The following is a 57,671-nucleotide window of genomic DNA, read 5'->3' as shown; positions in this document are numbered from 1 at the left end:
CCTTTGGTGCTGGTGGTTTAAGTCTAGACCGTTTGGAAGCCGCTATTAACCGGATTCAACAAGCCCTTCCGCAAGGCCCTTATGCTTTTAATTTAATTCACAGTCCCAGTGAACCAGCAATTGAGCGCCGTGCTGTAGATTTATACTTGAAATATCAAGTCAGAACCGTAGAAGCTTCAGCATTTCTCGACTTAACACCGAACATTGTTTATTATCGTGTTGCTGGGCTTGGCTTAAATGACGCCAATCAAATTGAAATCAAAAATAAAGTCATTGCCAAAATTTCTCGTCGAGAAGTCGCTACGAAATTTTTACAACCAGCACCAGAGAGAATTCTCAAAGAACTTGTTGAAAAAGGCTTAATTACTGAGTTACAAGCTAATATTGCCGCTCAAGTGCCGATGGCTGATGATATTACCGTCGAAGCTGATTCTGGCGGTCATACAGATAACCGTCCCCTGGTTTGTCTGTTACCTTCTATTATTAGTTTGCGGGATGAAATTCAAGCCAAATATCAATACGAAACACCGATTAGAGTCGGAGTAGCAGGCGGAATAGCCACACCACAATCAGCCTTAGCTGCTTTTATGATGGGTGCTGCTTATGTAATGACTGGCTCAATTAATCAGGCTTGCGTTGAATCTGGTGCTTGTGAACATACTAAGAAGTTACTAGCTCAAGCAGAAATGGCCGATGTGATGATGGCTCCAGCGGCAGATATGTTTGAGATGGGGGTAAAACTTCAAGTTCTCAAACGGGGTACGATGTTCCCCATGCGAGCGCAAAAACTATTTGAGTTATATCGTAGTTATGACTCAATTGAAGACATCCCGTTGGCAGAAAGAGAAAAACTAGAGAAACAAGTTTTTCGTAAAAGTATTGCCGAGGTATGGGAAGGAACTGCCACTTATTTATCTCAAAAAAATCCCGAAAAGCTAGGCAAGGCTGTTAATAATCCTAAATTAAAAATGGCGTTGATTTTCCGCTGGTATTTAGGATTATCTTCCCGTTGGTCTAGTTCTGGTGAAAAAGGTCGAGAAGTTGATTATCAAATCTGGTGTGGCCCGGCAATGGGTAGCTTCAATGACTGGGTACGTGGTTCCTATCTATCTGAACCAAATAATCGTCATGTAGTTGATGTTGCTGACCAAATTATGACTGGTGCAGTCTTTCTGTACCGCATCCAAAATTTGAAAATTCAAGGACTGCAAATACCTAACTATTACAGTCATTACCAACCATTTCATTCTACAGTATTGGAGATGTAATAATGAGTATAAAACAGTCTTTAAACGCCAAAGATATTCAAGTGTTTCTGGTTTCTAACCTAGCTAATTTGCTAGGAGTAGAAACTGATGAGATAGATATCACAGAGCATTTAGAAAGCTATGGCTTGGATTCAGCACAAGCAATGACTTTGGTGAGTAAATTAGAGAAGCTGCTGGGATTTCAACCATCCCCTCTTTTGCTCTGGCATTACCCAAATATCCAGTCTCTGTCACAGCGTTTAGCCGAAGAATTACAAGAAAAATCAGAGGTTCAAGACACTTCTTCTAGTGTCAACGCTGCTCCTTCTATTGTAGATTTAAGTGCCGAAGCTGTTCTTGATCCTAGCATTCGTCCTAGTGCTGTCTCTAACGTTTCTGTAACTGACCCTAAGAAAATCTTTTTAACTGGAGGAACAGGCTTTTTAGGGGCTTTTGTCATCCGAGAGTTACTACAGGCAACGGATGCAGATATATATTGCTTAGTGCGTGCTGCTAATGCAGAAGAAGGCAAGAGTAAACTTAAAAAGAATCTAGAACAGTACGCAATTTGGCAAGAGCAATTTAATTCTAGAATTATTCCTGTTGTCGGCGATTTATCTCAGCCACTTTTAGGTCTTGGTTCTGAACAATTTCAAACATTATCTACCACTATTGATACTATTTATCATAGTGGTGCTTTGCTGAATTATGTTTATCCCTATTCAGCATTGAAGTCAGCCAATGTTTTAGGAACTCAAGAAGTTCTAAGATTGGCTTGTCTAAATACAGTTAAACCTGTGCATTACGTTTCTAGCGTTGCTATTTTTGAATCGCCTGTTTATGCTGGTAAGGTAGTAACAGAACAGGATGAATTTAATCATTGGGAAGGCATTTATCTTGGTTACTCTCAAACTAAATGGGTTGCTGAAAAGTTAGTCAAAATTGCTAGTAAGCGCGGTCTTCCTGTGACTATCTATAGACCACCATTAATCTCAGGAGATAGCCAAACAGGTATCTGTAATACCCATGACTTTATCAATTTGATGACCAAGGGGTGTCTACAGATGGGAAGTTTTCCCGATGTAGAATATATGTTAGATATGTCTCCTGTAGATTATGTTAGTAAAGCCGTTGTCTATCTATCAAGGCAGAAAGAATCGATAGGCAAAGCTTTCCATTTGCAACATCCGCAACCCATTTCTTTGCGTGACTTAGTTGATTGGATACGCTCTTTTGGCTATCCAGTTGAGATGGTTCCTTATGACCAGTGGCAAACAGAGTTAATCAATAATGTGTCTTCTGTAGAGAATCCTTTATACACTCTGCGACCTTTCTTACTAGAACGCTGGTCTGATAAACAACTCACTATTCCTGATTTGTATCTACAAGCCCACAGACCCCACATTAGCTGCCAAGACACGCTTCATGCACTAGCAGGTAGTTCCATTGTTTGCCCCACCATTGACTCTGAATTATTGATGACTTATACCTCCTATTTGATTCAAACTGGTTTTTTGACTGTTGCCTAAAATACCAATTTACTGATGTTAAAAATTTAGTTTTTAAGGTTTAAAATAGCAACAATTTTGTGTGATTAGCCGGAGAAACTGATTTTTTGACACCTACTTTTAAAAGTAGATGTATTTGGAAATTAGGAATTATTTATTAGGGTGTGTTATGCCGAAGGCTAACGCACCCTTTTGATATTTATTGCGGTGCGTTGTGCTTTGCGAAAACACACCCTACTAAACTATATTGTTTAGGTACAAGTGCTGAATACTGAGGTAGAAAAAAGAAAAACTTAAATATTGTAATAGAGTAGAAACGGCTGAAAGTTGCATAGTTTTAATTTAAGGTATGGTTAATACAAATATATTAAAGTTTTCTTTATTTTTTTAGATTAGATGTCAGTACTCAATATCCTTCAAAAAGCTCTAAAGCTCCAGTGGCAATCTAGTTTCACTGTTTTACCATGCTCACAAAAATAAATTTTTTGAACTTAGACCTTGACTTAAATAATCGAGTATACAATGGTAATAGTTAGACGTTAAAATTTGATTTCTTCACCCTTTTAGGAGTAATTAGCTACCTCTACATGGTGGTTAGTTGCAGTCTAAAAAAACATAAATTTCTAACGCTAACTTTTATAATGCGTAAATTCTAAGTTTTAGTTTGCACTACTACATCTATCAAACTCTTTACTAACGCATTACACAGGCATTTGAAAGGGTAACGATTCAAGAGATTTTTCTTAGGTTCAGCCATTACAGTTAGTTTTGTGTAGGCAAATAGAAACTACTGTAAATGCGAAACAGCTTGATCAAATTGAATTCACAAACTTTATGATATGAACACAACACCCGAAAGTCACTGCAAAAAAACTGCTCTAATCACTGGGGCAGCCAGTGGCATTGGCTATCAATTAGCGCGGATTTTTGCTGATAATGATTATAATCTTGTATTAGTAGATAAAATCGGAATCAAACTCACAGAAATTTCGAGTAAATTTGAACAAGAGTTTGGAATTTCTGTCAAAACTATTATCAAAGATTTATCTATAGCAACATCTCCCGATGAAATTTTCCTAGAGTTGCAACAAGCAAATATCAAAATTCATGTATTAGTAAATAATGCTGGATTTGGTACTTATGGATTATTTAACGAAACAGACCTAAATACTGAATTGGAAATGCTACAGGTTAATTTGGTGTGTCTCACCCATTTAACTAAGCTATTCCTCAAGGACATGGTAAAGCAAGGCGAGGGAAAAATATTAAACGTTGCCTCAGCTGCGGCCTTTCAACCAGGCCCTTTGATGGCAGTTTATTTCGCTACCAAAGCTTATGTTTTATCATTTTCAGAAGCGATCGCTAATGAATTAGAAGGTACAGGTGTCACCGTCACTGTTCTTTGCCCAGGCTCAACAGTTTCTGCTTTCCATGAAAAAACAGGGATGGCAGATTCTAAATTGCTTAAAGGTAAGAAGATGATGGATGCCGAAACAGTAGCCGAGATTGGTTATCGTGCTTTAATGCGGGGCAAAACAATTGTTATTCCAGGGTTGCTCAATAAAATACTGGCAAAAAGTGTCAGATTTACACCAAGGAAATTGGTGACAAAAATTGTGAGAAATATGCAGGAAGATAAATAAATTTGGTTTGGGCATGGGGCATTAGGCACTTGTACTGAGCTAAGCCGAAGTATTGGGCATTGGTAAAAAATAAGTAATTTACATTCTTTAATATGATTGGCTTTGTTTTTGCATACCCATTTACCCAAAAGATACTGTTAAGGTTTAACACCAACTTTGGGATAAGTACTATCGTTATGTAAAAATATTTCCAAGCCCCATGCCCATTAATACTGCCAGCATTTCAAATCCCAGCCCAAACCGGCAACAGCCACCGCTGCCACAAAATCTTTACCAGGAACTAGTTCAACAAGTTCCCAATCTTCAGATGTCTGTAACCTAGCTGGTTCTGTAGGAGACAGCAACACCTCAATTTCCTCTAGCCGAAATAGTCCATCTCCAGTTGCTTTTAAATAAGCTTCCTTGCAAGTCCAGTAGCGGAAGAAAGTTTCTTGCTGTTGGTCAGGAGAGAGCGATCGCAACACCTCATATTCTCTGGTTAAAAAGAACCGTTTAGCAAGGGCTTCTATGTCAGAAACTCGGCGAATGCACTCTAAATCTACACCAATTTTGCGAGTGCAATTCACTGCAACTAAACCTAACCCTTGGGAGTGAGATAAATTAAACGACAGCCCACTGCTGGCAAATGTATCTGCTAGTAATGGTTTACCACGGGCTTCATAAGCAAACTGCACTTGTATTGGCTCGATACCCAAGTAGCGGCCTAATATTGCTCGCAAGCTACCGCGACCGGCAATGAAACGCTGCCGATGTTCCTCAAAATAAAACCGCTTAGCTCTAGCTAGTTCGTCATTAGAGAGAGTTTCTGCAAAAGATTGCAGCTGTTGTTCTGGTTGGTCAAGGTCTATTCGCCAAACATGGACATCATCCGGCAGCAAAGTAAAATCTGTCGGTGCAGGCAGCCAAAGATGATTAGGTGCAGTCATTGATTGAATAATGAATATCACTTTTGCAAATATACCAAGCTACTGATTCACTTCGATAGGTTCCACTGAGTGAGACGTAGTGTTTAATTAGCTGATTATTTGCTCCCAAAACTAGGGTAGTTGTAACACCTTTGCACAGTGGATCGTAGGGATTTGAGCCATTAACTTGTGTACCAGAATTTGGGCTAATACCAATTCACAAAAATCCTGATACATATAGATTTCTCGTAGGGACACGGCAATGCCGTGTCCCTACCAGGGTATTTGTATTATTAGTACAGGTAATAATTCGTTTAATCTTAGTTTAGTTTTTAAAATAAATATTTAATATGGAAATAGCATATATCTTCACTATCTAAACACAAATAGTACTAATTTTTATTTAAATTTACAGAATAATTTGTTTGTTATATCCACTTTTACAGCTGATTTAAATTGAGTAAAGTATATCAATTAGGTCTTGTACTAATTCGTAATTCCTAGTTAAGATACGCTCCAAAAAGCTAGTTTGTTAAAAACTGTTTGCCAATTTTGTCTTAAAACCAGTTACAAAGCCTTGTTTACTTCTGAATTCTGGCTACTGACACCTTTATTCTGCTGTATATTTTCTTCTAGCCATTGTAGAACCCGATTCCATGCCCACCAAGGGTCTGGATCTTGTGCTTGACGTTGACACTCTTTACTACTCAAATAGCCGACATGACCACCGTAACGCGTGAGTAACAAATCTATTTGAGGATTGCTAGCACAGGCATCTTGCAATTCAGGTATAATTGCCGGATGAAAAAGTGGATCATCGGCAGCATAAATAATCAAAGTTGGTTTTGATAGCTGAGGCAATAATTGTAAAGCACTACTAGCCTCGTAATATGCTTGCACAGAAGCAAAACCTAGTCGGTTAATTACTAGTTCGTTGTCAAAATCCCAAATGCTGTTAGTCCGTTCAATTACCGCTGGGTCTATGGCTCCAGGATGGGCATCATGGATTCGCCATGCCAGTTTTTTCAAATTTCGGACGATCGCAGCTTCCAACTGTTTACCAAAAGGTCTTTTGCTTAAATAAGAAAGCGATCGCACCGAATCTAAACTCGGACAAATCACCGCGCCACCCACAATATCGCTACTTTTTAGCCCTAAATACTCATTATCGTCAATGAGAGCCGTAGCAATTTTCAGCCCCCATAATGCTAATTGCCCTCCTAAAGAAAACCCTGTAAACCAAAATTTCTTTGGACATCCCATTTGTGCCGCAGCAGCAGCAATGTGAACAAAATCTTCACCTTCGTATAAACCATCAGAAGTTAAAGTGGGCGACAAGTCAGCAGTTTTGCCGTGCGCTCGCCAATCAAATAAAACTACAGCGTATCCTTGAGCGTATGCTTTACGTCCCAGCAGCCTCAAAAACCATTCTGTTTCCAGATCACCTGTAATGCCATAAGTACCCACAATCGTACTGTGAGCGTTTTTAGGTATGGCAACCCAACTAGAAATTGGCACATTTTGCCCACCTATAAAAACTGTTTTATGGTATGGCGGCTCTGGATATAGAATATTACTTTCAAAGTATTTTCTTCCCCAGAAAGCGGTATAGACTGTCATTGCCACACCATTTTGCAAAAACCTGGGCGGATTGTAGGCAGAATGACACAACATAGCTGGATTTTCCTGTAATTTAGTCTTGATTTCACATTTCTTTCATCTTAAGATTTATGTTAGATTTAAAACCTTTTTTATAATCTGTGCAGAAATCTTTGTATCTACCAAAGGTTCTTAATTATCCTTAATAAGTAGTAGTAATTTTTTAAGAATGCCGAGGATTCTTGTCATAGACGATGACCCAGCGATTTCAGAACTCGTTGCTGTCAACTTAGAAATGGCTGGTTACGATGTTAGTCAAGCTGAGGACGGCATCAAAGGCCAGGCACTGGCTCTCCAGCTACAACCAGACCTGATTATGCTCGATCTGATGTTGCCGAGGGTAGATGGTTTTACAGTTTGTCAACGCTTACGTCGGGATGACCGTACCGCTGAGATTCCCGTATTGATGTTGACGGCTTTAAGCCAAACTCAAGATAAGGTGGAAGGCTTCAATGCTGGAGCAGATGATTACCTTACCAAACCTTTTGAAGTTGAAGAAATGCTAGCGCGGGTACGAGCATTATTGCGGCGTACTGACCGGATTCCTCAAGCGGCAAAGCACAGTGAAATTCTAAACTATGGGTCGCTTACCCTCGTTCCAGAAAGATTTGAGGCGATATGGTTTGGTGAAACTGTAAAACTGACTCACTTAGAGTTTGAGCTACTTCACTGCTTGCTGCAACGCCACGGACAGACAGTTTCCCCTAGCGAAATTTTGCGGGAAGTTTGGGGCTACGATCCAGATGATGACATCGAAACGATTCGAGTGCATATTCGTCATTTGAGAACTAAGCTCGAACCAGATCCCCGACATCCCCGCTATATCAAGACAGTTTATGGTGCAGGATACTGTCTAGAGTTACCGAGTCTACCTCCAACAACTGAGGGAGCTTCCACATCAGTGGTTGAGTGAAATCTCCCCAAATTTGCTTAACTCGTTATCAGTAGAGTCAAGAGTCGGAAGCCAGAATATACAGTAGAATTCAGGTGGCCGCCGAGCGCACTTGTGCTGAGCGTAGCCGAAGTAGCCGAGGTGAGTCAGGAATTCAGAATTCTAAAGTAAAACGGTCTTCATGCATAGCTTTTAGTAGTCTGTATAGTTCACTTTCCTTGAAATACGCTGTATAAGTCTACTTGCTTCCGGCTCCCCTATACGGGGATAGTACAACACGGCTTACGCAAGAATTCTCTGAAACTCATATTCTTTCGTGTCTTAACTCGCAGCAAGCTCTTTGGGTATTTTCTCCTGTCGGAGAGACAATGCCCTCAGCAACCTCAAGTTTCTCACTGGTAATTTTTAATATAAAATCCAGCAAGCTTTTGTTTGCTTTGCTGAAAGAATGACGCACTTAAACTCCAATAAAGTCAGTATATACGTAAATTAATTCGAAAATAATCGAATTCAACTAGTAAAATCATCTTCAAATTGCAAGTAAATCGGTGTTACTGATCAGGAAAAAATATAAATAAATATAAAGAATAATTTTTTTGTAGTACTTGTAGTACGACTTGAAGAACTGATGCTGCGTTGAAGTTGTATTACGCTTCTATCTTATGGGTGAAGCTGCTTCTAGAGACTAATTAACTTTTTTAGGTTGAACCAGAAGCCAAAAGCAGTTAACAGCAATGCTTCCAAAGATATGTACTTATGGTTATAACGGCCTCTAGACGTTAACAAATCTAATTGCATATTTAAGTGTTATGTTTAAAGCAACGAGAGATATTTTCGGCTATGTGAATAAGCCCGTGACACTTTCCCGGATCTAAATCTCTACACTCTATTTTATTCTGGGATTTTGGTGGAAAGAGTTTTACACTTCGGAAGGTATAAATAAATTTACAAAAACCTAAAAGTGTCTCGGCTAATTAACTTTGCTCGTTTTGTAGCTTCAGAAATAGAACCACACTCATTAGTCATAAATTCTATAACTAAATGCTTAAAAGCTTTAGAAATTAAGAACCTAGAAATTTTAAGCCTCTAGTGGAAGAAATAATTGTAGATTCAAAGACAAGTTTTTGTTGTTTTTAGTTAAACTTATAACTCCGAAATGTATTACTGGGAGATATTCTATGTCAGTTTATATTGGTAATTTATCTCATGAAATTGAAGATGAGGACATCAGACAAGTCTTTTTAAAGTATGGATCTATTAAAAGAATTCTAGTGTCAACCAACCAGAAAACAGGTGAAAAGAGGGGATTTGCAGTTGTAGAAATGGAAACAGATACCGAAGAGGTAGCAGCTATTCATGCATTAAGAGGGACTGAATGGATGGGTTATAGCCTTAAAATTAATAAAGCTAAAACCATTGCAGATGCAGGCTCGTCGCGCTAATTTGAGTGCATATGTTATACTAAGGTAGTTAAATTATTGTGGCAGTCATATAAAAGTTAAAAGTAAGTTAAGGGCGGAAGTTTGGTAAACCAATTCTTTGATGAAGTTGAGTAGAAATTGAAAATTAAAGCGTTGGATGTCAAGGCTGGCGATCGCATTGTTGCCTACTGCAAAAACAAAAGGCAAATCTGCAAGGTTAAACAAATTTTAGATTTAGGTCAGACCAATGTTACTCTCTCAGTATTCACAACTGACCATTATCGTGGCTGCTTAGTTTCCTGCGTAGTTCGTTTCCACGGGGACGCTTTAGTTGAATTAGTAAGCTAATAGTAAGCTAAAAATCCTATCCAACTTTGCAAGAATCATTAGTTGGATTTGAATAATGAGGATTTTTAGGTAACATTTTTCAGCTAAATATCCTCTAAATTTAATGCTAATAGAATCTTTAGCGATTTTAGGAATCAGCTGATTTTAAGTTTTATTTGGTAGTGACGATCAGCTAATAAGCATTAAAGCTGCATAAAATCAGTATTATTAACCTTACTTAAAATATCAATCACTCACATGACTTTTTATGGTGGTTTTTCAAACTTCCGCCCTAATATTGTGCTTTTATGTCATAGTGTAAGATGAGAGTTAATTCGGCGACCGCGTTTGTTTTTAGTATTAACAGGCTTTTTGCTTTTGGTATTTACAGACTTTTCTCCGAAACCTAAATCTCTACACATTTATGATTTCGGAGATAATCTATGTCCCTTTATGTAGGCAATCTTTCCTACGAAGTTACAGAAGAAACTTTAAATGCTGTTTTTGCAGAATATGGTTCAGTAAAGCGGGTACAGCTACCTACTGACCGTGAAACAGGACGTTTACGCGGTTTCGGTTTTGTAGAAATGGGAACAGACGCTGAAGAAACAGCTGCCATTGAAGCTCTTAATGGTGCTGAGTGGATGGGACGTGACTTGAAAGTAAATAAAGCTAGACCTAAAGAAGAAAGAGGCTCGTTTGGCGGCAACCAAAATAATTATGGCGGACGTAACCGTTATTAAGCCTTATAAATTTAATTTTTTGAGCTAATCTGTTAGTCCAGCAAATATTTTGATGTATTAACGGCTTAAGCATTTCTGCTTGAGCCTTTTTGACACAAAATTTTGCTTGCAAACGCAAATCTAAGTTTGAGAAGCCAAAACCCCTGTTCAGAAGTTTTCCATAACAAACTTAACCTTGCGTGTTCAAACGGCTGTTCTCATAACCATCATAGGTAAAACAGACTTGAAACAATGGATTGTTAAGCTCCTAAAAATCAGTTTGAGGTGAAACCTTGAATCTTCGTTAGCTATATACTCGAAAATAGTTTTTTTGAAATTTTAGTTTAATACTGAGGAGTTAAGAAATGTCTACTAACACTGATACAGTTACTTACGTTCAAGAAAGTGAATTTGATACTCTTTTAAGTGAAGAAAAAGTTGTTGTTGTTGACTTTACTGCTACTTGGTGTGGCCCTTGTCGCTTGATTAGTCCATTAATAGAGCAACTCGCTCAAGAATACAAAGGTCGTGCCAAAGTCGTTAAAGTAGATGTAGATGAAAACAAACCGTTGTTCAAAAAATTTGGTCTTCGCAGCATTCCAGCAGTTTTAATTTTTAAGGATGCTGAGTTAGTAGAAACTATTGTGGGAGTTACTCCTTACGAGCAATTTAGTACTGCTGTTTTGAATCTTCTTTAGCTTGTTTTCGGGGGGACTGACAGTTCTCCCAATAAATTTTTAAAATAAGTTTTTAATCTTTATCTAAGATAATGCAGATTTGCTCTAATTTCTACTGACCAATTTGGTTAAAAAGAAGAAATTGGCTGTTTTCTCTTCGCATTCGCTGCCAATTTACTTTGATGATATCCTTGTCTATGAAGTTGCCTACAATTCCTGCGATCGCATTCCTGATTCTCGCTCTCTCTTCAAAATTAAAGCAGTTATTTTTTAATTCACAAACAACGAGCGCAAATATTTCGTAAATTCCTCATTTGGGCAATTTCAGCTCATAAAATTTCAATTTAAAGAACTCCGGTTTAATTGCGGTAGAAGCGGACATCTGTGCGCTTCTACTTACAAAACTAAATCTAAAATGGATATAACTACCAGTTAGCTACTGCTTGGGCGATCGCATCTTTAGCAGCGGCTAGAGACTTTTCACGAGCCTCATCACCTGCACCCAAGCTATCGGCGTGGATAAAGGTAACATCAGTAATACCAAGAAAACCAAAAATAGCGCGGAGATATGGTTCTTGATAATCATAAGCAGCGAAGGGAGTTCCTGGAGGGAAACTACCACCACGCGCTGTGATAATCAGTAATTTTTTACTGCTATCTACTAAACCTTTGTACCCATTTTCGTCAATCGTGAAAGTGCGACCAACACGGACAATTTGGTCAATGTAAGCTTTGAAGGTAGAGGGTATATTAAAGTTGTACATCGGCACACCAATAACGTAGCGATCGGCTGCGATAAACTCGTCGATCAAGCTATCAGACAGCTTTATTGCTTCAGCTAGTTCCGGTGTATGTGTATCAGGTGGTGTAAAAGCAGCAGCAATCCACGCTTCGTTGACATGAGGAACAGGATTGTGACCCAAATCACGGTAAGTCACTTTATCGCCTGTATGAGTATCTTTCCAAGATGTAATGAACTCATAGGAGAGTGCGCGTGAAATAGAACGTTCACCACGAGGACTAGTATCAATGTGGAGGATATTTGCCATAAATAAATTTCCCAATCAGAACTATGCTGATAAGTGTGTAACAGCGTTATGGGTAAAGTGCAAAAAACTTGCCCAGTAGACTTTAATCTATATACAGTTAATATGAGAAGTAGGCACTTAAAAGTAAGTATCTTACTAAAAAGTAACTATGAAAGCAGAAGCAGAAAACTACAGCAGGCTAACTTGCGAAGTTGAAACCACGCTAAAAATTATTGGCGGACGTTGGAAGGTTTTAATTATAAGAGAATTAATGGCTGGTGTAAAACGGTTTGGTGAGTTGCAGCGAGCCTTACCTGGAATTACCCAAAAAATGCTGACTCAGCAACTTAGAGAAATGGAAGAAGACGGTATAATTCATCGAGAAGTCTATGCCCAAATTCCTCCCAAAGTGGAATATTCTCTGACGCCATTAGGAGAAAGTTTACAGCCAATTCTCTATGCAATGCATGAGTGGGCTATTCAGAATTTATCTGGATTAAGTGGCAAACACAATAACGATTAGTTGATAGCAACAGTTAAAATAGATTGATTTTATTAGTTGGTTTGCAGATATTCTATTGCTGCTTCTAATTTTGAAGGGTAACCTTCAGAAAATCTTTCAAACCAAAGTCCTTCAGGTGAGAACGGATCGAGTTTATTTAGCCAATCTTTTGCCTGCTTTTTCAAAGCCTCTATTTCTTTAGCTTTGAGTTGTTCTTCTTGTCTTTTTGCTTGTTGTATTTCTTCTTGTCTTTTCAACTCAAGCACAGCATCTTCTTGGGCAAAATCAGCCTTAACTTCTGCCAAAAGGTTATCTATTAAAGATGCCGATTTTGCCGACGCTTGGATAAATGATTTAGGTATATTTGAAGTTTGTTGCTGCTGTTTGGGTTGTACTTCTTCGTACTCAGCTTTGAGTTGAGCTAACAGCTTATCGATGGAATCCATTGTTACAAGTCCCAAAAATGTTATAGCTAGTGCAACATCTTAGTAGCGAGTGCTGAGTTAGGAGTTAAAAGTTATTTCTTCTCTGCTCCCTGTTCCCTTTTTCTACTAATCATTAATGGCATTAAGTAGCACTTCTGATAAACTCATATCTTCCATATCTTCCATAGTAATTGTGTCACAAATATCAAATTTAGCACCAGCACTTTGCAGTTCATCATCTAAAACTTTCAGAAAGCGAGTAGCTTGCTGATCTGTACCAACTTGAATAAAAGAAATGGCTAATTCTTCATCCCGATCAATGCGGCGAGAAGCTTCAATAATTACTTTCATCACTGCTTTGCGATCATCGGGTTCACCATCAGTAACTACTAAAATTGTTTCACCATTTGACTTGGTTTGACCAGATGCTTTGCGTTGTAAATAATCATCAGTTGCGTGTTTTAATACGCCTGCTAAATCAGTAGTACCAGAGGGATCATTTTCTCTAAAAATTTGTGCTACTTTACTTGATGTAACATTTTCATAGCGTTTAAATCTCCCAGAAAACACATAAATAGTGATGCCATCTGAATCGAATTGTTCACACTTACTAGCTAAGGCAAAGGTAGATTCTTGTGCTGTGACCCATCGAGTTCTACCACCTTTTTGATCAGGGGTTGCCATGCTGCCACTTTTGTCGATAATTAAGGTATAGTCACGATTTTCTAACATTCTTAAATTCTCCATTTATTTAATCAATGATCAATGTCAATCAACAAGCTTGGTATTCACGGCTGTGAAGTATGAACTCTTGAACGCCAGTTGCTACAAGTCGGGGAAACCGCCCAACGCACTGGCTCCTCTTGACTCTTGACTCTTGACTCTTGACTTATCAATCAGTTATGGCGTTCATCAATACATCTGCAAGGCTCATTTCTTCTAAATCGTCTAAAGTCACCGTGTCGCAAATATCAAATTTAGCGCCGACACTTTGCAACTGGTCGTCTAAAGCTTTGAGGAATTTAGTTGCTTGAGGATCTGAACCTACTTGAATAATCGAAATTGCTAATTCTTCATCACGCTCCATCTGGCGAGTAGCATGAATTATCACTTCAAATACTGCTTTGCGATCGTCAGGTTCACCATCAGTAATTACTAAAATTGTCTCTCCATTCGCCTTTGTTTTACCAGCAGCCTTGCGTTGAAAGTAGTTATTAAGTGCATCCTGAAGTACACCAGCTAAGTTTGTTGTGCCAGCAGGGTCATTTTCCAGAAATATCTGTGCAACTTTAGCTGAGGTTACATCATCATAACGTTTAAATCTACCGGAAAACACGTAAACAGTAATGCCATCCGGGTCAAACTGCTCACACTTTCTAGCCAATGCCAAAGTCGACTCTTGGGCTATCTCCCATCTATTTCTACCGCCTGCTTGGTCGGGGGTAGACATACTACCACTTTTGTCTAAGATTAATGTATAGTCGCGATCGCTCATCATATTATTCCTTTAATGTACCTCTTGCTACTAGTTTAACCCTGCTTTCTTAGCAAGAGATAAGGCTTGTAGGCTTTTGTAACAAGGTAACTACTCATTTATTACTCAGAATAGGGCTTTTTACCGCAGATTTACAGGTGTTTGGTAGGCAATGGCTTGGGTTAGTCAAGCACGCCGTTCACGTTTTATAAAGACCCCTATCTCCACTTGGACGGAATTTTGAGCAGTTGAACGGCTATCACACCCTAATTTTTGTTAACTGATTAAAGAATGGCCATGCGATCGCCTGCTAGTGTAGGATAAACAATGCCCACCTACGTGTACATTAAAAATCTAACGTGAGTTCTAGATGAAAAATTTTATAACCCATTAAATTATGGATGTACTTTGTAGGTAAAATTTAACAAATCAGGGCTAGCTAGGTGAACTAATAAAATGATTCATTCAAATAATCCAGAAATTAACGTTGATGAGTTAATACAAAAGATTTATGATGAGGTGGCTAAACATCAAGTTCACTCTCGGACAATAGGCTCTAAATCTAATTTAGACACATCCAGAATGAGGTCAAATATTAGCTATATTGAAGCTTTACTTAAAAACGCAGAGTCTAGATCAATTATCCGAACAAAGTGGCCTGATAAGCTTAATCGCTTTCCTTTTAAAATTCCTACTAAATTACAACAATTTATTCTAAAAGTTATTAATTTTTTCTTTAAAGACCAAAGAGAAGTCAATTTTAATTTAATCGGTACTTTAAGAGAGTCGATAGCACTGAATCGACAGCTAATAGAACAAGTCACAAATTTAAAACTACAAGTAGATAGTCTGAATGGAAGTGTCAATCAAATTAATAACAGACTTAATACTATTGATGATTCTAAAACTGTAGCTGGGAGTTTATTAAATAGTATTGAAGAGAATTTAGATACCATAAATAGGCGCTTGCAAGCAGTAGATGTCCAAATACAAAGAATAGATGAACACCTAATTAATACAGATATTAGAATTAAAAAGGCAGATGAATTTTATATCAAAAATGATAGTTACCTTAAAAATGATCTAATACAGCAGAAGCGTCTGATAACTATGTTTTTGGCAGAAGCACGAAAACGTTTACCAGAACCTTTTAGTCAAGAAAATCTGCAAACCTTTATCAATGAAGAGCAACATTTTTTGGATGCTTTTTACGTCGATTTTGAAGACAAGTTCCGAGGTAGCCAGCAAGATATCTTCAATAGTTTCAAAGTTTATCTACCCTTAATTCAGGAAGCTAAAGTTGGTACACCTGAATCACCAATTTTAGATGTAGGTTGCGGTCGAGGTGAATGGTTAGAATTGCTACGGAATTCTGGATATACAGCCAAGGGTTTAGATATCAATAGAGTAATGCTAGAGCAATGCAGATATAAAGGGCTTGAAGTTCAAGAAGCAGATGTCATTGCTTATTTACAAACTTTACCTGATGAAAGTTTGGGTGCTATAACAGGGTTTCATATTATTGAACATCTCCCTTTTGAAACCCTAATTAATTTATTTGATGAAAGCGTTAGAGTTTTGAAACCAAATGGATTAGTCATATTTGAAACTCCCAATACTAGAAATATATTAGTAGGTTCAGGAGATTTTTATAGAGATCCAACGCATAAAAACCCAATTCATCCTGATACACTTAGCTTTATAGCTGAGGCAAGAGGGTTCATTAAAAATCAATCTTGTTTCTTTGAAGAAACTGAGGGAACAGTACATTTAATTAATTCATTAACTAGAAAATTTGACGATTTAAACGACTACGTTACGGTTTCCCGTGACATGGTACTATTAGCGTACAAAGCATGAAAATAATTATTAATTACAACTTTTAAATAATGAGAATAGGAGTTGTCACAGTTCAAGTACCTTTCATCCGTGGTGGTGCAGAAATATTAACAAATGGTTTGGTAAAAGCCATTCGTGAAGCAGGTCATGAAGCTGAGGAAATATCTATGCCTTTTCGTTTCGCTCCAGTAAGTGAAGTGAAGCGGAGCATGGATATTTGGGCTAGTGAGAACTTTGAGTATATGAATGGCTACACTATGGATATAGTCATTTGTCTCAAGTTTCCTACTTTTTATTTGCAGCATCCTAATAAAGTTGCTTGGATTATTCATCAACATCGTGCTGTGTATGATCTCTGGGATACCACTTTTACTGAAGGCTTATCAAAAACATCTGAAGGTCAATTACTTAGACAAGAAATTATTCAAAATGATCAGCAAGCATTAAAGAGTTTTAATAAGGTCTTTACTATCGGTAAAACAGTTTCTAAGCGTCTTCAATACTTTAATCAAATCAGTTCAGCTACACTTTATCATCCACCAAAACTATATGGTCAGTTTTATACTAGCCCAGCAGAACCTTACATCTTTTTTCCTAGTAGATTGGAGGAGCTGAAGAGACAACATTTATTAATTAAGGCTATGAAGTATGTCAAATCTCCAGTTTTAGCTTTAATTGCTGGAGATGGCGGACAGAAGATAGCTCTACAAAATTTGATTGAGCAATTAGATATTAATCACCGAGTACGTTTAATAGGAAGACTTTCAGATGCTGAAATGCTGGGTTTCTATGCTCATAGTCTAGGTGTGTTTTTTGGCTCCTATGATGAAGATTATGGGTATGTAACATTAGAAGCAATGTTAGCTGCTAAACCAGTAATTACTTGCACCGACTCAGGCGAAGCAGTAGAGTTTGTAGTTGACAAAGAAACCGGTTTGATTGTTCAACCAGAACCGGAAGCGATCGCTCAAGCAATTGATAATTTATACTTTCATCAACAAAGAGCTACTGAAATGGGTATGGCAGGTTTAGAAAGATACCGGACACTAGACATATCATGGGAGAATGTCATAAACCAGCTTATACACACGTAATTGCTCAAAACACTTAACGCTGCTGAAAATTATGAACTCTATAAAATCTCTTACTTCCAAGATTATTAGCAAGCTTCCTAAGTTATACAGTATAGGTGGCAGTAACAGTAAAATTGTTTATCAGACTAAAAGTTTACAGCCAATTAGTGTACAAAAAGTTGAATATAAACCTCTAGAGGAATTTAATTACTTACAACATCCACGTAAGCTAAATCTTGGATGCGGATTTGATATTCGTGCAGGTTATTTAAATATTGACTTCCAAGATTTTCATAATCCCGATATAGTAGCTGATATTAAAAAATTAGATATGCTACCGTCAGACTTTTATGAAGAAATTATAGCTCAAGATTGCCTTGAACACTTTCCTCGAGCTGACACGGAGCCTGCATTAGCGGAATGGTCACGATTACTTAAGTCTGGAGGTATTTTAAAACTTAGGGTTCCTAACTTGATTGGTTTACTTGAGCTTTTCTTATGGGAATCAAAACAAACTGTCGAAGAACAAAAATTATTAGTCCAGTGTATGTATGGTACGCAAGCTTATGATGGTGACTGGCATTTAACTGGTTTCACACAGATTCTATTAGAACATTATCTAGAAAAAGCCAGATTTACCAATATTAAATTTGAATCAAAAGACCATTGGTTATTTGAAGTAACTTGCGAAAAAAATAGTCTACAGAATTAATATGCAAATCGCCATTGTTGCTCCTAGCCCAGTTCCCTTTTGTATTGGCGGAGCTGAAAACCTTTGGTGGGGACTATTAGAATCTATAAACCAATATACTCCTCATCAAGCAGATTTAATTAAATTACCAAGTCCAGAAAGGGATTTTTGGGAACTTATAGATAGCTACAGAAGTTTTTCTGAGTTAGATTTGACTCACTTTGATTTAGTAATATCTGGTAAATATCCGGGATGGATGGTACACCATCCTAACCATATTTGTTATATGCTGCATCGATTACGCGGCTTATATGATACATATCATTTTACTAGATATTCAGAAATCTATAGTTCAGAAAATCATGACATTACTGCTCTACAGAAGTTTATCAGAGGTAATCAGGGAAATAGGAATGCCTTAAAAGAGTTTTTTGAGAGATTAGAACAGCTGCGCTTTAGCCCTAATTGTCCAAAAGATGCGTTTCAGTTTCCTGGCCCTTTAATACGAGAATTTATTCATTTTCTTGATGGAATAGGTTTAGCACCCAATGCAATTAAGAAGTATACTGCAATTGCTAAAAATGTAGTCAATCGCCAAAATTATTTTCCTTCAGAAAGTTTTGTAGAAGTTATATATCCACCTTCACATATCAAGTCTTTTCGTAGAGGTAGTAATAACTATCTATTCACGGTTGGTCGTTTAGATAATGCTAAACGTATCAGCTTGTTAATCCAAGCAATGAAGTATGTAAAAACAAACATTCAGTTAAAAATTGCTGGAACAGGGCCGGATGCAGACTATCTAAAAAAATTGGCAGGAGAAGACGAAAGAATAGTTTTTCTAGGGTTTGTCAATGACCAGGAAATAACAAGTATTTATGCCGATGCCCTAGCTGTTCCTTATGTTCCTTACGATGAAGATTATGGGTTAGTAACTATAGAAGCGATGATGAGTGGTAAGCCAGTGCTAACTACAACAGATGCTGGTGGCCCTAATGAGTTTGTCATCAACGGTGAAACCGGGTATTCAGTTCCTCCTGACCCCCAAGCACTGGCTGAACGCATTGACTATCTGTGTGAACATCGAGATGAAGCGCAGCAGATGGGTTTGGCAGGTCGAAAGCTGGTTAAAGTAATTAACTGGGAAAATGCAGTTGCGAGGTTGTTAGGCGAAAGTACTCCATCTACATCTACACCGATTTCAGATAGCAAAAAACGCCAAAAAATTACAGTAGCTTTGACGTTCCCTGTTTTTCCTCCCAGAGGCGGTGGGCAAAGCCGAGTATTTCACCTGTATCGAAATTTAGCTAAACAATTTGATATTGAGCTAGTAACATTTACAAATGCTGATCAAGATACATTTAGAGGTGAAATTGCACCTAACTTATATGAAACGCGAATTCCTAAATCCAAACAACATCAAGAGCAAGAGTGGCTAATTGAACAAAAGGTAGGAGTACCAGTTACAGATGTTGTCATGCCACAACTGTACCATTTAACTCCTGCATATGTGGAAGCTTTAAGAGCATCTGCCAAGTCTTCAGATTTTATAATTGCTTGCCATCCTTACCTTCTACCTGCAATTCAAGCAGTGAGTAATAAGCCAATTTGGTATGAAGCTCAGGATGTAGAAGTTGAACTGAAAAAAGGTATCCTGCCAAATAATGTCATAGGGCATGAGTTACTGGAATTAACTCGTAAGGTTGAAGAAGAATGTTGTCGTCTGAGTCAAGTAATTATGGTTTGCTCTAGCGATGATGCTAAGGCACTTCATGAAATATATGGTACAGATTTAAGTAAAATAATTGAAGTTCCTAATGGGGTAGATTTAGAAACAGTTAGTTACATCGACATAGAAAAACGCCATTTAAAGAAAAAAGAGTTAAATATAGTTGGAAGTTTTACGGCGATATTTCTTGGCAGTTGGCATAATCCTAATTTAGAGGCAGTGCGGCACATTTTTAAAATGGCTCAGGAACTTCCTCAGATTAATTTCCTCATTATCGGTAGTGTAGGTTTGGCGTTTCGGGATGAGCCAAGACCTGCAAATGTGGGCTTTATGGGAGCAGTAGATGAAGAAACGAAAGATACTGCGTTTAAATTAGTAGATGTAGCACTTAACCCAGTCACTTTTGGTTCAGGAACTAACTTAAAAATGTTAGAATATTTTGCTTCTGGAATTCCTGTTATTTCTACACCGATTGGTGCAAGGGGATTGGGGATTGAAGATGGAAAACATTGTATAGTAGTACAATTAGACAAATTTTCTGAAGCGATCGCTCAGATAAAACATGAAGATTTAGCAACTCAACGTAGTCGTGTTGAGGCGGCTAAACGTCATGTTCAAGAAAACTTTGATTGGCAAGCGATCGCGCAAAATTGTATTCAAGACATTACCAGGAAATGCTTGGATTTGAAAGAGAAAGACCAAATATGAAACTCTCTGTAACTATCCTGCTTTTTGGTTCTGCCTAGAGAAAAATATCGGAGTTTTTCCTTCTTAGCAACAAAAATTCATTTAATTTAAATTCCCTAGATAATGAATGGAAAAATCAGAAGTTGACAATTTTCGCTCATTGTGCAGTCTTTACTAAAATATTTTCATTTAAAACCTTACAGCCAGTATCAACAGACAGCCTTTATGCATCAGTCTTGAGTAACTGGAGTGATATTTTGTAGTCTGACAACAAAATCTAATGACAAATGTGACAAAAAGAGCCTTAATCACTGGTTTAACAGGACAAGACGGTTCCTACCTCGCCGAACTACTCTTAACTAAAGGCTACCAAGTATTTGGTCTAGTGCGCCGTTCCAGCACTAGCAACCTAGAGCGTATTACCCACCTTTCAGACAACATTCAAATCTTATCAGGTGACCTTTTAGATCAGTCCTCCTTGATGGATGTGATTGCTGAGGCTCAACCTGACGAAATTTATAACCTCGCTTCTCAAAGCTATGTTCCCCTTTCCTGGACACAGCCTGCTCTGACTGCCGAATATACAGCCCTTGGTGTCTCCCGCCTCTTAGAATCTATTCGTCGCTGCAAACCCGATGCCAGATTCTACCAAGCATCCAGTAGTGAAGTTTTTGGTCAACCTGATGAATCGCCCCAAACTGAACGTACTGCTTTCCGTCCCCGCAACCCCTACGGTGTTGCTAAAGCTTATGCCCACTGGATGACTGTCAACTATCGGCAAAAATACAACCTCTATACCTGTTGTGGAATCACATACACTCACGAATCACCTCGACGTGGTACAGAATTTGTATTTCGCAAAATCACTCACGCAGCAGCCCAGATCAAGCTTGGTCTAGCAAATGAACTAAAATTGGGCAACCTAGAAGCCCGTCGTGATTGGTGCTACGCCAAAGACGCTGTTTACGCCATGTGGTTAATGTTGCAGCAAGAACAGCCTAATGACTACATCATCGCTAGTGGTGAAACTCACTCTGTCAAAGAACTGGTTGAGTTTTCTTTTAACTATGTTGGTCTAAATTGGCAAGATTATGTGTCTGTTGATCCTGCATTTTACCGCCCTGATGAACCAGTGCAATTAATTGGTTGCATTGATCAAATCAAAAGTGAGATAGGTTGGCAGCCTCAATATTCTTTTAAGGAATTGGTCGAGTTAATGGTTGATTATGACCTGAAAAAGTTAAGCAACAGCGGAGCTTAAATATTTGATGCTAAAAATTGTAGTTGATGCTACTCCAGTAGAGCCAAAACCAAGTGGAGTTGGTTTTTATGTTGCTAATTTAATCTCCTCACTTGATGCGTTACAAGCTCAAGAAAAATTTCAATTAGAGATTGCCTACCAACCAGGATTTAAAAACTGGCTTTTAGGAAAACTAGCTTTACCTAATTGTCTAGATAGTTATTCTAATATTCATCTACTACCCATCCCTGTCAGAGTTTCAGATTTATTATTGACATCAACTCAAGTTTCAAATTTATTACTTGATTATTCTCAGAATTACTTTGAAAAATGTTTTAATTACCCAAGTATATTACATGGAACTAATTACTCAGTTTATCCCTGTAATAATAGCTTCAAGGTGATGAATATATATGACCTTACATTTATTAAATATCCTAACTATATAGATTCAGTTGTCAAAACATATACAAAAAGAGTTAAGCGCTGCTTACAGTGGACAGACTTAGTATTAACAATTTCAGAAAGTTCCAAAAAAGATATTATTGAGTATTTGCAAGTACCTCCCGAAAAAATATATGTTACTCCTCTCGCTAGCCGTTACAATATTGATTATTTGTCTTGGCAAAATATTCCAATCTTAGAAAAGCAAGTTAACTACGATTTTTCTAAACCTTATCTACTTTTTGTTAGTACAATCGAACCGAGGAAAAATATTAATACTATAATAACAGCCTTTAATTTTTTAAAACAAAAGTATAAAATTGACCATCAGCTAATATTAATTGGTAAAAAAGGATGGAACTATGAACCTATATTTGCAGCTATTGAAAGTTCCTATTGGAAACACGAAATTCATCATCTTGACTACTTATCTGATGAATTAGTGGCATTATTTTACTCAAAAGCTGATGTTTTCGTTTATCCGTCTCACTATGAAGGTTTCGGTTTGCCTGTATTAGAAGCAATGACACTAGGCGCTCCAGTCATCAGTGCTAATACTTCGTCAATACCAGAAGTTACAGGAGATGCAGCTATACTAATTGACCCGAATGAACCCATTGAACTAGCTGAAGCTGTATTAAAAATAATTAGTGATTCTCAGTTAAGCCAAGAATTAATTAACAAAGGCAAAGAAAGAGCAAAATTATTTTCTTGGGAAAGAACAGCAAAAGAAACGTTAAAGGCCTATAAAAGTTTAATTTAACGAAGATATTTAGATAATTTTGTCTCTCATCAATTAATTATTAACTTATCTATTCTTCTTTCTCAACCAACGGGTATCTATATTATTACAAGCACAAGTAAAGGAATTAAGTGTTACTTATCAAGTAAAGTTCCTCAACTATGTTAGGACTTACGCACGCACTCAGATCCCCCAACCCCCTTTTTAAGCTATCCATTATAAACATCTTTCTTAACAGAGAAGTTGACAAAACAGAGAAGTCATGTAGTGTCTATAGCAAGAGCCGGAAGCATAGCAAAGTCAGCAATGGAACAATGGATCACACAAGAATTAGAAAGAACCTAATTAGGTGACACTAGAAGAACCAAACGGTTGATCAAAATAGTCGAAAATTTAAGTGCCAAACCAGAAGCGAGTATTCCACAAGCGAGTGGGACATGGGCTCAAACAAAAGCCACCTATGACTTCTGGGATTCACCATACATCAAACCATCGATGATAAGACTTGGACATATCAATGGGACAGTAGAGCGAATCACCAAGCATGGAGTAGTTTTAGCAATACAAGATACCACAGAACTGAACTACACCAGTCACAAAGCCCTATCGGGAACAGGATATCTCGACAGTAAATATGCCCAAGGATTAAAAGTCCACTCAGTCCTGACAGCCTCCGCACAATGAATACCATTAGGTATCATCGCGCAACAAGTGTGGTCAAGAAAGGAAGAAGAATTAGGAAAGACGCAACACAGGAAACAAAAATCAACCGCACAAAAAGAAAGTATTAGATGGCTTGATGCCTTGAAATTAACAGAGTCAATCATCCCAGAATCGGTACAAGTAGTAACGATTGCCGACAGAGGTGACATTACAGGCAATTTTGGTCACAGAAGTAGACCCAGCACAGAGATTGAGCCGATTTGTTGGTTACTGCTGACCACCTTAGAAATTAGCAGTCTGGAAGATGTTTTGCAGTATGTACGATGGTACAGTTATCGCTGGTTAATTGAACGTTATCATTATGTCTTAAAAAGTGGTTGTGGCATCAAGAAGTTACAACTGGAAACGGCGCACAGAATAGAGATGGCTTTGGCTACCTACAGCATCGTTGCTTGGCGTTTGCTGTGGCTGACTTACTTAGCTCGTTGTCAGCCTGATGCTAGTTGTGAACAGGTTTTAGCACCTCATGAGTGGCAAGTTCTGTATGCAACCATTCATCACCAACTTTATCCTCATACAGTACCACCGACTCTGGCTCAAATTGTCGATTGGATTGCTCGACTCGGCGGGTTTTTAGCTTACTTACCAAGGGGAGCCACTGCGTTGGGCGGGTTTCCCGACTTGTAGCAAGTGGCGTGGGACTACAGGGGGTCGAATTAAGTGCAGTCTCTAAATAGAATTGATATTAACTAGCAAGCTTTTAATATTCAATTTATTTAAGTTCGCAAAATATAAAGTGAATCATCCGCTTGCCATTGGGAACGTGCCAGCGCATAGTAAACTACATCCAAGTTGTGAAATTGGGCGTTCTTCTTGTATTTCAACCCTAATTTTTCCATTACACGACGCGAAGCAGTATGTTCTGGTGCAGCGATCGCAACAATACAATCTAGCTTTACTTCCTTAAAGCCATACCTTAAACTTGCCTTTGCTGCTTCGCTAGTAATACCTCGATTCTAATAAGCCTAATCCAAACGATAGAGAACTTCTACTTCTGGACTATTTGGTAAAAAATTCAGCCCGCAATGACCAATTAACTTGCTGGTTACTTTCTCAACTACAGCCCAGACGCCAAAACCATGCTGTTGCCAGTGTGCGATAAAAAATTCTAATATTTCTTGTGTGACTTTTTCGAATTGATCTTTTGGAATCGGGTCTCTGGGCGAATACTTCATAACTGCTGGATTACTCAAAATTAGAATTAGTTCATCTAAGTAATCTAAGGTATAAGGTTTGAGTAGCAGTCTTGCGGTTTCTATCTCAGGCATGGTATCAGAAGGTGAGTGCAAAGGCTACTTTAATAAAGCTTATTTATACTATTGGAATATAATGCTCCTACTATGAGCATCTACCAATCCCTGAAAAAATCTTACACCCAAGACCGGCGGCGTGAAAATGACTGGCGGTTGTTTTTGCGTTTAGTGCCTTATGCCAAGCGTAGTGGAAGACTGTTGGCGCTATCGATGTGCTTACTCATACCGATCGCATTAGCTAACGCCTTACAACCGCTGTTAATCGGACAGGTGATTTCCCTGATTCGCAATGAACCAAGCACCTACGAATTTTTCAGGAATCGCCCTTTTTGGCAAGGAATACATATCCTGGAAGGATTATTGCTGGTTACTATTGCTATCCGATTACTATTGACAGGCGTTCAAGGTTATCTGGTACAAAAGCTAGGACAACAAATTACCGCAGCAATTCGCCGAGACTTATTCCATCATGTAACATCTTTAGCAGTACGTTTTTTTGACAGGACACCTGTTGGTAAATTAATTACCAGACTCACCAGCGATGTGGAAGTATTGGGAGATGTCTTTTCCACTGGGGGGATTGGCACTTTGTCCGATTTCTTTACCATGCTGGTAATTACAGGTTTAATGTTTTCTATCCAATGGCAACTCGCTGCGTTGCTGCTGCTGATGTTGTTACCTGTAACCTGGGTAATTATTTACTTTCAACAAGAGTATCGCAAAGCCAATTATAAAGCGCGAGAAGAACTTTCTATCCTCAACTCACAACTCCAAGAAAATGTGGTTGGGATTAACGTAGTGCAGTTATTCCGCCGAGAAAAATTTAATGCTGAATTGTTTCGCGCCACAAATAGCCGCTACACCCAACAAGTGGATCAAACTATTTTTTATGATTCAGCTGTTTCAGCAACTTTGGAATGGATTGGGTTGATAGCCATTGCTGGTGTTTTGGCATTAGGTGGTTGGTTGCTGTTAGGAGGAAATCTGACTTTTGGGACTTTATCGGCATTTATTTTATATGCTCAACGATTATTTGACCCTTTACGGTCTTTGGCGGAAAATTTTACGGTAATTCAAGCTGGATTTACCGCTATTGAAAGGGTGAGTGATATTTTAGATGAACCAATCGAAATACGCGATCGCGTCAATCCACGGTTCTCAATATTTGATGCTAAATTCGGCTATATAGACGAGTTAGTTGCAGAGTTAGAATCCTCAAATGTCGATTCCACTCCTGAACTAGGAGAAATCCGCTTTGAACACGTTTGGTTCGCTTACAAAGATGATGATTACGTCATTAAAGATTTAGATTTCACCATTCATCCTGGGGAAAAAGTGGCATTAGTTGGCCCCACAGGTGCGGGTAAAAGCTCAATTATTCGTCTTCTATGCCGCCTTTACGAACCTACCCAAGGACGGATTCTTGTAGATGGCGTGGATATCCGCGAGTTACCACAGGCAGAACTGCGGCGTTATATGGCAATAATTTTACAAGAAGGCTTTTTGTTTGCTGGTGATGTTAAAAGCAACATTACTCTAGGAGATAGCTACACTTTAGAAGAAATCCAAGAAGCAGCAGAGAAAACCAACATTGCTAACTTTATTGAACAGTTGCCACAAGGATATAATACACAACTTAGAGAACGAGGTACAAATATTTCTAGTGGGGAAAAGCAACTTTTAGCCTTTGCTCGTGCAGCGATTCGTAACCCAGAAATTTTGGTATTAGATGAAGCCACTGCTAGTTTAGATGTTGGCACAGAAGCTTTAGTTCAAGAGGCATTAAACGAGCTTTTAGTAAGACGCACTGCGATTATTATTGCTCACCGCTTATCTACAATTCGTAATGTAGATCGCATTTTTGTTCTCAAGCGTGGGGAATTAATTGAACAGGGAAGTCATGAACAATTGTTGGAACAAAATGGGCTTTACGCCACTTTGCACAACTTACAAATGTTAGGAACTTAGAGTCAAGGTACGAGACCTGTCAATTTTTCTCATTTTGTAAAGCCTATGGCAAACTGCTGTGCTTCTAAACCCCTTTAATATTTGTGAGTATGAAGTGCGATCGCTAATTCCGCAACTTATGAATTATCCTAGCGATAAATCGCTTCAACTTTCCTCTGACCTACGATTTTTGGCGCATCAACCCGTAATCGCAACTGTTCACAACGCACAGTAGAAAAAGGCTGACTTAAACCCATTCCCGAAAAAGGACTTTCAGCAGGAATTTCTAAATGGGAACCAATCAAACCAATAAGCGACTCAACTTCAGCAGAAAACATCAGCAAATCAGTACCCTTTGCACTATAACTAGATGCGCCTAACCGCTGTTTCCATGCCAAACTTTGCCGATTGTACCTTAGACTACATAACTTCTGGTTACCTTGATAAACAGTCACACGCTCTCCTTGCTCCCAGGTAAACGCAGCTAATTCCTTCGGTAGCCCCCAAATTTCTCGACCGCCAGCCACCGAATCAGCATTATCTACATAAATGTGCGAAACCCAACCACCAATTTTCCCTCGATAACTAACCACAGCCGGAATTACAATTAATTCGCTATACTCTAGTACTGAGCCTGACCCATATTGAGATAAATATACGCCACAGAAGGTTTTACCAGGCCATACAGATATAATTTCTAACTCAGAAGGGATAAGAGAACGCACTCGGTCAATATTTATCAAATGCAGAGTTTGAATAGCGTAGCCTTGAAGCGTCCAAGGTGTTTGTGGATAAGGCATATACAGATTTTAGTAGAGACTTTGCAATGCAACGTTTCTACAATTACCAAATTACAATATAAAAAAAATCCCCACCCAGGCTTATGCTTGGATGGGCAATATGAGGCAGGGACACGATAATTTTCCCTAGAGAAGTATGGGAATTATTTGGTTTCAGTGAAATCGGCGTCAATTACATCATCACCGCTACTGCTACCACTACCAGACGAGCTAGAACCGCTATCTTGAGGTTCAGCACCAGGTGCAGCACCGCCACCAGCTTGTTGATAGAGGTTGCTACCAACGGCGAATAGTGCTTGTTGTAATTCTGGTGTGAGCTTCTTAATCTGCTCATCATCTTCTTTAGCAACTGCATCCCGCAGTTCTTTCACCAAACCTTCGACTTTGGTTTTGTCAGCTTCAGGAACTTTATCGCCCAATTCTTGTAGCTGTTTCTCAGCTTGATATGCCAAGGAATCGGCTTGGTTTTTGCGTTCAATCTTCTCACGACGCTCTTTGTCACTAGAAGCATTTTGTTCTGCTTCTCTGACCATCCGGTCAACGTCATTTTTATCCAAGGTGGAAGCGCCAGTAATACTGATGGATTGCTCCTTACCAGTACCTTTGTCCTTAGCGGTAACGTTGAGGATACCATTGGCGTCGATATCGAAAGTGACTTCAATTTGAGGAACGCCACGTGGTGCAGGGGGAATACCATCAAGGCGGAAGGTTCCCAAACTCTTGTTGTCAGTGGAAAACTCGCGTTCCCCTTGGAGGACGTGAATTTCTACGTTGGTTTGACCATCCACAGCAGTGGAGAAGACTTCAGATTTCTTGGTAGGAATTGTGGTGTTGCGGGGGATAATTTTGGTCATTACGCCGCCCAATGTTTCTACACCAAGAGATAGAGGTGTTACGTCTAACAGCAAGATCCCTGTAACGTCACCTTCTAGTACACCAGCCTGAATCGCTGCACCAACTGCTACCACTTCATCAGGGTTAACGCTTTGGTTGGGGTCTTTACCTAATATCTGCTTGACTAGTTGTTGGACTGCGGGAATCCGGGTAGAACCACCAACCAACACAACCTCATCAATATCGCCCTTGTTTAATTTGGAGTCGCGTAGCGCACTCTCAACAGGAATACGACAACGGTCGATTAAATCAGAGCAAAGTTCTTCAAATTTGGCACGAGTCAGCGTCGTATCCAGGTGCTTCGGCCCATCCTGGGTAGCGGTGATAAATGGCAAGTTGATTTCTGCTTGAGTGACGCTAGAAAGCTCAATTTTGGCTTTTTCTGCGGCTTCAGTCAGACGTTGTAAGGCTTGTTTATCTTTGCGTAGCTCAATGCCTTCGTCTTTCTTGAATTGTTCTGCTAAAAAGTCAACAATTTTTTTATCAAAGTCGTCACCACCAAGGTGAGTATCACCTGATGTGGATAGTACCTCAAATACGCCATCACCAACTTCTAGTACGGATACGTCGAAAGTACCACCACCAAGGTCAAAGACTAGGATGGTTTCGTTGCTTTTCTTGTCAAAGCCATAGGCTAGAGAAGCAGCGGTAGGTTCGTTAATAATTCGCAGAACTTCAATACCAGCAATTTTACCAGCGTCTTTTGTCGCTTGCCGCTGGGAATCGTTAAAGTAAGCGGGAACAGTGATTACAGCTTTGGTTACAGTTTCACCAAGATATTTGCTAGCATCTTCGACTAACTTGCGAAGAACTTGTGCAGAAATTTCTTCTGGAGAAAATTGCTTGCCAGCGCCAGGGGAGTCTAGTTTAACGTTACCGCCACTGCTTAGTACTTTGTAAGAAACTTCGGTAGTCTCTTTGGTGACTTCATCATAGCGGCGACCGATGAAGCGCTTGACCGAATAAAACGTATTTTCGGGGTTCATCACCGCTTGGCGTTTGGCGATTTGACCAACCAAGCGATCGCCATTTTTGGCAAATGCAACCACTGATGGTGTTGTGCGAAAACCTTCCGCGTTTGCAATTACCGTGGGTTTTCCACCTTCCATCACTGCGACGCAGGAGTTAGTCGTACCTAAGTCAATTCCAACTGCTTTTGCCATTTTAGGTGCTGGCTCCGTATAACTACAAATGAATGAATGAATGAGAGGAGAGTATAAAAAACTAAATCTTGAACCAACTGAGTTAAGAAATCTGCCAGTTCAGCATGAATACCTTTAGTTGGGCTTTCCTGGGGGTTAAAACTCCAGACTATGCTGATATATATACTGAGCTTGTATAGCCACTCCATGAAGGGTGGTTTCCCGAACCTTGCTTGGGACGGTTAAACTAAATGGTGTTTCTAGTTGGTTCATGGATTAATTTACTTTCACTTTGTCTAATGTATGAGAATTAATACTTTCAGTAATTAGGGTGAACCGTAACGTCTGAGTCGTGTTTGCCGCCTTTTAATGAACTATAACCAACAGAAAAAGAGCGATCGCCTCAGTAATTGTGTATTAATCGTCAATATCCGTAATTTTGCCCTCTGTAGATTTGCTGGTATAGGGCATTGAGCATGGGGGATTAGGCATTAGGCGAGAGTTAGGAGACAGGAATCAGGAGTAGAGACGCGATTATACTCTTACGAGAAGCCGAAGCAGAGCGTCTACGCGTCTGTACAGGAGTTATTAATTATTTCCCCCTTGTCCTCCTTGTCCTCCCTGCCTCTCGATCACTGAGCGTAGCCGTAAAGCCTGCGGCATAGCTGCGCTTAGGGCGAGCCTCTCGTAGAGAAGTGCTGCTCTCCTGCCCCACTCCCTCACTCCCTAATCCCCACTCCCTATTTGCGAGAAAAGTCTCTCCCACTCAATCACAGGCGGTCTTGTTCCCTGGTTTACTATCTCAAAAATTTTCCCTGAAGTAGTTGGGTTAACAATAGATTCTACACAAGCGGCTGCTACATCAATCCGGCTGGCATCGCCTGACAGTGTGTCACCTGTGCCAAGTACCACACCAGATTGTCCACCTGTTTTTGCCTTCAGAAGGGTATTGAGGTCATATGAAGTGTAAGGCCCATCAATGAGGCGTCCTGGACGAATAATGGTGTAGGGTAGCCCGGAACTGATGATTGCTTCCTCGCCCTTCTGTTTCGCATCAAGCACACCGAACCCATTGAGAATGCTAAAAGGAAACTTATCCTTACGTAGAATGCCGCAGGAAGAGACAAAAACGAACCGCTTTAGATTCAAAGGTGCTGCTGTTACTAAATTGCTGACACCTTTAGCATCAATATCTGCTGGACTATTCTTTGCCTTTGCACTACTAGATTTGGGATTAAGAAAAATCGTCGCCCATTCAATCAAGTTAGGAGGTTCATCAAAGTCCCATCTACTAGAAGGAAAGGCTGTAGTTCCAGTAGAACAGATGATGTAGGTGACATTCTGCGTTGCTGCGGGGAGTGTATTCGGCTGGCGGATGTCTCCGACGGCAATTTCCACTCTGTTATTAAACATTTCTTTGGCTTTTGCTGCATTCCGTGTCAGAACACGGACTTTAAAACCTTTCTCTAGTAGCTTGCCTACTACGAGTTGTCCCACTCCACCAGTAGCGCCAGCAACTAGCACTAAATCCTCAACTGACGGTTCAAAAGAAGTCATAACTGTCCTTGAGATAGTCTATTTATTGCTAATCTAATCAAAAATGCAAGGTGAGGAACATCTGCTTAGGTGTGATTGTCTCTGCCAGCGTTCCTTGGGCGATCGCTTGTCATCTCCCTATCCACCACGCAGTAAAATTGCAAAAGCGCAAATCCCAGCAAATTATCGAGCGTGAAAACTGACAGCATCTTCTATCGCCTTTTTCAAGAATTTCCCAGTATCTTTTTTGAATTAATTGGCAACTCACCGCAAACAGCAGACGCCTATAATTTCTCCTCAATTGAAATTAAGCAAACTGCATTCCGCATAGATGGAGTTTTTCTACCTACACAAGGAGAACAAAACCCGATTTACTTTGTTGAAGTTCAGTTTCAAGCCGACCCAGAAATTTATTCGCGCCTATTTTCTGAAATATTTTTATATATACGACAAAATCAACCCAAAAATTCCTGGCGAGGAGTAGTTATTTATCCCACTCGCAGTTTAGATGTGTCAGATATCAATAATTACAGTGAATTTTTTCATAGCCAGCGTGTGAGTCGTATTTATCTTGATGAATTAGGTGAAACTGCATTGCTTCCAGTTGGGATTGCTACGATAAAATTAATAACCGAGGATGACGACAGAGCAATTCTTACTGCTAGGGAGTTAATAGACAGAACCCAGCAAGAAATTCATATTGAACCACAACGACAAAAGTTACTAGAATTAATAGAGACAATATTAGTTTATAAATTTCCGACAATGAGTCGAGAGGAGATTGAAAATATGTTTGGGTTAAGCGATTTGAAGCAGACGCGAGTTTATCAAGAAGGCAAGCAAGAAGGTATAGAAGAAGGCAAGCAAGAAGGACGATTGGAAGCAAAATTAGAAGCTGTACCTGGATTGTTAGCATTGGGCTTAACAGCAGTACAAATATCACAGGTATTGGATTTAGAACTTGAATTAGTTATACAAGTTGCTCAAAAGACAAAAAATCAGAACAATGAGTCGAGAGGAGATTAAAAGTATGTTTGGGTTAAGCGATTTGAAGTAGAGTGAATCTGATTTTACGAAAGACGGTAGGAAGAGAAATTAAAAGCTACATTGCGTCTATTGGCTTCGACTTGATACTAAACAAATCATGCAAGTGTTGGATTTGGAAGTTCAACTAGTTGGCAGTTATTAGGATAATAACAAAACAGCTAAAAGGCGCATGACATCCAATAATTTGCTGGAAACAACCAATATAAAAAATTTACGTTCACGTATCGTTAGCGTTCTATCTCTATGTCAGCTGAACAAAACAAGTCCATCGCACTCCAAATTTACAAATCATTTGACGAAGGTAGTTTAGAGCAAGCACAGGAGTTTCTTGCATCAAATTTTGTGGCTCACATCCCTGGTGTACCAGAACCGCTGAATCGTGATGCTTTTATGCAGACTGTACTTAGAGTCTTTCGCTCTGCCTTCCCTGATGGTTGTCACACATTTGAAGACGTGATTGCCGAAGCCGACAAAGTTGTAACACGCGGGACTTTCAGTGGAACTCATCAAGCAGAACTTTTCGGTATTCCTCCAACAGGTAAGCGAATTACAATTCCGTTTTTTCATATTGACAGCATTGTAAATGGGAAACTCGTAGAACACTGGGGGCAAAGTGACTTACTAGGGTTGATGCAACAAGTAGGAATAGTTTCAGTACCAGGGCCAAGTCTGATTACACGTAAAATATTTTTGGCGATCGCTTCCATTAAAGATAGATTTAATAAAAAAGTGTCTTAATTAATAAATACCCTTACCGTTATTAAGTTTAATAATTCTGAATTGTTCTATGCTTACACTATCTCCTAATTTAAAAGTTAGACTTTCCCAACCTCTAAAAATTGGTTCACTTGAGGTAAAAAGTCGGGTTCTTCAATCGCCTTTATCTGGAGTGACAGATATGGTGTTTCGTCGCCTTGTGCGTCGCTATGCACCAGATTCGATGATGTATACAGAAATGGTGAATGCTACAGGGTTGCACTATGTCAAGCAGTTGCCCAAAATCATGGAAGTAGACCCTAATGAACGACCAATCAGTATTCAGCTATTTGATTGTCGTCCAGATTTCTTGGCAGAAGCAGCAGTAAAAGCAGTTGCAGAAGGTGCTGATACTGTTGATATCAATATGGGTTGTCCAGTAAATAAAATTACCAAAAATGGTGGTGGTTCTTCGTTGCTGCGGCAACCGGAAGTAGCAGAGGCAATTGTGCGGGAAGTTGTCAAAGCTGTTGATGTACCAGTGACAGTTAAAACTCGTATTGGTTGGAATGATCAGGAAATTATCATTCTTGATTTTGCCAAGAGAATGGAAGATGCAGGGGCAAAAATGATCACTGTGCATGGACGCACTCGCGCTCAAGGGTACAATGGCAATGCCCGCTGGGAATGGATTGCACGTGTCAAAGAAGTGCTATCTATTCCAGTGATTGGTAATGGGGATATTTTCTCTGTGGAAGCGGCGGTGAAATGCTTAGAGCAAACTGGTGCTGATGGTGTAATGTGTTCTCGTGGAACTTTGGGTTATCCGTTTTTGGTGGGAGAAATCGATCACTTTCTCAAAACTGGAGAACTATTACCACCACCAACCCCAATTCAGCGGCTGGAATGTGCTAAAGAACATTTACAAGCTTTATGGGAATATAAAGGCGATCGCGGTGTACGTCAAGCTCGTAAGCATATGACTTGGTATGCTAAAGGTTTCGTTGGCGCTGCTGACTTACGCGGAAAGTTAAGTTTGGTTGAAAAGGTTGATCAGGGTTTGAAGCTAATTGAACAAGCAATAGAACAATTAGCCAATGGTTATGAACCTGAAGTGGAATCAGAATCTGATTTCGCCTTGGTGTAATACCAATTGTAAGAATTGAAAATCTTAAAATCCCGGTATCTGCGAGATACCGGGGTTCTCGTTTATCACTCAAAAATCTCACATACAGCAGAATTCAGAAGTAAAACAATCTTTCTAGCTAGCTTTGAGAGCTAGTTTATGCACTGCACCAACTTGAAATCTGCTGTAAGACCAAAACACTCATAGAGACGGCGATTTATCGCGTCTCGAAAACCCAAACTTTTGTACGAGTAGCCCTTAACTGAACCGTATTGATACATAAAGTATTTCCAACTCAAAAAACAAGTTGTTTAGAGTTCAAAAATAGTGCAATATTAAATTTATTTACTATTGGGAATGTATCCTTCTTTTTCCAATCTGGATAAAGCTCTTTGACCAGCTTCTTGTCCATATCTGATACCAACTTCTACTGATTCGCGGCTTAGCTGCGGCAAAATATTAATTGTTTTTTTACCTAATGGCGTTTGATAAAATGCAATCAACTCTTTAATCTCTTCGTTGGTATAGTATCTGCTATAAATAGGAATTATTTGATTAAAAATCTCATCTGGCTTAATTTCTGATTGAAGGTTATCCCAAAACTCTTGAGGAACTTGAGGATATTGTCCCTTCAAAGAATTTATAACTTGATATGTTACTTGTTGGGAAATACTACTTGCACCAGTGATATTCAACAACTGTCTAATGTTGTTGTTTTTTTCAGCTTCTGGTGAGTTAATTGGTACTGTCGCATCAGGTGGGTTCTGAGCAAATGCTCCCCCACTGACAGTCGTGAGTGATGCTATAACTATGGCAGAGATAAAAAACTTGAATTTCATATTATTTGCAACAACTTAGTTACTATTATTGATATGCAAAAATATTTTCTATTTCTGAATTAAAACTATACATTACTTTTTTATACTTTCATTGCAAAATTTATAATTTTTGCGTCTGAGCCATGAGTTTTGTCATAATCTTTCTTTTACTACCTTTAACGTACAAAAACTAGCATCAGTACAACCACTGATAAATCCACCCATTGTCTGAATTTGTCGTAGATATTCTAAAGCTGTTTGAGTAATTACTTCTCCTGGCATTAAGACAGGAATTCCTGGAGGGTAGGGACAGACGATTTCAGCGCAGATGCGATCGCTTGTCTGTTCTACAGGTAATATTTCGCTTCCAGCAAAAAAAGCTTCTCTGGGCGATAGATATAAAGTATGATTGTGTATGCCTAGAGAACTCAGCAAATTGCTCTTTATAGCCAAATTGGTTCGGCGATACTTTTGAGCAAGAGTTGTGAAACCTTGCACTAATTGCTCAATATCAGCATGGCTATTGCCTAAACTAATAATAAAAGTTAGATGTTGCATTGATGCGAATTCAGCGGTAACACCTAATTTTTCATCTAGAATTTCTTCTGCCTCAAATCCAGTTAAACCTAAACCAGCAACGGTAACAGTTAACCGCGTTTTATCTAAAGCGACAAAGCCAAGTGACTTTTCTTTGGAAACAAACAGAGGCGTTGATAATCCAGGAATTTGGCTAACTCTCATTCTGGCGGACTCTGCAAGTTGCAAAGTCCGAGACATCAGTAGTTTTCCATGTACTGACATTTGCTGACGCGCTGCATCTAGAGAAGCTAAAAGTAAATAGCTAGGACTGGTAGACTGTACAAGTTGCAAAGCTTTACTGATGCGATCGCTATCTATTCGATTACCTTGGATGTGCAGCATTGATGCTTGTGTCATTGCACCAAGTGTCTTATGAATGGATTGTACAGTTAAATCTGCACCTGCGGCTAAAGCTGGCGTAGGTAATTCGGGATGAAAAGCAAAGTGTGCGCCGTGTGCTTCATCTACAAGTAAAGGGATATTGTATTGATGAGTAATGTGGGCGATCGCACTCAAATCACCACAAACCCCGTAATATGTTGGGTAAACTACCAACACAGCTTTCGCATCAGGATGCTGTTGCAGAGCAGATTGCACAGCGTTGGGTGTGATACTGTGAGCAATATCTAAAACTGGGTCATATTCAGGATTTACAAAAATTGGCATAGCACCGGAGAGAATTAACCCAGCGATCGCAGAGGAATGCACATTCCGAGGCAGAATGATTTTATCACCTGTGCCACAAGTAGCGAGAATTGCTGCTTCGACTCCACAAGTAGAACCATTAACAAGAAACCATGTTTTGGAAGCGCCAAAAGCCTCAGCCGCTAATTGTTGCGCTTGTTGAATAACGCCTTGGGGCGCAAATAGATTATCTAAATTTGCTAACTCGGTTAAATCAGCACCAAACACAGCCTTCCCAAAAAAATCAGCCAAGGTTTGAGAAATTCCCTCACCCCGTTTATGTCCTGGGGTGTAAAAAGCAGTGTGAGGGCGTGTAGCACAGAGCTTTAAAGCATCTAATAAAGGTATTTGGTTTTGATTGAGCATTTTCAATAAATTAGCTGCAAAACAAGAATTATTATTCAAAAAGCCTAACTATTTTACAAACTAATACCAATTCAATGAATAATTGCGATACATCTTTTGTAGAGATGTATCTGTTTTTCACCCATGAAATTTTCATCAACAATTTGGGAATAATAAATCACGCTTAAGCAAGATTTTAAAAGACATTAAGTCCCACTAGGCGGGTTTTTCATGGATGATTATAGGAGCAATTTTTTAATGAAACTCAGTTTTTCCAAAACTAAGTTAGGTAGTGCAGTTTTAAGCAGTAGCTGTTTAGGCGCAGTTCTCATCGGTTTAAGCGGGGCAAGCGCTTCAGCTGCTCAATTTATCACAATTCGAAGCACTGGCACATTATCAGGAACAATCGAGCTTCCGAGTTTTAATCCTAATTTTAATAATAGTATTACTCGTGTTGATACGGATGACACTGGAACTTATTACCGAAATGTAAGTAATAATGATGTTCCTGTATATAACTCAGATTATTTGCAGCAAAAATTACGTGCAGATGGCAGCGTTCATTACTTCGTTGATTTTAAAGGCATTCCGATTGTTTCATTCGATGGCATCCTTACCTCGCCAGTTCTCTCTGGTGGTCAATTGACACCTTACAGTTATCAAGGAAAATTGCCTGGAACTACATTTCAAGGAGTAATTCAAGATGAGTTTAATCTGACAAAAGCCTTATACACTGGTACTGTCATCGATCCAGAAACTGGAAAACAGTATCAAGGTACTTTTGAAGTAAGTGGATATGGCCCAAGGTACAGCGAAGCTAATGGTGGCGCAACCCCCACAGTCTTTGATTTTCAGTCTGATATTCCCGGTTCACCAACGGTAACATCCTTAGTCATGAATAACGCTCTCTTGGTGAATTTAAGAATCAAAGTACCAATAGAAGAAACTTCTGTACCAGAACCTGGTAATCTAATAGGAACTGTGTTGGTAGCAGGTTTAGCGATCGCTCTGAAAAAGAGAAAAAACTTTTGTGCAGAAGAGTAATACCATTTCATTTTAATAATGATACAAATACCCTGGTAGGGGCATGGTAATGCCATGCCATTACGAGAAATCTATATGTATCAGGATTCTCGTAAATTGGTATAAGCTAAACGGCTGCATCATAACAACTCGTGTTAGTCACACTTTTGTCATAATTTTGTCGCAACTTAACTTAATCCATGCGTAATACTTACCTTAACTATGGTTTTGTAGCTTCTTGAAAAGGCAGGATTTCCTGCCTTTTTTTATCGATAGCCGTAAATTAATCAAGACTAGTCTGGCTAGGTATAGGTATTTAGGGAGATGTCAGAATCTCAAGTTTTCATCTAGTTTGGGAAAGTCGAATAATTTAATTAGACTGACGATGACTTATCCCACTGCTATTTCTATACCTGAACCACAGATTCCTACTCCTGAACCAAATCCACTACCAAGTCCTGAACCAGTACCGGGGCCAGGGATTCCCCAACCCTTACCAGGGCCTGCGCCAGAACCAGTACCTACTCCCATTCCTCAGACTGTTCCAGCACCGATTCCTCAAACTGTTCCAGGGACAATTCCCCAAACCATACCTGAACCTGTTTGAATTATCTTAGTATTTGAATCTAAAATCCAAATCTAAAAGCCAAAATGCTAAGAGCCGGAATTGTCGGACTTCCCAACGTCGGAAAATCTACCTTATTTAATGCTGTAGTCGCTAACGCCAAAGCAGAAGCGGCTAACTTCCCTTTTTGCACGATTGAACCGAATGTCGGCGTTGTCGCAGTACCGGATGAGCGGTTAAATGTTCTCTCGAAAATTGCCAGTTCTGCACAAATTGTCCCGGCGCGGGTTGAATTTGTGGATATTGCCGGTTTGGTTAAAGGTGCAAGTCAAGGTGAGGGACTCGGTAATCAATTCCTCTCCCATATCCGGGAAGTTGATGCAATCATCCATGTGGTACGTTGTTTTGAGAATGACGACATTATCCACGTTGCTGGTTCTGTTGACCCAGCGCGAGATATTGAAATAATTAATTTAGAGCTAGGTTTAGCAGATTTAGCACAAATTGAACGGCGAATTGACCGCACCCGTAAACAAGCGCGTACCAGCAAAGATGCACAGTTTGAAATAACAGTGTTAGAAAAATTAGCTGCTGCTTTAAATGAAGGTAAATCAGTCCGCCAAGTGAGTTTAGCTGAAGAAGAAACTGAGATTATCAAAGGACTAGAACTGCTCACTTATAAACCAATTATCTATGCTGCCAATGTTTCAGAAGATGATTTGGCAACTGGTAATGACTTTGTAGACAAAGTGCGGCAAATTGCAGCGACAGAAAATGCTCAAGTTGTCATTGTTTCGGCACAAGTTGAAGCCGAATTGGTGGAATTACCAGAGGAAGATAAAGCTGATTTCTTAGAATCATTAGGTGTGCAAGAAGGCGGCTTGAAATCTTTGATTCGTGCTACTTACACTCTTTTAGGTTTGCGAACATATTTCACGAGTGGGCCTAAAGAAACCCGCGCTTGGACAATTCATGCGGGAATGTCTGCACCTCAAGCCGCAGGCGTAATTCACACTGATTTTGAACGGGGATTTATTCGGGCAGAAACTGTTGCTTACAATGATTTAGTAGCGACTGGTTCAGTGAATGCGGCGAAAGAAAAAGGGTTGGTTCGCAGTGAAGGTAAAGAGTATATTGTGCAGGAAGGGGATGTGATGTTGTTCCGGTTTAATGTCTAAGGGAGTAGGGAGTAGGGAGAGACGCGATTATACTCTTACGAGAAGCCGCTCTTCGAGCGTCTACGCGTCTGTACAGGAGTTGGGAGTTAAAAAACAGGAGAACTATAATTTACAGCAGATTGCAAGTTAGTGAAGTACAAAAATACCCCTCCCTAACCCTCCCCTTGGAAAGGGGAGGGAACTAGATTGGCAATTTCCCCCCAATACATCGGGGAGATTAAGGGGGGTAAAGGATGTACTCCATTTAGATACAAAACGCTGTATGTATTCTGTTTCTCCTAGTTTTGATTACTCAAGGCTAGCAAAGTATAAAAATCTCTTTTCCAATGCCCAATAACGCCAGTTCTTTCAAGTCGGGCATTGCCCGCCCACAAGACTGGCTCCCCAATGCTCAATTATCAAGATAGTACTTTCTGTAAAGCGAACAATAGTTCACTAACAGTGTAGGGCTTTGATAAAAATGTGGTCACACCAGTATCGGCTACCGCGCCTAATTTATTGCTAGACATCAGTCCACTAGTGGCAATAATTTTGACCTGGGGATTTATTTTTTGCAAAGTACGGATGGCTGTTAAACCATCTAGCGACGGTAGCATGATATCCATCAGTACAGCGCTAATTTGGCTCATGTGTTTAGCGTATAATGCGATCGCCTCAATACCATCACTGGCAGTTAGTATTTTGTAGTTGTAAGCTTCCAGTGATGTTTTTGTAATCTCCAGAATTGCAGGTTCATCATCCACAATTAAAATTAGTTCTCCCTGTCCTGTCGGCGGTGTCAAATCTTCAGCGCTAAGTGTTTCCATTCCCCCAACTGCTGGCAAGTACACTTTAAAGCTAGTACCACTGCCGACTTCGCTATACACATTGATAAAACCACCGTGGCTTCTAATAATTCCCAGTACTGTGGAAAGCCCTAACCCTGTGCCTTGCCCAACTTCTTTTGTAGTGAAGAATGGCTCGAAAATTCTATCTAAGATTTCTTTAGGAATGCCAGTACCAGTATCAGAGACAGTAATTAGGATGTACGGCCCGACTTTGGCTTCTAAATTCATCCGGGCATAATTTTCATCAATATAGAGATTTTGAGCAGAGATTTTTAAAGTACCACCGTTAGGCATGGCATCACGGGCGTTGACGCAGAGATTCATCAGCACTTGATGAATTTGTGTACTATCTCCAGAAATCGTCCATAAGTCTTGTGGTACATCAGTGCGGACTTCGAGGGATTTGGGAAATGTTTCTTTGATAATCTTGCCAAGTTCCGCAATCAGATGTCTAAGTTGCAAAGTGATGCGCTTCCCTTCCACACCCCGCGCAAATGACAGCACTTGTTTAACTAAATCAGCTCCACGTCTAGCATTAATTTCTAGAATCTCCAAGAGATGGTGAGTCCGCTCATCTGCATCGGGGAATTTCAGGGGTAATAGTTGCGCTCCTGCCAAAATCGGCGTGAGAATGTTATTCAGGTCATGAGCAATACCGCTAGCTAAGGTTCCGATACTTTCTAAGCGTTGAGTGCGGAACAATTGAGCTTCTAGATGTTTTTTATCGGTAATATCTGTATCAACTGCGAGAATTGATTTTGGTTTGCCTTGTTCATCACAAACTAAACTCCAGCGACTAGCTACCAGGATTTCTTTGCCACTTTTGGTAACTTTGGCTAACTCGCCCTGCCAGCTGCCTTTGCTGATGACTTGCAATGAAGCCGCTTCGATTTCTGTTGAAAGTTCGTCAGACAAAAACTCGTTGGCATTTTTGCCCCAGACTTCATGAGCCTGCCAACCGTAGAGTTTTTCTGCACCTTGATTCCAAAAGAGTATTTTATTGTCTAAATCTTGTACGCAAATGGCATCAGTGGTGACATCAAGTAATGCCGCTTGTTCGCGAATTTTCTCTTCAGCCAGCTTTCTTTCGCTAATATCAACACTGGCGCAAGTCACCCCAACAACTTCTTGCGCCTCATTTTGCAATGGCTCGACTGTCAAATCATAATATCGCGTTCCAGCTGCGGTGGCGATCGCAACTTCCTCTCGTGTTCCTACACCAGCGTCTAGCACCCCACGTTTAATAGCGGTAAGACGTTGAGCATCTTCAACTGGAATGATATCCCAGTCTTGTTTGCCCAAAATATCTTCAACAGCCAATCCATAAAGGGGATTATAAACCCAGGTATAACGTAATTCTTTATCTTGGTTGTAAACAAAGATTGGCGAGTTTTTTAGAGCAACCCGAAATCGCTCCTCACTATGCCGCAGTGCTTCGTCTGCTCGTTGACGCTCAATCGCATAACGCATAGAGCGCACCAGTAAGTCACCTGTGACTTGTCCTTTAACTAAATAATCCTGCGCTCCTTCCTGCATTGCCCTAATTGCCAGAGTTTCATCATCTATACCTGTTAGGACAATTATCGGAGTGGCTTTTGACCGATTGTGAGCTATCACAAAGGTTTCCAAACCTTGGCTATCTGGCAGTGAGAGGTCTAACAGAATTACATCAAAACTTTTGGTTGCTAAATGGTTAAGCGCTTCACTTAGGCGCTCAACAGGCATTAACTCAACCCGAACTGTAGTAACTTCCTTTAATAATTCATGTAATAAAAAGACATCACCAGGGTTGTCTTCTACTAACAAGACTTTAATGTTTTCGCCTGCCATTGCTTTCACTCCGGTGGCAGTTTTACAATCGCAAACCAAAAATTTTCTATTGATTGTACAATCTTAACGAATTGATCGAAGTCAACTGGCTTAGTTATGTAACAGTTAGCAGCCAAGTTATAGGCTTTGAGAATGTCTTCTTCGGCTTGGGAAGTCGTTAGGACAACTACAGGAATTCGCTTGAGGTTTTCATCTCCTTTGATTTCTGCCAATACCTCCCTTCCGTCTTTTCTAGGAAGGTTCAAATCGAGTAGCACAATATCTGGATGTACGGCCTTACTATATTTCTCCTCTTTTCGCAAAAATGCCATTGCCTCGACACCATCTTCAACTACATTCAGGTGAATGGAGATTTTGCTATCTTCCAGGGCAATGCGTGTAAGTTGGGCATCGCCAGGATTGTCTTCTACTAACAAAACCTCAATAGGCATAATCGTTAATTTATTACTCACGATTGCTGACCTGCTCTATCTGGAATTGTGAAGTAGAAAGTCGAGCCTTGACCCGCTTCGGACTCAATCCAGATACTACCCCCGTGGCGTTCTATAATCTTCTTACAAATTGCCAGACCAATTCCAGTACCCGGATACTTGCCACGACTGTGCAAGCGCTGAAAAATCGCAAAGATACGTTCAGCGTACTGGCTTTCCAACCCAATTCCATTATCGCTCACTGAGAACAAATATTCGTATTGGGGAGTGGGGAGTGGGGAGTGGGGACTGGTGGCTGGGGACTGGGGACTGGGGACTGGTGACTGGGGAATATGAGGAAGTAATTGCTCCCCTGCTCCCCCTGCTCCCCCTGCTTCCCCTGCTCCCCTGCTCCCCTGCTCCCCTTGCTCCCCCTGCTCCCCTACTCCCCCTACTCTCCTCACAACTCCGATGTGAATTTGCGGCGGCAGTTCTCGGCGGAATTTGATGGCGTTGCTGATGAGGTTTTGGAAGACTTGTGTCATCTGAGTGGCATCAGCTATCACTTCGGGTAAAGGCTCGTGAGTAATAACTGCCTTACTTTCGTCAATTGCTACTTGGAGATTAGCGATCGCTCGCTTTACAGTAGCAGTACAATCAACTAATCCAAAGGGCTGTCCTCTGGTGCTAACGCGAGAATAGTTCAAAAGTTCGTTAATTAGAGTCTGCATTCGGTGCGCCCCGTCTACAGCATAGCTAATGAACTGATCTGCATTGGCATCTAACTTGCTCTTGTACCTCCGCTCTAGCAGCTGTAAATAACTTATCACCATCCGCAATGGCTCTTGCAAATCATGGGAAGCGACATAAGCAAACTGTTCTAATTCGGCATTAGAACGGGCCAGTTCCTGACTGTGGCGCGTTTGTTGCTCTAACAGTTGCGCCTGAGAAAGGGCAATGCCAATTTGGTTAGCCAGCTGCTGTAATAACTCCAACTCAAAGTTATTCCATTGGCGGGGAGCATCACACTGATGAGCAATTAGCAAGCCCCAAATGCCATCTCTAATTAGAATCGGCACTACAAGGTTAGCTTTGACGCCAAACTGCCGGAGAAATTCCTTATGGCAGTCTTGAATGTGAGACTTTTCGATGTCTATAATTGCGCTTGCTCTTCCCTGGCGATATCTTTCTAGATAATCTCGCTGAAAGCAGGTGTCAAGTATATTTTGTCCCAGAACCACGGGCCAACCAGGCAACACTGCCTCTTGCACGACTGTTCCCGAACCATCAGCCCAGAGTTGAAAAACTAAAACTCGGTCAGCTTGTAAGAGCTTTTGGACTTCAGTAACTGATGTTTGAAGAACTTCTTCGAGTTGTAAAGATTCGCGAATTTTCAGAGTAATTTCGGCAAATAATTGCGATCGCAAATTCTGCCGTGTGAATTCTTCTTCTGCCCGCTTGCGATCGGTAATATCAGTATGAGAGCCTACCATTCGCACTACTTGACCTGATTCATCCCAAAGCGCCTGTCCTCGATCTAAAATCCATTTATAACTACCGTCTTTGCATTGCAATCGATGCTCTGTGACGTAAAACGGTGTTTTCTGGGCAAAATGAGCTTGAATAGCTTCGAGTACCCAAGCTGTATCATCGGGATGTACACGTTTTTCCCACTCATCCCAAGTATTAGAAATTTCGTGGTCTTCATACCCCAGCATTTCCTTCCAGCGAGCCGAGAAGAAGACTTTATTTGTCTTCAGATTCCAATCCCAAATCCCATCATTGTTACCATGTAATGCTAATTGCCAGCGTTCTTCACTTTCCCGCAGTGCTTCTGCTGTTTGCTGACGTTCGGTAATGTCCTGGAAATAAACAGACAAGCCGTCTCGTGCAGGATAGGCATGGACTTGAAAGCAGCTATTGAGCGGTGGATAAAACTCTTCCAATTCGATACTTACGTGCTCTGAAATTACCCGATGATACTCGTGATAAAATTTAGTGCCAATCATTTCTGGGAAAACTTCCCAGATATTTTTACCTAATAGTTCATCTTGGTTTTTGTGCAAGTGTCGTGCTGCTTGACCATTGACGTAGGTAAATCGCCACTCTTTATCTAAAGCAAAAAATGCATCAGTGATACTTTCGAGAATATTCGATATCCGAATTCTTGCAGCTTCAGATTCAGCGCGTGCTGCTTGTTCGTAAGTCACTAGTTCTTCGCTAATCCGAGATACTTCAGCTACATTAAGCCTGAGTTCTAGTTGGTCAATTACCAAGCGACTTAAAGCGACAAGCGCTTCCATCTGTTTTTGGCTTAGTTCCCGTGGCACATTATCAATGACACACAGAGTTCCTAGCATATGTCCCTTGGGAGTAACCAGAGGTACACCTGCATAAAACCGCACATAAGGATAGGCAGTTACAACTGGATTACTTGCAAACTTTTCGTCAGCTAATGTATCCGTAACCACTACAAGATCACGTTTCTCTTGGCAAAGATAAGATAATCCCACAGTCCGGGGCATTTCTGGTACTTCTATACCTACTTTTGCTTTGAACCACTGGCGGTGTTCATCGATGAAATTTACCAAGGCTATAGGTGTGCCACAAATAAATGCTGCTAATTGGGCAAGATTATCGTAGGCTTGTTCCGGTTCAGTATCAAGAATTTTATATTGACGGAGGGCTTCTAGCCTCGCTACTTCCAGGTCAGTGCGTCCAGTTTTCATGAACTTTATCTTATAAATCGAAATATGACTTGCAAAAAACATCCTGAATACATCAGGAATAGCTTAATTTTTTTTTTACATTACTTAATTATCTATCTATCTCTAGCTTTTTAAGAGAGTTTTTTAGCTTTGTGTGATGCCAACTCTTTAAAATTTGACTACAGATGAAATAGTTGATATAATAACCAGCTAGCTTTAAGCCCTAGCTGTGAAATCTGTAAGTTGATTAAAGCGAAACGGTATTAGTACCTTAAAAGCCGTCACTAGTAAAGTTGCAGCTGTCGTTACAAACACTCATTGTGTTATGAGAAAATTTAAGCTGTTATTATGAAAAATTAAGATGTTCTTATGAATACTCAGTGTACTATAAGGAAAGTTTAAGCTGTTGTTCTAACTACACAAGCTTTTCTTATAACCATAAGCTCAAAATAAACTAAAAGAATTTATTAGGAATAACTTAAGTGTAGACAAAATAGTAAGCTCTTGTCAGAATGGCAAAAATAAAAACCACACGCTTGCTACTCAAACTATTTCAAGCAACTGATTTACAGGGTTGTCATCGCTAAATGACTAGTGATGTAGACTCTGCAACTAGGTAAAGTACTATCTAGAAAAGAAGCTCATTTGTTCTTCAATTTTTTGTTGCTATCCAGCCGCCAACCCAAAGTCCTGTATAAAATCTTATAATATTGCCAAAGCCAGCCTGCTGTAATAATTCCAATACTCTTGATTCTGGCAGGGGATGAATACCTTTATGGATTGTTTCTAACGATTCAACGCTTTTTTCTGGGGTCATGCCCATTTCTTGCCAGAATATTTTGATAATCGCAGCCATTTGCTCAAATTCACGAGTGCCTTTCTCACCAAACACATCGACCAAGATAAAAGCAGCCGACGATTTGAGACGCTGGGCAATACTTTGCAGTAATGCTAGTTTGCTACCGTCATCTGGGAGAAAATGCATCACTAAAATGCAAGTTGCTGCATCGTAAAGGGGAGTAGAAGGCAAATCTTGGGTGAAGCCGTGAAATAGTTGGATTCGTTGAGATAAGTTGTGTTGCTGTATTTTATCTCGAGCGATCGCTAGCATATTACTCGATGGGTCTACACCAAGCATCTGCCATGCTAAATTACGCTGACCAAACTTTACCAATTCCATGCCAGTACCAGCACCGACAATTAATAAGTTAGCTTCTTTTGGGAGATGCGATCGTAAAAAAGACAATGCCATTGTATGCATTGCCTCATAACCTGGTAAAGCAATCTGTGCCATGTTGTCGTATTCATTAACGGCAACTGGTGGATTAGAATCAAAATTTATGCTCTGTTCTGGCATCAACTTGTAGTGTTATGCGAAAGAATTCAGAACTCAGGTAATAAGGTACGTTAAAGCGTTCAACTTAGCGCACCGCCAGACAAGTGGTGTGTTAAACACCAGACAAAAACGTCTTTCATAAACAATCATATCCAGATATGCGCTTAACACACACTACTGGCTATTTCTTTACTAAGCCTTAGCAAGGGAATCATGACAGACCGATGATTCCCAGTAGATTTTGAGGAATTAAACTGTCACTAAAACCGTGTCCCGCAACTTGCTAATCAAATCGCTGAGATTACCTGTATTGAGACGATAACTCAGAGGATGAGCAATCAATCTTGCTGTACTTTCATATAAAGTGGCAATTTCAATCAAACCATTTTCGCGTAAAGTCCGCCCCGTAGAAACTAAATCTACGATCGCCTCTGACATTCCTGTAATCGGCCCTAGTTCTACTGAACCATATAACGGCACTATTTCTACAGGTAAATCTAGACCGTGGAAATATTCACGAGCGCAATTCACGTACTTAGAAGCAACTCGACCATGAGGTGGTAAATCTAAAGGCGATTTGTAAGAACTGGATGCTTTTACCGCCACCGACATTCGACAATGCCCAAACTGCAAATCAACTAAATGTGCAACTTGCGGCTGTTTCTCTTGCAGCACATCGTAACCGACAATACCCAGTTGTGCTTGACCATATTCTACATAAACTGGCACATCTTGCGCCCGCACTAGCAGCGCTTTTGCTTGTCCGCTAGCGTCAGGAATCTGGAGTTGGCGAGTTCCTGAATCTAAAAAAGCACTAAAATCTAATCCTACAGATTGTAGCAGGCGGATGCTATTTTTAAGTAGTTCCCCTTTTGGCAATGCAACAGTCAGCATTCTTTTTCTTGGTGTCCTTGGCTATAGACACTATGCTTAACTCTAAGAGAGTATGCAAGCGTCCTTGTCTTAGCGGTTAATTAATATTGAGAATATCTCTATATGCTTACCACAAGCAGCATGAGAATTTTATTAGTTGATGATGAAGTTGAACTAACTGACCCCTTGAGTCGCTTATTAACTCGTGAGGGTTACAATGTAGAAACTGCTTATACTGGTACAACTGGCAGCGAACTTGCCCAAGCAGGCAGTTATGACTTACTAATTTTAGATTGGATGCTACCAGGAAAAACGGGGTTAGAGATTTGTCAGGAATTGCGGAGTCAAGGTAAAACAACTCCCGTACTGTTTCTTACAGCCAAAGATACTTTAGATGACCGCGTACAAGGTTTAGATGCAGGCGCAGACGACTATTTGATTAAACCCTTTGAACTGCGGGAGTTATTAGCTAGAGTTCGTGCTTTGTTGCGCCGTTCTGGTTCCCAAGCTTATGAAACCATCACTAGCGGACGGATAACGGTAGCTGACTTAGAACTCGACTGTGAAAATCAAGTCGCCTATCGCCAAGGACGGGTGATTGAGTTATCACAAAAAGAAAGTCAACTGCTGCAATATTTCATGGAACATACTGGACAACTACTAACTCATGCCCAGATTATGCAACATCTCTGGCAAGATGAAGAACAACCTAGTAGCAATGTCATAGCAGCATTAATTCGGTTGTTGCGTCGTAAGATTGAGGTAGGTAGAGAAACTACACTGATTCACACGGTTTATGGCAAAGGCTATCGCTTTGGTGCTGCTTTGTTGGAGCCAGTTTAAGCCTAAGAAAATACATCATTTCATCAGTTTACTTTCTGCTAACTTAATAACTGATTAATTTGAATTTGCAGGTTTTCTCGTAATTGTTGTGCTTGTTGATAAATTGCTGCACGCCCTTTGTTCAAACTCATATCATTTTTTACAGGCTGAATAAAGTAACGTAGACGCGTTTTCATTGCCCAAACCCCCATTGAAGGAAACAGCATCAACAGCAGCATTAAAGGTGATAAAGGCAAGAATGGTAATTTAAATAGCCGTTGCAACTTTTGCAAATTAACAGTCCAAGGATGTAAAGATTCACTCCCGATACAAACTACTGGGACAATGGGAATATGATGGCGATCGCTCAACTTAATAAAGCTGACATCAAACTTTTGCAGTTGATAGCGTTTTTTCCAACCTTTTATTGGCCCCCGTACGCCTTCAGGTGCATATAAGATGATTCTATCTTGGGTTATGGCTGCCTCAAAATCATCTAATTCTGCTCGCACACCACCTAAAACCTGTGACCATTGGGGTGGTAGCCACCAAATCATCCAAGGATGTTCAAATAATGCTGTATTTGCTAAGGTTTGTACTGTGGTTCCTCGTGCTTCACCTATTAAATAAGCCAAAGTTATAAAATCCCAAGGAAAGCACATACCTGCATGATTCATGGCCACAATCATTGGCCCTGTTTGCGGCAACTGATCAATTTGTTGCAATTCGCCGCGAAAATAATATTTAATAATGGTGGACAGAATTTCCGTGCTAAAAACTTGTTGATAATTAGGTTCAAATTCACCAGTTTCTTTACGTGGTGAACGACAACCCAGTCGCAACCAGCGACTCAGCATTGCTATATAGAATCCACCAGGAATCAAAAATAACCCGTATTCTAGCAAATTCCAACCATCTGGATCAGCGTGATAGTGCTGCCAATGACGGTTGAATAAAATCAGCCAGCCTGGTGGATACCATAGACAAAACCAATCAAACCAGCTAAATTTATAGCTTTGCTCCGATACTTTTTCTACTTGAGTATTTGAGAGGTTTTCAGAGTGTTGATTAATCACAACAGCAACATAGATTAAGCATAAATTTAGCTAATTGTTTAGTATAGTTTTATCTCAATACTATGCATATCATACTCAAGACATAAAATTCAATACACGCCTCATTGGAGCTAGCACTCAAGAATTAATAAATTTGAATTTAACAATATTCACTAGTGATGGAATCTATCTCACTTGCTGCCAATTTCTAATGTTCGTGCAAAACCCTCTGCCATTTGGAAACGGCTAGAATTCTTCTGACAAACAAACATTACTCATTTCATAATGTTGTTGCTTATTGATGACTTGACAAAATAAAACTTTTATAAAATTCGATTAGTATTAACTTCCAGCGCACTATTGGCGACTTTCAAAGTTTCTTGCGCTGCTTTTTCCTTACGTTCGCTATGGCGATCTGTTAGATAATCAACCTGATCGCGCAATAGCAGTGTGAATTTATAAAGTTCCTCCATGACATCAATCACGCGATCGCGGTAAGGTGAATCCTTCATCGTTCCATCTTCATTAAACTCTTGGTAAGCTTTTGCCACGGAAGACTGATTGGGAATCGTAAACATTCGCATCCAACGCCCCAAAATCCGTAATGTATTGACAGCATTGAAAGACTGTGAGCCACCGCTTACCTGCATAACTGCTAGAGTTCTGCCTTGAGTTGGTCTGACTGCCCCAATACTCAGGGGAATCCAGTCAATTTGGTTTTTCATAATCCCAGTAATGTTGCCGTGCATTTCAGGAGAAGACCAGACTTGCCCTTCAGACCACTGGCTTAGCTCTCGTAGTTCCTGCACCTTGGGATGGGTATCGGGTACACTGTTGTGAATTGGTAAATCACGAGGATCAAAGAAACGTATCTCTGCGCCAAATTCTTGAATAATCCTTGCGGCTTCTTCAGCCAGCAACCGGCTGTAGGAACGTTCTCGCAGAGAACCGTAAAGAAATAGAATTCTAGGTTTGTGATTAAAGGTCATTGTGTAACAAAAGCTAATATTTGTTGCTCCATTGGTTCGAGCCTTAGTTTAATCCCAGTAGTCTTTATATAGCAGGCGTAAATTCTTGACTCACAGACTCAATCAGTTGAGTCACCCGTTCTTGAATCTCATCACGCACTCTAGGGAAAATTTCCGGTTGTTCTGCTGGGTCATCTAACTGCCAGTCTTCAAATACTTCCCGCACGACCCACTCCGGCGGCAAATTTACACCACAGCCACACAAAGAAATCACTACATCAAAGTCTTCGGCTTTAAAGTCACTCAGAGGTTTGGAGTGTTGATCAGTTATGTCGATGCCAACTTCTTTCATAACAGCGATCGCTTCTGGTCTAACTTGGCTAGCTTCTAACCCAGAACTAATCACTTCAATTTTTCCTTTACCAAGGGTTTTAGCAAAGCCTTCTGCTATTTGGGAACGGGCAGAATTCTTTTTACAAACAAACATGACTCGTTTCATAGTTCGATTCCCCTAATAATGTCGTTAAATTTATCAGCTGCTTGATTCAGGTGATGTGAAATAACGCTTTTGCAACCAGAAAGCAACATTAACGAGGCCAATCAGTACAGGCACTTCCACCAAGGGGCCGACAACGGCTGCAAAAGCCGCGCCCGAATTAATCCCAAAGACTGCAATCGCCACAGCGATCGCCAACTCAAAATTATTTCCGGCTGCTGTAAATGCTACACTTGCGGCTCTAGAGTAATCCGTCTTGATTCGCCACGCCATGTAAAAGCTGACCAAAAACATGACGACAAAGTAGATAATCAACGGGATTGCAATCTTAACCACATCTAAAGGAATCTGAACGATTAAATTCCCTTTCAAACTGAACATGACCATGATTGTAAATAGCAGAGCAATTAGCGTAATCGGGCTAATTTTGGTCACAAATTCTTCGTGATACCACTGCTTACTCTTCGCCTTCACTAAGAAGTAACGAGTAAAAAATCCAGCTAAAAAGGGAATACCGAGATAGATAAACACACTTTGAGCAATCTCGGCAATACTCACGTTAACGACACTGCTTTGCAACCCAAACAGCGGCGGCAGCACAGTCATAAAGAACCATGCATAAGGACTATAAAATATCACCTGAAAGATGCTGTTGAAAGCTACTAATCCAGCTGTGTACTCTGTATTACCTCGTGCTAGGTCACTCCATACAACTACCATTGCAATACAACGGGCTAATCCAATTAAAATCAATCCCGTCATGTATTCTGGGTAATTATGTAAGAAAATACTCGCTAGAGCAAACATCAAAATTGGCCCAATGATCCAATTCTGAACTAGCGATAAACCGAGAATTTTGCCGTTACGAAATACATCCCCTAACTCTTCGTATCGCACCTTGGCTAGAGGTGGGTACATCATCAGAATTAACCCGATCGCGATCGGTATATTGGTCGTTCCTACTTGAAACTGATTAATAAATCCTTCTACTCCAGGAAAAAAATAGCCCAAGGCTACCCCAATAGCCATTGCTAGAAAAATCCACAGAGTCAAGAAGCGGTCAAGAAAAGACAGTTGTTTTGAAGTCTTTTTGCTCATTACAGGTTCACACTGCTTGCATTCAAAGTTTCATAATGAATTGGATGTAGCTGTGCAACTGATCGCAAAAGCCAAAATTCCAAGCGCCAGAGCCAATTTCTTTGCTATTGCCTTCATTGACCTCACCTGTATGGCTTATATCAAAGGTATATTTCTATCATTTCAAAAAAAATTGATATGTCAATGAAAAATAGAACTCTATATACAAAAATTCATCAAAAAAAGTTGATGTATATAATTAAAAGGTTTTAGGTTCTTCAGTTGAATGCAAGCATTGGTAAACTTACATCGTAGCTGGGGGTATGAATTCCCTAATCACAGCAGCGACGCACTGATGAAATTACACGAGTATGGCGAAAACCCGCCAAATATTCCTCTAGAACATTAAATTGGGGAATGTTTAAACTGTAATAAATCCAGCGTCCTTCCTGACGTGAGTTAACTAAACCTGCTTCCTTAAGGGTTTTCAAATGAAAAGACAGTTTTGACTGACTTACCTCTAAAGCAGCGCACAAGTCACACACACACAGTTCTTGCTGTCTGAGTAGTTCTAGTACACTTATTCTGAGTGGATCTGAAAGGGCATGAAAGCCCGCAGCAATTAAATGAGGAATAGTAGCAGCGGGGGTTTGCATAAATAAGGTTTTGTTAAGGGGGTGCTATCTCTATTCTGAAGTAGAAAGTACAGCTTCAGGTTGATAGCGAATACCAGCTTGCTTGAAGCGATGTAAAGCTTCACCCAGGCGATCGCAATCTGCAATTAAACTGATTCGCACATAGCCTTCACCGGCAGTTCCGAAGGCGTTACCTGGGGTGACAACGACACCAGTTTCCTGCAATACATCAAGGGCAAAATCAGTAGAACCCATACCAACAGGACATTTCACCCAGAGATACATCGTCGCTTTAGTTTTGGGAATATCCCAACCCAATTGTCCCAATCCTTCAATCAGAAAGTCGCGGCGGGTACGGTAGCGTTGTTGTACTTCATGCAAATACACATCTGGCAATTGTAAAGCAGTTTCTGCTGCTGTTTGCAGTGCGGCAAAAATCCCATAGTCCAAGTTGGTTTTGAGCGTTCGCAAACCTTGAATTACGTGGCGATTGCCTACTACAAAGCCAACGCGCCAACCAGCCATGTTGTAGGTTTTGGATAAGGTGTGAAATTCTACACCAATTTCTTTCGCACCAGGAATTTCTAACAAGCTAGTTGGTTGATAACCATCAAAAGCTAATTCGGCATAGCACAAGTCATGTACCAGCAAAATTTCATATTTGCGAGCGAAGGCGACGATTTCTTCAAAGAATTCGCGGGGGGCGGTGGCAGCGGTGGGATTGCTGGGATAATTAAAATAAAGAATTTTGGCTTGTCGGGCAACCTCGTCAGGAATGGCAGCTAAATCAATTAACCAGTCATTCTCTGGTTTGAGAATCAAGCTGTGGATTTTCCCACCTGCGATCGCTGGGCCCCGGAAATGAGCAGGATAAGCGGGAGAAGGAACAAGAACTACATCACCAGGGTTAATGTAGGCGATCGCCAGATGAGTTAATCCTTCTTTAGAACCGAGTAGTGGTAAAGCTTCGCTATCAGGATCGAGAATCACATCATAGCGGCGACGATACCAATTAGTAATCGCCCGCCGGAAACTCGCAGTGCCTTCAAAAGGCGGATAACCGTGGTTGGCGGGATTTTGCAAAGCTGCGATCGCCGCTTCTACTACTGGTTGCGGTGTCGCCCCATCAGGGTTTCCCATCCCCAAATCAATCAAATCTAGTCCTTGTTCCCGTGCCTTAGCCTTAAGTTCATCTAAACGAGCAAACACATAAGGCGGCAGTTTTTGTACGCGTTCTGCTGGGACGATCCAATTCAGTGTCATTGTCTTGATACAGTTGAGTTGTTAGCAAATTTCCCACCATTAACCAAAGTGGTTAATCACGGCGACTTTCAGTAGCCCTGAAGAGTCTGCACTGGTTTCACAAATTCCCACTATTTAAAGATGGGTTTTGTTGTGTGTCAGGAGTGAGGACAAAAAACTTAAATACTCCAAATGGAGTTAAGTGTTTTACTCTTCAGCCTCTTCATTAATTGCCCTTGCCGAGACTCGGTTCATTATCCCCTCCCGACTGTCTATGGGTGCGGTGGTGGAAATCATCGCTGCCATCAACTGTTCCAGTGCAACTTTAAATGGTAGTCGATGGATGTCAGAATTAGGAGCAAGAGCAATTTCAGCCGCCTGTTGCAACTCGCCTAGAGTGATGTTTCCCAATCCTAAATCACTTAATTTTTGTGGCAATCCAATTTCTGTATAGAACTTTAACAGCTGTTGACGTGCAGCAGCTGCTAATTGATTGCCTTGTAGCATTTCTTCTAAACGCAGTTGCACCAAAATCCCAAAAGCAACCTTTTCGCCGTGAATACTGCCATGTCCCGAAATATGAGTTAAACCATTATGTACTGCATGAGCTGCAACGGTACGACACTGCGCCCCTCCTAGTCCCCCAATTACTCCAGCGAGTAAAACTGTGGCATCTACGACTTCTCGCCAAACCTCGCTACCTGGTTCTTTTAAGGCGGTGGCTGACTTTTGCAAAAGGATATCCCGCAAAACTCGTGCTTGTTGCACTGCGGCAATAATTAAACTTTGTTCCGAGTGTCCGCTGCTAACTGAGGCTTCGTACCACTTGGCGATCGCATCTCCAATTCCTGCCACTAGGGTATGTTGTGGTGCGGTTTGAATCAAGTCATAATCAAGTATCAATAAGTCGGGACAGCGAGATAGTGTCACATCATAGAGAAACGCCCCTGTCTCGGAATAAACATTCGATAAGGCACTCCACGCGGCGCAGGTAGCGGCTGAAGTGGGAATTGTCACCACTGGCAACCGTAACTGTTGCGCTACTAATTTAGCTGTATCTAGTGCTTTACCGCCCCCTACACCGATAATTACATCAGCTTTATGTGCTTTTGCTGCTTTGTGTAAAGCTTTCAGACTTGCTTCACAGCAATCTACACCATAAGAGGCTTGCGCTATGTTTAGCTGTTGAGTTTCAAGGGCTGGTTGTAAACTCTGTTGGCTGATGACGAGAGTGCGATCGCCTGCGACAATTAAGGGACGATTTCCCAAATTGGCGATCTCTTTTGCTGCTGCCTGTAACACACTCGCACCACGGATTACCTTGGCTGGGGAAACCGTGAACACTGATAACGAACTAGGGGTTTGAGTAGACACAGTTTGAGAGGAAAATTGATTGGGCATATAATCTAGTTTGCCAAAACCTTGATGTTTCTTAATAAAATTTTGACTTATGGCTAAGTGTTATTGTTGCCACACTCCTTTAAGGATGGCTGTGACCTTATAATTGCCTCAACTAAGTTAGCCATGCAATAAAGTAGACAAAGCCTGTTGCCAACTCCTTGAGCGGTTTGACGATTTGGCTTGAATCTATAATGCCCATTCGCCTTTAATCCCGAACTATCAAAATTTTGAATAACCGTATAATTAATTAACATTACCACTCTCAGATTCTGAGGAAAAGTCATTGAGAACAGGGAATTTTCCAGTGGGTAGTGGTAATTAGAACAACAAATGACAACTAGCGCCTAACGGTATGCATTTTCAGCATCCTATAAATTTTTACTTTAGTGGAATTACTCATAGAGTAATACTTTAATTTCAAGATAACAAAATAATGTATATCTGAATACAAAAAAAATTATGCTTTCATGGTTAATGAGGGGGATGAGGAGACACAGAGAATAAAAGTAAGAAATCCCCAGTCTCCAATCCCCAGTCCCCAGCCCCCTAAACTGTAGATTTTGGCAATTGGGCAAATTTGTCTTGGTAAATTTCGACTGTGATTTCAGACTTTTCACGAGAAGCAAGCGATCGCTTTATCTGACCCAAGTAAACTGGAACAGAAATCCCTGGTTCTGGGTGAATAACTGTACGGGCGCGAACCGTCAATTTGTTGTCTTCTCGGCTACCTAAGCGGCCATAAGAATAGACATTACTAGCTGCTTGACGTAAAGTTGCTTCTAATTCCGTAGGAGAAATTTGGGGTGATACAGCAATCACCGCTTGTGTTGACCCTCCGTCATAAACTAGAGTAAATTTCTTTGCTCCGGGAATTACAGTACGGCTCAAAGGAACTAACGAAAGTGAAAATAAACCAACTGTCAGCACTATCATAAAGCCAGTCGTACCCACTAGCCGAAAGCGGATGCCCCATTTGAGAATAAAAGCCAAGGCTGCTAAGACAGCCAATACCAATGTGGCGATACCCGACCACTGAGTGTACTGAAGAAAATCAGCTGTTGTGAGCATAAGGTTAGTAGAGGCGTCTCTTTTTTCGTTACTGACACACTCATTTTACCGATTGCTTACACCATAGACGTTTGTTGAGTAACAATTGCACTAACAAATATTTAAACACGACCCATTTTACAAAGTTCAATAATATTTTCAAAGCTATGCCCGTCTTTGTTAATAAGTTTACCGACTATCTCTGCTTGATCGGAATCTCAATCAAGAACTCTGTACCCTCTCCAGGTGCAGATATACACTTGATTTTTCCTCCATGCTTTTCTACTATAATCTGGTAGCTAATAGACAATCCTAAACCAGTACCTTTGCCTATAGGTTTAGTAGTAAAAAATGGGTCAAATAATCTACTTTTGACATCCTCAGGTATTCCTAGTCCATTATCTTTAATACTGATAATTATACGTTCTTTACTTTTTACTTTAGTGTTGATAATAATTGAGCTAATTTGTTTTTTAAAATCTTTTTCTAAAGGCTCTAATACCTGCTGATGTAAAGCATCAATCGCATTAGAGAGTATATTCATAAATACCTGATTTAATCCTCCTACATAACATTCGACTAGCGGTAAGCTCCCATAATCTTTGATAATTGTAATTTCCTGCTGATCATACTTTTCTTTAAGACGATACTGCAAAATTAATAGTGTGCTATCAATTCCTTCATGAATGTCTACAGGTTTCATTTCTGCTTCATCGAGACGCGAGAAGTTTCGTAACGTTAGCACAATCTCACGGATACGATCAGCACCAACTGTCATTGAACCTAAAACTTTAGGGAGGTCATCGATAATAAATTCTAAATCTATCTCATCAATTAAAACATTTATTTCTGGCTGATAATTAAAATAGTTTTTTTTATACACTTCAATTAAAGTTAGCAATTGCTGAGTATATTGTTTAATATAAATTAAATTCCCATAAATAAAATTAACAGGATTGTTAATTTCATGAGCAACACCGGCAACAAGCTGACCCAGTGAAGACATCTTTTCAGTTTGAATCAATTGTACTTGGGTGTGCTGCAATTCTTGTAATGTTTGTTGTAATTCAACATTTTTTTGGTTTAGTTTTTCCGTTCTAGCTGCAACTTGCATTTCCAATTTATAATTAGTTTCTTCTAAAGCAGCTTGAGAAATTTTTTTAGCTTTTAAATATCCTTGCAATAAATGCAATACCATAAGCCATGCCGGAACAAGCATTGCTAAACTTATAATAGATTCTAAAATTGCCCAAAACGTTCTTTTCCGATAATCAGCAACTTTATGCTCTAACTGAAGTGAAATATTATGCTTTCTTTTTGTAACCCCATCTGCATAAATGTGCTTCTGGATTTCATATTCTCGGCTGGACAGTAGTAATTGCGCCGCCTCCTTTCGATTTTTTCTTACTAACTCAAAAGATTGATTTTCCATTGATACTAAGCGTTGATTAGCGGCATCAATTTTTATAGCATCCTGATTTTCGTATTCTTTAGGAGCCAGCTTAATAGATTCTTGAATAGCGAGATCCAGCTGAGGTTCAAATTTGCGATATCGTTGTTCCCAGGTAAAGTTACCTGTAGCAGCATTCATACGTGCTGACATAGTTAATACTTCATCAAAATAGAAAATTTTATCGCTTAATATTTGCAGTTTAAATTCATACTTAGTAATATTATTGAAGTTACTATATGCTTGCCAATTAAGCCAAATCT

General features: G+C 40.1%; 50 protein-coding genes and 2 pseudogenes (2 of these 52 cut by a window edge). 26 read left to right on the top strand and 26 right to left on the bottom strand.

Annotation, left to right across the window (positions count from 1 at the left end; translation table 11 throughout):
* From WKK05_RS35265 to WKK05_RS35255, 3 genes are all read left to right on the top strand, one after another.
* Window positions 1–1,268, top strand: partial view of a PfaD family polyunsaturated fatty acid/polyketide biosynthesis protein gene (locus tag WKK05_RS35265; RefSeq protein WP_341527600.1) — the 3' portion only. The gene continues 406 nt to the left of window position 1, outside the view; 1,268 of the gene's 1,674 nt are visible here — the last part of the coding sequence; its start codon lies off the left edge, out of view; the stop codon is at window positions 1,266–1,268.
* A gap of 2 nt (window positions 1,269–1,270) precedes the next feature.
* A complete protein-coding gene (locus WKK05_RS35260; RefSeq protein ID WP_341527598.1) occupies window positions 1,271–2,776 on the top strand; it encodes a thioester reductase domain-containing protein in 1,506 nt (501 codons plus the stop codon).
* Between the two features lie 818 nt (window positions 2,777–3,594).
* Window positions 3,595–4,398, top strand: coding sequence for an SDR family oxidoreductase (locus tag WKK05_RS35255; RefSeq protein WP_341527597.1), 804 nt, complete (start codon window positions 3,595–3,597; stop codon window positions 4,396–4,398).
* Window positions 4,399–4,604: 206 nt separating this feature from the next.
* Here WKK05_RS35255 and hetI read toward each other — a convergent pair whose 3' ends face one another.
* Together hetI and WKK05_RS35245 are read right to left on the bottom strand one after the other, a co-directional pair.
* Complete coding sequence (hetI, locus tag WKK05_RS35250; protein ID WP_341527596.1) at window positions 4,605–5,324, bottom strand: 4'-phosphopantetheinyl transferase HetI; 720 nt, start codon at window positions 5,322–5,324, stop codon at window positions 4,605–4,607.
* Window positions 5,325–5,870: 546 nt separating this feature from the next.
* Window positions 5,871–6,977 (bottom strand): alpha/beta fold hydrolase, encoded by a 1,107-nt coding sequence (locus WKK05_RS35245; RefSeq protein ID WP_341527595.1) that lies wholly within the window; start codon window positions 6,975–6,977, stop codon window positions 5,871–5,873.
* A gap of 154 nt (window positions 6,978–7,131) precedes the next feature.
* On the opposite strand from WKK05_RS35245, the gene WKK05_RS35240 reads away from it, so the two are divergent.
* The 5 genes from WKK05_RS35240 to trxA all read left to right on the top strand — a co-directional run bounded on the left by WKK05_RS35240 (window position 7,132) and on the right by trxA (window position 11,022).
* Window positions 7,132–7,875 (top strand): response regulator transcription factor, encoded by a 744-nt coding sequence (locus tag WKK05_RS35240; protein WP_341527594.1) that lies wholly within the window; start codon window positions 7,132–7,134, stop codon window positions 7,873–7,875.
* A gap of 1,157 nt (window positions 7,876–9,032) precedes the next feature.
* Complete coding sequence (locus WKK05_RS35235; RefSeq protein WP_341527593.1) at window positions 9,033–9,296, top strand: RNA-binding protein; 264 nt, start codon at window positions 9,033–9,035, stop codon at window positions 9,294–9,296.
* Window positions 9,297–9,413: 117 nt separating this feature from the next.
* On the top strand, window positions 9,414–9,623 hold the full coding sequence (locus tag WKK05_RS35230) for a hypothetical protein (RefSeq protein WP_341527592.1): 210 nt from the start codon (window positions 9,414–9,416) through the stop codon (window positions 9,621–9,623).
* A gap of 422 nt (window positions 9,624–10,045) precedes the next feature.
* Entirely contained in the window at window positions 10,046–10,345 is a 300-nt protein-coding gene (locus WKK05_RS35225) for an RNA-binding protein (RefSeq protein WP_341527591.1), read from the top strand.
* Between the two features lie 344 nt (window positions 10,346–10,689).
* Window positions 10,690–11,022: a thioredoxin gene (gene trxA / locus WKK05_RS35220; RefSeq protein ID WP_341527590.1), complete on the top strand. Its 333-nt coding sequence runs from the start codon at window positions 10,690–10,692 to the stop codon at window positions 11,020–11,022.
* Window positions 11,023–11,426: 404 nt separating this feature from the next.
* Here trxA and WKK05_RS35215 read toward each other — a convergent pair whose 3' ends face one another.
* On the bottom strand, window positions 11,427–12,050 hold the full coding sequence (locus WKK05_RS35215; protein ID WP_341527589.1) for an FMN-dependent NADH-azoreductase: 624 nt from the start codon (window positions 12,048–12,050) through the stop codon (window positions 11,427–11,429).
* Window positions 12,051–12,198: 148 nt separating this feature from the next.
* On the opposite strand from WKK05_RS35215, the gene WKK05_RS35210 reads away from it, so the two are divergent.
* On the top strand, window positions 12,199–12,552 hold the full coding sequence (locus tag WKK05_RS35210) for a helix-turn-helix domain-containing protein (RefSeq protein WP_341527588.1): 354 nt from the start codon (window positions 12,199–12,201) through the stop codon (window positions 12,550–12,552).
* A gap of 32 nt (window positions 12,553–12,584) precedes the next feature.
* Here WKK05_RS35210 and WKK05_RS35205 read toward each other — a convergent pair whose 3' ends face one another.
* The 3 genes from WKK05_RS35205 to WKK05_RS35195 form a co-directional block, all read right to left on the bottom strand.
* Window positions 12,585–12,977 (bottom strand): hypothetical protein, encoded by a 393-nt coding sequence (locus WKK05_RS35205; protein WP_341527587.1) that lies wholly within the window; start codon window positions 12,975–12,977, stop codon window positions 12,585–12,587.
* A gap of 105 nt (window positions 12,978–13,082) precedes the next feature.
* Window positions 13,083–13,688, bottom strand: coding sequence for a VWA domain-containing protein (locus tag WKK05_RS35200; protein WP_341527586.1), 606 nt, complete (start codon window positions 13,686–13,688; stop codon window positions 13,083–13,085).
* Between the two features lie 160 nt (window positions 13,689–13,848).
* Window positions 13,849–14,454 carry a VWA domain-containing protein gene (locus WKK05_RS35195; protein WP_341527585.1) on the bottom strand — a complete coding sequence of 202 codons (606 nt, stop codon included), beginning with the start codon at window positions 14,452–14,454 and terminating at the stop codon, window positions 13,849–13,851.
* A gap of 432 nt (window positions 14,455–14,886) precedes the next feature.
* Here WKK05_RS35195 and WKK05_RS35190 point away from each other — a divergent pair, with 432 nt between their 5' ends.
* From WKK05_RS35190 to WKK05_RS35155, 8 genes and pseudogenes are all read left to right on the top strand, one after another.
* On the top strand, window positions 14,887–16,290 hold the full coding sequence (locus tag WKK05_RS35190) for a class I SAM-dependent methyltransferase (protein ID WP_341527584.1): 1,404 nt from the start codon (window positions 14,887–14,889) through the stop codon (window positions 16,288–16,290).
* A 29-nt stretch (window positions 16,291–16,319) separates the two neighbouring features.
* Complete coding sequence (locus tag WKK05_RS35185) at window positions 16,320–17,363, top strand: glycosyltransferase family 4 protein (protein WP_341527583.1); 1,044 nt, start codon at window positions 16,320–16,322, stop codon at window positions 17,361–17,363.
* Window positions 17,364–17,394: 31 nt separating this feature from the next.
* A complete protein-coding gene (locus WKK05_RS35180; protein ID WP_341527582.1) occupies window positions 17,395–18,054 on the top strand; it encodes a methyltransferase domain-containing protein in 660 nt (219 codons plus the stop codon).
* 1 nt (window position 18,055) lies between these two features.
* Window positions 18,056–20,470 (top strand): glycosyltransferase family 4 protein, encoded by a 2,415-nt coding sequence (locus WKK05_RS35175; RefSeq protein WP_341527581.1) that lies wholly within the window; start codon window positions 18,056–18,058, stop codon window positions 20,468–20,470.
* A gap of 268 nt (window positions 20,471–20,738) precedes the next feature.
* The gene (locus tag WKK05_RS35170; protein WP_341531277.1) at window positions 20,739–21,710 is read left to right on the top strand and encodes a GDP-mannose 4,6-dehydratase; all 972 of its coding nucleotides are present in this window, start codon (window positions 20,739–20,741) and stop codon (window positions 21,708–21,710) included.
* 7 nt (window positions 21,711–21,717) lie between these two features.
* Entirely contained in the window at window positions 21,718–22,896 is a 1,179-nt protein-coding gene (locus WKK05_RS35165) for a glycosyltransferase family 1 protein (protein ID WP_341527580.1), read from the top strand.
* A gap of 336 nt (window positions 22,897–23,232) precedes the next feature.
* Window positions 23,233–23,559 (top strand): annotated as a pseudogene (locus WKK05_RS35160) (transposase DNA-binding-containing protein); the annotation flags it as partial.
* 27 nt (window positions 23,560–23,586) lie between these two features.
* Window positions 23,587–24,225 (top strand): IS4 family transposase, encoded by a 639-nt coding sequence (locus WKK05_RS35155; RefSeq protein ID WP_341527579.1) that lies wholly within the window; start codon window positions 23,587–23,589, stop codon window positions 24,223–24,225.
* A gap of 89 nt (window positions 24,226–24,314) precedes the next feature.
* Here WKK05_RS35155 and WKK05_RS35150 read toward each other — a convergent pair.
* Window positions 24,315–24,866: pseudogene (locus WKK05_RS35150) on the bottom strand (GNAT family N-acetyltransferase).
* Window positions 24,867–24,938: 72 nt separating this feature from the next.
* Here WKK05_RS35150 and WKK05_RS35145 point away from each other — a divergent pair.
* The gene (locus tag WKK05_RS35145) at window positions 24,939–26,819 is read left to right on the top strand and encodes an ABC transporter ATP-binding protein (protein WP_341527578.1); all 1,881 of its coding nucleotides are present in this window, start codon (window positions 24,939–24,941) and stop codon (window positions 26,817–26,819) included.
* A gap of 128 nt (window positions 26,820–26,947) precedes the next feature.
* On the opposite strand, the gene WKK05_RS35140 is transcribed toward WKK05_RS35145, so the two are convergent.
* The 3 genes from WKK05_RS35140 to WKK05_RS35130 form a co-directional block, all read right to left on the bottom strand.
* Complete coding sequence (locus WKK05_RS35140) at window positions 26,948–27,598, bottom strand: acetoacetate decarboxylase family protein (RefSeq protein ID WP_341527577.1); 651 nt, start codon at window positions 27,596–27,598, stop codon at window positions 26,948–26,950.
* Window positions 27,599–27,741: 143 nt separating this feature from the next.
* Window positions 27,742–29,655, bottom strand: a complete 1,914-nt coding sequence (gene dnaK / locus WKK05_RS35135; RefSeq protein ID WP_341527576.1) for a molecular chaperone DnaK — start codon at window positions 29,653–29,655, stop codon at window positions 27,742–27,744.
* A gap of 705 nt (window positions 29,656–30,360) precedes the next feature.
* A complete protein-coding gene (locus tag WKK05_RS35130) occupies window positions 30,361–31,191 on the bottom strand; it encodes an SDR family oxidoreductase (protein ID WP_341527575.1) in 831 nt (276 codons plus the stop codon).
* 50 nt (window positions 31,192–31,241) lie between these two features.
* On the opposite strand from WKK05_RS35130, the gene WKK05_RS35125 reads away from it, so the two are divergent.
* The 4 genes from WKK05_RS35125 to dusB all read left to right on the top strand — a co-directional run bounded on the left by WKK05_RS35125 (window position 31,242) and on the right by dusB (window position 34,060).
* On the top strand, window positions 31,242–31,373 hold the full coding sequence (locus tag WKK05_RS35125; RefSeq protein ID WP_341527574.1) for a hypothetical protein: 132 nt from the start codon (window positions 31,242–31,244) through the stop codon (window positions 31,371–31,373).
* The gene (locus tag WKK05_RS35120; protein ID WP_341527573.1) at window positions 31,363–32,196 is read left to right on the top strand and encodes an Rpn family recombination-promoting nuclease/putative transposase; all 834 of its coding nucleotides are present in this window, start codon (window positions 31,363–31,365) and stop codon (window positions 32,194–32,196) included. Before WKK05_RS35125 ends, WKK05_RS35120 begins: the two co-directional genes overlap by 11 nt.
* Before the next feature lie 264 nt (window positions 32,197–32,460).
* Window positions 32,461–32,955 (top strand): ester cyclase, encoded by a 495-nt coding sequence (locus tag WKK05_RS35115; protein ID WP_341527572.1) that lies wholly within the window; start codon window positions 32,461–32,463, stop codon window positions 32,953–32,955.
* Between the two features lie 49 nt (window positions 32,956–33,004).
* Complete coding sequence (dusB, locus tag WKK05_RS35110) at window positions 33,005–34,060, top strand: tRNA dihydrouridine synthase DusB (protein ID WP_341527571.1); 1,056 nt, start codon at window positions 33,005–33,007, stop codon at window positions 34,058–34,060.
* 320 nt (window positions 34,061–34,380) lie between these two features.
* Here dusB and WKK05_RS35105 read toward each other — a convergent pair whose 3' ends face one another.
* Both WKK05_RS35105 and WKK05_RS35100 read right to left on the bottom strand, forming a co-directional pair.
* Entirely contained in the window at window positions 34,381–34,878 is a 498-nt protein-coding gene (locus WKK05_RS35105) for a DUF2059 domain-containing protein (protein ID WP_341527570.1), read from the bottom strand.
* Between the two features lie 132 nt (window positions 34,879–35,010).
* Window positions 35,011–36,486, bottom strand: a complete 1,476-nt coding sequence (locus WKK05_RS35100; RefSeq protein WP_341527569.1) for an aminotransferase class I/II-fold pyridoxal phosphate-dependent enzyme — start codon at window positions 36,484–36,486, stop codon at window positions 35,011–35,013.
* 237 nt (window positions 36,487–36,723) lie between these two features.
* Here WKK05_RS35100 and WKK05_RS35095 point away from each other — a divergent pair, with 237 nt between their 5' ends.
* The 3 genes from WKK05_RS35095 to ychF all read left to right on the top strand — a co-directional run bounded on the left by WKK05_RS35095 (window position 36,724) and on the right by ychF (window position 39,231).
* Complete coding sequence (locus tag WKK05_RS35095; RefSeq protein WP_341527568.1) at window positions 36,724–37,509, top strand: PEP-CTERM sorting domain-containing protein; 786 nt, start codon at window positions 36,724–36,726, stop codon at window positions 37,507–37,509.
* Between the two features lie 364 nt (window positions 37,510–37,873).
* Entirely contained in the window at window positions 37,874–38,095 is a 222-nt protein-coding gene (locus WKK05_RS35090; protein WP_341527567.1) for a hypothetical protein, read from the top strand.
* A 44-nt stretch (window positions 38,096–38,139) separates the two neighbouring features.
* The gene (gene ychF / locus WKK05_RS35085; RefSeq protein WP_341527566.1) at window positions 38,140–39,231 is read left to right on the top strand and encodes a redox-regulated ATPase YchF; all 1,092 of its coding nucleotides are present in this window, start codon (window positions 38,140–38,142) and stop codon (window positions 39,229–39,231) included.
* Between the two features lie 398 nt (window positions 39,232–39,629).
* On the opposite strand, the gene WKK05_RS35080 is transcribed toward ychF, so the two are convergent.
* The 5 genes from WKK05_RS35080 to hisG all read right to left on the bottom strand — a co-directional run bounded on the left by WKK05_RS35080 (window position 39,630) and on the right by hisG (window position 47,236).
* Window positions 39,630–41,888 carry a response regulator gene (locus WKK05_RS35080; protein WP_341527565.1) on the bottom strand — a complete coding sequence of 753 codons (2,259 nt, stop codon included), beginning with the start codon at window positions 41,886–41,888 and terminating at the stop codon, window positions 39,630–39,632.
* Between the two features lie 5 nt (window positions 41,889–41,893).
* Window positions 41,894–42,340, bottom strand: coding sequence for a response regulator (locus WKK05_RS35075; protein WP_341527564.1), 447 nt, complete (start codon window positions 42,338–42,340; stop codon window positions 41,894–41,896).
* Window positions 42,337–45,027, bottom strand: a complete 2,691-nt coding sequence (locus tag WKK05_RS35070; protein ID WP_341527563.1) for a GAF domain-containing protein — start codon at window positions 45,025–45,027, stop codon at window positions 42,337–42,339. Before WKK05_RS35070 ends, WKK05_RS35075 begins: the two co-directional genes overlap by 4 nt.
* Window positions 45,028–45,658: 631 nt before the next feature.
* A complete protein-coding gene (locus WKK05_RS35065) occupies window positions 45,659–46,363 on the bottom strand; it encodes a class I SAM-dependent methyltransferase (protein WP_341527562.1) in 705 nt (234 codons plus the stop codon).
* Window positions 46,364–46,591: 228 nt separating this feature from the next.
* Entirely contained in the window at window positions 46,592–47,236 is a 645-nt protein-coding gene (gene hisG / locus WKK05_RS35060) for an ATP phosphoribosyltransferase (RefSeq protein ID WP_341527561.1), read from the bottom strand.
* 120 nt (window positions 47,237–47,356) lie between these two features.
* Between hisG and rppA the strand changes: the two genes are divergently transcribed.
* Window positions 47,357–48,058, top strand: coding sequence for a two-component system response regulator RppA (gene rppA, locus WKK05_RS35055; protein WP_341531276.1), 702 nt, complete (start codon window positions 47,357–47,359; stop codon window positions 48,056–48,058).
* A 38-nt stretch (window positions 48,059–48,096) separates the two neighbouring features.
* Here the strand turns inward: rppA and WKK05_RS35050 are convergent, their stop codons facing one another.
* The 9 genes from WKK05_RS35050 to WKK05_RS35010 form a co-directional block, all read right to left on the bottom strand.
* Window positions 48,097–49,113, bottom strand: a complete 1,017-nt coding sequence (locus WKK05_RS35050) for a 1-acyl-sn-glycerol-3-phosphate acyltransferase (RefSeq protein WP_341527560.1) — start codon at window positions 49,111–49,113, stop codon at window positions 48,097–48,099.
* 302 nt (window positions 49,114–49,415) lie between these two features.
* Window positions 49,416–50,081 (bottom strand): arsenical resistance protein ArsH, encoded by a 666-nt coding sequence (gene arsH, locus WKK05_RS35045; protein ID WP_341527559.1) that lies wholly within the window; start codon window positions 50,079–50,081, stop codon window positions 49,416–49,418.
* Window positions 50,082–50,145: 64 nt separating this feature from the next.
* Window positions 50,146–50,559, bottom strand: coding sequence for an arsenate reductase, glutathione/glutaredoxin type (gene arsC / locus WKK05_RS35040; RefSeq protein WP_341527558.1), 414 nt, complete (start codon window positions 50,557–50,559; stop codon window positions 50,146–50,148).
* 33 nt (window positions 50,560–50,592) lie between these two features.
* Window positions 50,593–51,654 carry an ACR3 family arsenite efflux transporter gene (gene arsB / locus WKK05_RS35035; protein WP_341527557.1) on the bottom strand — a complete coding sequence of 354 codons (1,062 nt, stop codon included), beginning with the start codon at window positions 51,652–51,654 and terminating at the stop codon, window positions 50,593–50,595.
* A gap of 311 nt (window positions 51,655–51,965) precedes the next feature.
* On the bottom strand, window positions 51,966–52,289 hold the full coding sequence (locus tag WKK05_RS35030; protein ID WP_341527556.1) for a metalloregulator ArsR/SmtB family transcription factor: 324 nt from the start codon (window positions 52,287–52,289) through the stop codon (window positions 51,966–51,968).
* A 30-nt stretch (window positions 52,290–52,319) separates the two neighbouring features.
* Window positions 52,320–53,531, bottom strand: coding sequence for an aspartate aminotransferase (locus tag WKK05_RS35025; protein WP_341527555.1), 1,212 nt, complete (start codon window positions 53,529–53,531; stop codon window positions 52,320–52,322).
* A gap of 186 nt (window positions 53,532–53,717) precedes the next feature.
* Window positions 53,718–54,911: an iron-containing alcohol dehydrogenase family protein gene (locus WKK05_RS35020; protein WP_341527554.1), complete on the bottom strand. Its 1,194-nt coding sequence runs from the start codon at window positions 54,909–54,911 to the stop codon at window positions 53,718–53,720.
* A 546-nt stretch (window positions 54,912–55,457) separates the two neighbouring features.
* Entirely contained in the window at window positions 55,458–55,979 is a 522-nt protein-coding gene (locus WKK05_RS35015; RefSeq protein ID WP_341527553.1) for a Ycf51 family protein, read from the bottom strand.
* Window positions 55,980–56,154: 175 nt separating this feature from the next.
* Window positions 56,155–57,671: the 3' portion of an ATP-binding protein gene (locus WKK05_RS35010; protein WP_341531275.1), read on the bottom strand. Its footprint extends 85 nt past the window's final position; only the last 1,517 of its 1,602 coding nucleotides appear in the window; the start codon falls outside the window, past its right edge; the stop codon is at window positions 56,155–56,157.

The organism is Nostoc sp. UHCC 0302, from assembly GCF_038096175.1.
Lineage (GTDB): Bacteria > Cyanobacteriota > Cyanobacteriia > Cyanobacteriales > Nostocaceae > UHCC-0302.
The sequence above is the reverse complement of the archived record's forward strand: the minus strand, read 5'-3'. Positions and strand labels throughout refer to the sequence as shown.

Bases quoted from the DNA above. Each gene is read 5' to 3' on its own strand.
- WKK05_RS35015 (WP_341527553.1), bottom strand. From the start codon at position 55,979: ATGCTCACAACAGCTGATTTTCTTCAGTACACTCAGTGGTCGGGTATC.
- ychF (WP_341527566.1), top strand. From the start codon at position 38,140: ATGCTAAGAGCCGGAATTGTCGGACTTCCCAACGTCGGAAAATCTACC.
- WKK05_RS35210 (WP_341527588.1), top strand. From the start codon at position 12,199: ATGAAAGCAGAAGCAGAAAACTACAGCAGGCTAACTTGCGAAGTTGAA.
- WKK05_RS35260 (WP_341527598.1), top strand. From the start codon at position 1,271: ATGAGTATAAAACAGTCTTTAAACGCCAAAGATATTCAAGTGTTTCTG.
- WKK05_RS35205 (WP_341527587.1), bottom strand. From the start codon at position 12,977: ATGGATTCCATCGATAAGCTGTTAGCTCAACTCAAAGCTGAGTACGAA.
- arsC (WP_341527558.1), bottom strand. From the start codon at position 50,559: ATGAAACGAGTCATGTTTGTTTGTAAAAAGAATTCTGCCCGTTCCCAA.
- WKK05_RS35245 (WP_341527595.1), bottom strand. From the start codon at position 6,977: ATGTTGTGTCATTCTGCCTACAATCCGCCCAGGTTTTTGCAAAATGGT.
- WKK05_RS35140 (WP_341527577.1), bottom strand. From the start codon at position 27,598: ATGCCTTATCCACAAACACCTTGGACGCTTCAAGGCTACGCTATTCAA.
- WKK05_RS35255 (WP_341527597.1), top strand. From the start codon at position 3,595: ATGAACACAACACCCGAAAGTCACTGCAAAAAAACTGCTCTAATCACT.
- WKK05_RS35095 (WP_341527568.1), top strand. From the start codon at position 36,724: ATGAAACTCAGTTTTTCCAAAACTAAGTTAGGTAGTGCAGTTTTAAGC.
- WKK05_RS35225 (WP_341527591.1), top strand. From the start codon at position 10,046: ATGTCCCTTTATGTAGGCAATCTTTCCTACGAAGTTACAGAAGAAACT.
- arsH (WP_341527559.1), bottom strand. From the start codon at position 50,081: ATGACCTTTAATCACAAACCTAGAATTCTATTTCTTTACGGTTCTCTG.
- WKK05_RS35030 (WP_341527556.1), bottom strand. From the start codon at position 52,289: ATGCAAACCCCCGCTGCTACTATTCCTCATTTAATTGCTGCGGGCTTT.
- WKK05_RS35070 (WP_341527563.1), bottom strand. From the start codon at position 45,027: ATGAAAACTGGACGCACTGACCTGGAAGTAGCGAGGCTAGAAGCCCTC.
- WKK05_RS35195 (WP_341527585.1), bottom strand. From the start codon at position 14,454: ATGATGAGCGATCGCGACTATACATTAATCTTAGACAAAAGTGGTAGT.
- WKK05_RS35065 (WP_341527562.1), bottom strand. From the start codon at position 46,363: ATGCCAGAACAGAGCATAAATTTTGATTCTAATCCACCAGTTGCCGTT.
- WKK05_RS35080 (WP_341527565.1), bottom strand. From the start codon at position 41,888: ATGGCAGGCGAAAACATTAAAGTCTTGTTAGTAGAAGACAACCCTGGT.
- WKK05_RS35090 (WP_341527567.1), top strand. From the start codon at position 37,874: ATGACTTATCCCACTGCTATTTCTATACCTGAACCACAGATTCCTACT.
- WKK05_RS35100 (WP_341527569.1), bottom strand. From the start codon at position 36,486: ATGCTCAATCAAAACCAAATACCTTTATTAGATGCTTTAAAGCTCTGT.
- trxA (WP_341527590.1), top strand. From the start codon at position 10,690: ATGTCTACTAACACTGATACAGTTACTTACGTTCAAGAAAGTGAATTT.
- hetI (WP_341527596.1), bottom strand. From the start codon at position 5,324: ATGACTGCACCTAATCATCTTTGGCTGCCTGCACCGACAGATTTTACT.
- dnaK (WP_341527576.1), bottom strand. From the start codon at position 29,655: ATGGCAAAAGCAGTTGGAATTGACTTAGGTACGACTAACTCCTGCGTC.
- WKK05_RS35105 (WP_341527570.1), bottom strand. From the start codon at position 34,878: ATGAAATTCAAGTTTTTTATCTCTGCCATAGTTATAGCATCACTCACG.
- WKK05_RS35185 (WP_341527583.1), top strand. From the start codon at position 16,320: ATGAGAATAGGAGTTGTCACAGTTCAAGTACCTTTCATCCGTGGTGGT.
- WKK05_RS35145 (WP_341527578.1), top strand. From the start codon at position 24,939: ATGAGCATCTACCAATCCCTGAAAAAATCTTACACCCAAGACCGGCGG.
- WKK05_RS35240 (WP_341527594.1), top strand. From the start codon at position 7,132: ATGCCGAGGATTCTTGTCATAGACGATGACCCAGCGATTTCAGAACTC.
- arsB (WP_341527557.1), bottom strand. From the start codon at position 51,654: ATGAGCAAAAAGACTTCAAAACAACTGTCTTTTCTTGACCGCTTCTTG.
- hisG (WP_341527561.1), bottom strand. From the start codon at position 47,236: ATGCTGACTGTTGCATTGCCAAAAGGGGAACTACTTAAAAATAGCATC.
- WKK05_RS35215 (WP_341527589.1), bottom strand. From the start codon at position 12,050: ATGGCAAATATCCTCCACATTGATACTAGTCCTCGTGGTGAACGTTCT.
- WKK05_RS35190 (WP_341527584.1), top strand. From the start codon at position 14,887: ATGATTCATTCAAATAATCCAGAAATTAACGTTGATGAGTTAATACAA.
- WKK05_RS35130 (WP_341527575.1), bottom strand. From the start codon at position 31,191: ATGACTTCTTTTGAACCGTCAGTTGAGGATTTAGTGCTAGTTGCTGGC.
- WKK05_RS35115 (WP_341527572.1), top strand. From the start codon at position 32,461: ATGTCAGCTGAACAAAACAAGTCCATCGCACTCCAAATTTACAAATCA.
- WKK05_RS35200 (WP_341527586.1), bottom strand. From the start codon at position 13,688: ATGTTAGAAAATCGTGACTATACCTTAATTATCGACAAAAGTGGCAGC.
- dusB (WP_341527571.1), top strand. From the start codon at position 33,005: ATGCTTACACTATCTCCTAATTTAAAAGTTAGACTTTCCCAACCTCTA.
- WKK05_RS35025 (WP_341527555.1), bottom strand. From the start codon at position 53,531: ATGACACTGAATTGGATCGTCCCAGCAGAACGCGTACAAAAACTGCCG.
- WKK05_RS35180 (WP_341527582.1), top strand. From the start codon at position 17,395: ATGAACTCTATAAAATCTCTTACTTCCAAGATTATTAGCAAGCTTCCT.
- WKK05_RS35175 (WP_341527581.1), top strand. From the start codon at position 18,056: ATGCAAATCGCCATTGTTGCTCCTAGCCCAGTTCCCTTTTGTATTGGC.
- WKK05_RS35020 (WP_341527554.1), bottom strand. From the start codon at position 54,911: ATGCCCAATCAATTTTCCTCTCAAACTGTGTCTACTCAAACCCCTAGT.
- rppA (WP_341531276.1), top strand. From the start codon at position 47,357: ATGAGAATTTTATTAGTTGATGATGAAGTTGAACTAACTGACCCCTTG.
- WKK05_RS35235 (WP_341527593.1), top strand. From the start codon at position 9,033: ATGTCAGTTTATATTGGTAATTTATCTCATGAAATTGAAGATGAGGAC.
- WKK05_RS35165 (WP_341527580.1), top strand. From the start codon at position 21,718: ATGCTAAAAATTGTAGTTGATGCTACTCCAGTAGAGCCAAAACCAAGT.